Annotated in this window: 52 protein-coding genes, 2 pseudogenes and 1 riboswitch (1 of these 55 only partly in view); of the genes and pseudogenes, 47 read left to right on the top strand and 7 right to left on the bottom strand. The window is 37.1% G+C overall.

Going from position 1 to position 57,671, the window contains the following annotated elements; translation table 11 throughout:
* The 5 genes from C9J35_RS08615 to C9J35_RS08595 all read left to right on the top strand — a co-directional run.
* On the top strand, positions 1-555 hold the 3' portion of the coding sequence (locus C9J35_RS08615; protein WP_107924185.1) for a GNAT family N-acetyltransferase. The gene continues 1,119 nt to the left of window position 1, outside the view; the window shows 555 of its 1,674 coding nt (coding positions 1,120-1,674); its start codon lies beyond the left edge, outside the window; the stop codon is at positions 553-555.
* 22 nt (positions 556-577) lie between these two features.
* Positions 578-1,294 (top strand): GNAT family N-acetyltransferase, encoded by a 717-nt coding sequence (locus tag C9J35_RS08610; protein WP_107924212.1) that lies wholly within the window; start codon positions 578-580, stop codon positions 1,292-1,294.
* A complete protein-coding gene (locus tag C9J35_RS08605) occupies positions 1,270-2,265 on the top strand; it encodes a polysaccharide deacetylase family protein (protein WP_107924184.1) in 996 nt (331 codons plus the stop codon). Before C9J35_RS08610 ends, C9J35_RS08605 begins: the two co-directional genes overlap by 25 nt.
* Before the next feature lie 137 nt (positions 2,266-2,402).
* Entirely contained in the window at positions 2,403-3,677 is a 1,275-nt protein-coding gene (gene hutI / locus C9J35_RS08600; protein ID WP_107924183.1) for an imidazolonepropionase, read from the top strand.
* 1 nt (position 3,678) lies between these two features.
* A complete protein-coding gene (locus tag C9J35_RS08595; protein ID WP_107924182.1) occupies positions 3,679-4,650 on the top strand; it encodes an agmatinase family protein in 972 nt (323 codons plus the stop codon).
* 218 nt (positions 4,651-4,868) lie between these two features.
* Here C9J35_RS08595 and C9J35_RS08590 read toward each other — a convergent pair whose 3' ends face one another.
* Positions 4,869-6,083, bottom strand: a complete 1,215-nt coding sequence (locus C9J35_RS08590) for an NAD(P)/FAD-dependent oxidoreductase (RefSeq protein WP_107924181.1) — start codon at positions 6,081-6,083, stop codon at positions 4,869-4,871.
* Between the two features lie 106 nt (positions 6,084-6,189).
* Here C9J35_RS08590 and C9J35_RS08585 point away from each other — a divergent pair, with 106 nt between their 5' ends.
* Positions 6,190-7,077 (top strand): 5'-3' exonuclease, encoded by an 888-nt coding sequence (locus tag C9J35_RS08585; protein ID WP_107924180.1) that lies wholly within the window; start codon positions 6,190-6,192, stop codon positions 7,075-7,077.
* On the opposite strand, the gene C9J35_RS08580 is transcribed toward C9J35_RS08585, so the two are convergent.
* Positions 7,070-7,579, bottom strand: coding sequence for a C39 family peptidase (locus C9J35_RS08580; protein ID WP_107924179.1), 510 nt, complete (start codon positions 7,577-7,579; stop codon positions 7,070-7,072). The two genes, C9J35_RS08585 and C9J35_RS08580, sit on opposite strands and share 8 nt — an antisense overlap.
* A 129-nt stretch (positions 7,580-7,708) precedes the next feature.
* On the bottom strand, positions 7,709-8,023 hold the full coding sequence (locus C9J35_RS08575) for a thioredoxin family protein (RefSeq protein WP_054767598.1): 315 nt from the start codon (positions 8,021-8,023) through the stop codon (positions 7,709-7,711).
* Positions 8,024-8,490: 467 nt separating this feature from the next.
* Here C9J35_RS08575 and C9J35_RS08570 point away from each other — a divergent pair, with 467 nt between their 5' ends.
* The 19 genes from C9J35_RS08570 to C9J35_RS08480 all read left to right on the top strand — a co-directional run bounded on the left by C9J35_RS08570 (position 8,491) and on the right by C9J35_RS08480 (position 33,607).
* Positions 8,491-10,875, top strand: coding sequence for a 3-hydroxyacyl-CoA dehydrogenase/enoyl-CoA hydratase family protein (locus tag C9J35_RS08570; protein ID WP_107924178.1), 2,385 nt, complete (start codon positions 8,491-8,493; stop codon positions 10,873-10,875).
* Between the two features lie 52 nt (positions 10,876-10,927).
* Positions 10,928-12,100 (top strand): acetyl-CoA C-acetyltransferase, encoded by a 1,173-nt coding sequence (locus C9J35_RS08565; RefSeq protein WP_107924177.1) that lies wholly within the window; start codon positions 10,928-10,930, stop codon positions 12,098-12,100.
* Positions 12,101-12,238: 138 nt separating this feature from the next.
* Entirely contained in the window at positions 12,239-14,023 is a 1,785-nt protein-coding gene (locus tag C9J35_RS08560) for an acyl-CoA dehydrogenase FadE (protein WP_107924176.1), read from the top strand.
* Positions 14,024-14,204: 181 nt separating this feature from the next.
* Positions 14,205-14,561 carry an arsenate reductase family protein gene (locus C9J35_RS08555; protein WP_107924175.1) on the top strand — a complete coding sequence of 119 codons (357 nt, stop codon included), beginning with the start codon at positions 14,205-14,207 and terminating at the stop codon, positions 14,559-14,561.
* 81 nt (positions 14,562-14,642) lie between these two features.
* A complete protein-coding gene (gcvH, locus tag C9J35_RS08550; protein ID WP_054767599.1) occupies positions 14,643-15,023 on the top strand; it encodes a glycine cleavage system protein GcvH in 381 nt (126 codons plus the stop codon).
* Between the two features lie 96 nt (positions 15,024-15,119).
* Positions 15,120-15,461 (top strand): toprim domain-containing protein, encoded by a 342-nt coding sequence (locus tag C9J35_RS08545; RefSeq protein WP_054767600.1) that lies wholly within the window; start codon positions 15,120-15,122, stop codon positions 15,459-15,461.
* 14 nt (positions 15,462-15,475) lie between these two features.
* On the top strand, positions 15,476-15,787 hold the full coding sequence (locus C9J35_RS08540; RefSeq protein WP_107924174.1) for a thioredoxin family protein: 312 nt from the start codon (positions 15,476-15,478) through the stop codon (positions 15,785-15,787).
* A 77-nt stretch (positions 15,788-15,864) separates the two neighbouring features.
* Positions 15,865-15,970: riboswitch (SAM riboswitch) on the top strand.
* 83 nt (positions 15,971-16,053) lie between these two features.
* A complete protein-coding gene (locus tag C9J35_RS08535; RefSeq protein ID WP_054767628.1) occupies positions 16,054-17,082 on the top strand; it encodes a methionine ABC transporter ATP-binding protein in 1,029 nt (342 codons plus the stop codon).
* Entirely contained in the window at positions 17,072-17,740 is a 669-nt protein-coding gene (locus tag C9J35_RS08530) for a methionine ABC transporter permease (protein ID WP_054767601.1), read from the top strand. The genes C9J35_RS08535 and C9J35_RS08530 overlap by 11 nt, the downstream gene beginning before the upstream one ends.
* 60 nt (positions 17,741-17,800) lie before the next feature.
* Complete coding sequence (locus C9J35_RS08525) at positions 17,801-18,652, top strand: MetQ/NlpA family ABC transporter substrate-binding protein (RefSeq protein WP_107924173.1); 852 nt, start codon at positions 17,801-17,803, stop codon at positions 18,650-18,652.
* A gap of 312 nt (positions 18,653-18,964) precedes the next feature.
* Positions 18,965-19,858: a response regulator gene (locus C9J35_RS08520; protein WP_107924172.1), complete on the top strand. Its 894-nt coding sequence runs from the start codon at positions 18,965-18,967 to the stop codon at positions 19,856-19,858.
* A complete protein-coding gene (locus tag C9J35_RS08515; protein WP_107924171.1) occupies positions 19,855-20,901 on the top strand; it encodes a HEAT repeat domain-containing protein in 1,047 nt (348 codons plus the stop codon). Before C9J35_RS08520 ends, C9J35_RS08515 begins: the two co-directional genes overlap by 4 nt.
* Entirely contained in the window at positions 20,898-22,319 is a 1,422-nt protein-coding gene (locus tag C9J35_RS08510; protein ID WP_107924170.1) for a glycosyltransferase family 2 protein, read from the top strand. Before C9J35_RS08515 ends, C9J35_RS08510 begins: the two co-directional genes overlap by 4 nt.
* Positions 22,316-25,495 carry a hypothetical protein gene (locus C9J35_RS08505; protein WP_107924169.1) on the top strand — a complete coding sequence of 1,060 codons (3,180 nt, stop codon included), beginning with the start codon at positions 22,316-22,318 and terminating at the stop codon, positions 25,493-25,495. Before C9J35_RS08510 ends, C9J35_RS08505 begins: the two co-directional genes overlap by 4 nt.
* A 634-nt stretch (positions 25,496-26,129) precedes the next feature.
* A complete protein-coding gene (locus tag C9J35_RS08500) occupies positions 26,130-27,455 on the top strand; it encodes a nucleotide sugar dehydrogenase (protein WP_107924168.1) in 1,326 nt (441 codons plus the stop codon).
* A 19-nt stretch (positions 27,456-27,474) separates the two neighbouring features.
* Positions 27,475-28,905 carry a polysaccharide deacetylase family protein gene (locus C9J35_RS08495; RefSeq protein ID WP_107924167.1) on the top strand — a complete coding sequence of 477 codons (1,431 nt, stop codon included), beginning with the start codon at positions 27,475-27,477 and terminating at the stop codon, positions 28,903-28,905.
* 5 nt (positions 28,906-28,910) lie between these two features.
* Complete coding sequence (locus C9J35_RS08490) at positions 28,911-30,782, top strand: glycosyltransferase family 2 protein (RefSeq protein WP_107924211.1); 1,872 nt, start codon at positions 28,911-28,913, stop codon at positions 30,780-30,782.
* Positions 30,779-32,530 carry a polysaccharide deacetylase family protein gene (locus C9J35_RS08485; protein ID WP_107924166.1) on the top strand — a complete coding sequence of 584 codons (1,752 nt, stop codon included), beginning with the start codon at positions 30,779-30,781 and terminating at the stop codon, positions 32,528-32,530. The genes C9J35_RS08490 and C9J35_RS08485 overlap by 4 nt, the downstream gene beginning before the upstream one ends.
* A 21-nt stretch (positions 32,531-32,551) precedes the next feature.
* The gene (locus C9J35_RS08480) at positions 32,552-33,607 is read left to right on the top strand and encodes a glycosyl hydrolase family 18 protein (RefSeq protein ID WP_235616231.1); all 1,056 of its coding nucleotides are present in this window, start codon (positions 32,552-32,554) and stop codon (positions 33,605-33,607) included.
* An 87-nt stretch (positions 33,608-33,694) separates the two neighbouring features.
* Here the strand turns inward: C9J35_RS08480 and gltC are convergent, their stop codons facing one another.
* Complete coding sequence (gltC, locus tag C9J35_RS08475; protein WP_107924165.1) at positions 33,695-34,597, bottom strand: glutamate biosynthesis transcriptional regulator GltC; 903 nt, start codon at positions 34,595-34,597, stop codon at positions 33,695-33,697.
* A gap of 601 nt (positions 34,598-35,198) precedes the next feature.
* Here gltC and sufC point away from each other — a divergent pair.
* From sufC to C9J35_RS08420, 11 genes and pseudogenes are all read left to right on the top strand, one after another.
* Entirely contained in the window at positions 35,199-35,978 is a 780-nt protein-coding gene (gene sufC / locus C9J35_RS08470) for a Fe-S cluster assembly ATPase SufC (protein ID WP_107924164.1), read from the top strand.
* Positions 35,979-35,996: 18 nt separating this feature from the next.
* The gene (gene sufD, locus C9J35_RS08465) at positions 35,997-37,304 is read left to right on the top strand and encodes a Fe-S cluster assembly protein SufD (RefSeq protein ID WP_107924163.1); all 1,308 of its coding nucleotides are present in this window, start codon (positions 35,997-35,999) and stop codon (positions 37,302-37,304) included.
* Positions 37,304-38,533 carry a cysteine desulfurase gene (locus tag C9J35_RS08460; RefSeq protein ID WP_107924162.1) on the top strand — a complete coding sequence of 410 codons (1,230 nt, stop codon included), beginning with the start codon at positions 37,304-37,306 and terminating at the stop codon, positions 38,531-38,533. The genes sufD and C9J35_RS08460 overlap by 1 nt, the downstream gene beginning before the upstream one ends.
* A complete protein-coding gene (gene sufU / locus C9J35_RS08455; RefSeq protein WP_054767603.1) occupies positions 38,523-38,951 on the top strand; it encodes a Fe-S cluster assembly sulfur transfer protein SufU in 429 nt (142 codons plus the stop codon). Before C9J35_RS08460 ends, sufU begins: the two co-directional genes overlap by 11 nt.
* Positions 38,952-39,102: 151 nt before the next feature.
* Complete coding sequence (gene sufB, locus C9J35_RS08450) at positions 39,103-40,500, top strand: Fe-S cluster assembly protein SufB (RefSeq protein WP_107924161.1); 1,398 nt, start codon at positions 39,103-39,105, stop codon at positions 40,498-40,500.
* A 474-nt stretch (positions 40,501-40,974) separates the two neighbouring features.
* A pseudogene (locus C9J35_RS08445) lies at positions 40,975-41,317 on the top strand (Rrf2 family transcriptional regulator).
* Positions 41,318-41,408: 91 nt separating this feature from the next.
* Positions 41,409-41,997: pseudogene (locus tag C9J35_RS08440) on the top strand (DsbA family oxidoreductase).
* A gap of 107 nt (positions 41,998-42,104) precedes the next feature.
* On the top strand, positions 42,105-42,707 hold the full coding sequence (locus C9J35_RS08435) for a nitroreductase family protein (protein WP_054767629.1): 603 nt from the start codon (positions 42,105-42,107) through the stop codon (positions 42,705-42,707).
* Between the two features lie 227 nt (positions 42,708-42,934).
* The gene (locus C9J35_RS08430; protein ID WP_107924160.1) at positions 42,935-44,368 is read left to right on the top strand and encodes an ABC transporter permease; all 1,434 of its coding nucleotides are present in this window, start codon (positions 42,935-42,937) and stop codon (positions 44,366-44,368) included.
* 9 nt (positions 44,369-44,377) lie between these two features.
* Complete coding sequence (locus C9J35_RS08425) at positions 44,378-45,055, top strand: ABC transporter ATP-binding protein (RefSeq protein ID WP_107924159.1); 678 nt, start codon at positions 44,378-44,380, stop codon at positions 45,053-45,055.
* Positions 45,056-45,184: 129 nt separating this feature from the next.
* Positions 45,185-45,544 (top strand): hypothetical protein, encoded by a 360-nt coding sequence (locus C9J35_RS08420; RefSeq protein ID WP_107924158.1) that lies wholly within the window; start codon positions 45,185-45,187, stop codon positions 45,542-45,544.
* 540 nt (positions 45,545-46,084) lie between these two features.
* Here C9J35_RS08420 and C9J35_RS08415 read toward each other — a convergent pair.
* Together C9J35_RS08415 and C9J35_RS08410 are read right to left on the bottom strand one after the other, a co-directional pair.
* Positions 46,085-47,554, bottom strand: coding sequence for a sensor histidine kinase (locus tag C9J35_RS08415; RefSeq protein WP_107924157.1), 1,470 nt, complete (start codon positions 47,552-47,554; stop codon positions 46,085-46,087).
* Complete coding sequence (locus C9J35_RS08410; RefSeq protein WP_107924156.1) at positions 47,547-48,212, bottom strand: response regulator transcription factor; 666 nt, start codon at positions 48,210-48,212, stop codon at positions 47,547-47,549. The genes C9J35_RS08415 and C9J35_RS08410 overlap by 8 nt, the downstream gene beginning before the upstream one ends.
* A 192-nt stretch (positions 48,213-48,404) precedes the next feature.
* Between C9J35_RS08410 and C9J35_RS08405 the strand changes: the two genes are divergently transcribed.
* From C9J35_RS08405 to C9J35_RS08365, 9 genes are all read left to right on the top strand, one after another.
* Positions 48,405-49,262 carry a DUF72 domain-containing protein gene (locus tag C9J35_RS08405; protein ID WP_107924155.1) on the top strand — a complete coding sequence of 286 codons (858 nt, stop codon included), beginning with the start codon at positions 48,405-48,407 and terminating at the stop codon, positions 49,260-49,262.
* Positions 49,262-50,083, top strand: a complete 822-nt coding sequence (locus C9J35_RS08400; protein ID WP_054767605.1) for a sulfite exporter TauE/SafE family protein — start codon at positions 49,262-49,264, stop codon at positions 50,081-50,083. Before C9J35_RS08405 ends, C9J35_RS08400 begins: the two co-directional genes overlap by 1 nt.
* Positions 50,084-50,099: 16 nt before the next feature.
* On the top strand, positions 50,100-51,467 hold the full coding sequence (locus C9J35_RS08395) for a bifunctional metallophosphatase/5'-nucleotidase (RefSeq protein ID WP_107924154.1): 1,368 nt from the start codon (positions 50,100-50,102) through the stop codon (positions 51,465-51,467).
* Between the two features lie 38 nt (positions 51,468-51,505).
* Complete coding sequence (locus tag C9J35_RS08390; RefSeq protein WP_107924153.1) at positions 51,506-52,615, top strand: HD-GYP domain-containing protein; 1,110 nt, start codon at positions 51,506-51,508, stop codon at positions 52,613-52,615.
* Between the two features lie 23 nt (positions 52,616-52,638).
* Positions 52,639-53,436 carry a sporulation protein YunB gene (yunB, locus tag C9J35_RS08385; protein WP_107924152.1) on the top strand — a complete coding sequence of 266 codons (798 nt, stop codon included), beginning with the start codon at positions 52,639-52,641 and terminating at the stop codon, positions 53,434-53,436.
* A gap of 116 nt (positions 53,437-53,552) precedes the next feature.
* On the top strand, positions 53,553-54,476 hold the full coding sequence (gene lipA / locus C9J35_RS08380) for a lipoyl synthase (RefSeq protein WP_107924151.1): 924 nt from the start codon (positions 53,553-53,555) through the stop codon (positions 54,474-54,476).
* 33 nt (positions 54,477-54,509) lie between these two features.
* Positions 54,510-54,863, top strand: coding sequence for a YutD family protein (locus C9J35_RS08375; RefSeq protein WP_107924150.1), 354 nt, complete (start codon positions 54,510-54,512; stop codon positions 54,861-54,863).
* Between the two features lie 129 nt (positions 54,864-54,992).
* Complete coding sequence (locus tag C9J35_RS08370) at positions 54,993-55,520, top strand: D-glycero-alpha-D-manno-heptose-1,7-bisphosphate 7-phosphatase (protein WP_107924149.1); 528 nt, start codon at positions 54,993-54,995, stop codon at positions 55,518-55,520.
* Between the two features lie 44 nt (positions 55,521-55,564).
* A complete protein-coding gene (locus C9J35_RS08365) occupies positions 55,565-55,777 on the top strand; it encodes a hypothetical protein (RefSeq protein ID WP_193767163.1) in 213 nt (70 codons plus the stop codon).
* A 305-nt stretch (positions 55,778-56,082) separates the two neighbouring features.
* Here C9J35_RS08365 and C9J35_RS08360 read toward each other — a convergent pair whose 3' ends face one another.
* Positions 56,083-56,349 carry a DUF3055 domain-containing protein gene (locus C9J35_RS08360; RefSeq protein ID WP_107924147.1) on the bottom strand — a complete coding sequence of 89 codons (267 nt, stop codon included), beginning with the start codon at positions 56,347-56,349 and terminating at the stop codon, positions 56,083-56,085.
* Between the two features lie 88 nt (positions 56,350-56,437).
* On the opposite strand from C9J35_RS08360, the gene C9J35_RS08355 reads away from it, so the two are divergent.
* Both C9J35_RS08355 and C9J35_RS08350 read left to right on the top strand, forming a co-directional pair.
* Positions 56,438-56,890: a DUF86 domain-containing protein gene (locus C9J35_RS08355; RefSeq protein WP_107924146.1), complete on the top strand. Its 453-nt coding sequence runs from the start codon at positions 56,438-56,440 to the stop codon at positions 56,888-56,890.
* Complete coding sequence (locus C9J35_RS08350) at positions 56,887-57,639, top strand: TIGR01457 family HAD-type hydrolase (protein WP_054767607.1); 753 nt, start codon at positions 56,887-56,889, stop codon at positions 57,637-57,639. Before C9J35_RS08355 ends, C9J35_RS08350 begins: the two co-directional genes overlap by 4 nt.
* Positions 57,640-57,671 lie beyond the last annotated feature (32 nt).

Genomic DNA, 57,671 nt, shown 5'->3' with positions numbered 1-57,671 from the left:
AAAGGGAAAGATTGGCTAGAATATGGACAACGATTCGTAGAAAAGTTTATTCGTTTTAAGCAAGTGGATGTTTTCGAATTACCGCCTACTGATAGTGTTACACCTCTTCGTCCAGTTGGACTGTTGTTTGAAGAAATGTCGATTCAAGAGGCTATGCATCTCAATCAGGAAGCAATTATTTCCTTGTTCTATCAGGGATATACAATCTACAAAGATTCCTTTGCAGAAACGACTAAACCTGCTTTCGCGTTGCATACGGATAACTGGCGTATTGACGCATTGCAAATCGTTGAATCTTTGCCTAAGCAGACCTATTTTTTAACATATGATGTCTATAAAAATATCGATATTATTACAGACTTCTTTCAAAAAATAAAACCAGCACACACACTTTGGGTCACTGCAAGCGTTTGGCAATGGCGTAAGCGTAAACGATTACAGCAACTAGGTTATAAACGTATTTCTCGAATAAAACATTTCAAATGCGGTCGCTATGAGCGCAAACAAGTAGAAAAATACACAGAGAGTGGGGGCGATGTTCATTCTGTCCATTAGAAGTAAGCGATGGAATATCGCAATGCAGCATATTTATTTTGCAGAGAAGCCAGCAAATATTAGAAAGCCGATGAAGCTTGTTTGTCATACACATTCACTTGTACCAAGTCGCAAACTTGCCAAAAGTGAAACGGTTCATATTCAACTAACGGACAATGAGCGGACAATGTATACAGCGTTGTCGAAGAACAATCAAAAAATGCTTCGTCGTGCACAGCAGGAAGCTTATCAAATATTTTTATATGAAGAACCGTCTCAAGAGAATTTACGTGCATTTCAACGGTTTTATAATGATTTTGCGAAAAGGAAAAAAATTGAGCAAATTAATAAAGTCCAAATGGAGTCTATTTCGCTGTTAAATAACAGAGGAGCTTTGTTCTTGTCAGAAGTTCGTAGCATTTGTGGACAAACACTATGCTATAGACTTGATATTGTCCATGCTAAAAAAGCTATGTCTTATTATGTGGCGACCTGTCACCCTCTTTTAATGCCAGCCGATTTAAAGCGACCAGTTCGTTATGCTAACCGCTTCTTGCTATGGCATAATTTATTGCATTTAAAGCAACAAGGTTGTTTGCTATACGATATGGGCGAGTTGACGAATGTAGCAACCATTCGAAAATTTAAGCTCAGCTTTGGTGGACAAGTTGTCGATGTTTATTCGGGTTTCATTGCACAATCGAAAATAAGTGCTCTGTTACTGGGTGTGCAAAAATGGAGGAAACAGCAATCGAGGTAAATCGTGGCGGTTTCATTATTTCCTTGGATTTTGAGCTGAACTGGGGCGTTCATGATGTGTTTAGACATGGACAATATGATGAAAATTTATATGGAGTACGCCATGCATTGCCTAAAATACTGACATTATTTGAGAAGTACGGCATTCATGCAACATGGGCAACGGTCGGTTTGTTGTTTGCAGAAACGAAAAATGAAATGGCACATTATTTACGAGGAATCCCAGTGAAATATGAACAAAAACGCTATGCAGCGTATTTGCAGCTTGCGAGTGTAGGTGAAAATGAGCAAGATGATCCCTTACATTTTGGTAAATCTTTAATTGCAGAAATAATGCAGACACCACATCAGGAGATTGGTACCCATACCTTTTCACATTATTATTGTCTGGAGAATGGTCAAACAGAAGCTGATTTTCGAGCAGATTTACAGGCAACAACAGTGATAAGCGAAGATTACATTGTACCCATGAAGTCGATTGTTTTTCCTCGCAATCAGGTCAATGCCAGCTATTTTAAGGCATGTATGGAGGCGGGGCTTATATGCTATAGAGGCAATGAAGCACACGCCTTATATAGCCCTAAAAAGTTCACAAAAAAAAGTAGGCTCTTAGGTGCAATGAAATGGTTAGATAGCTATGTTAATATAACCGGCAATCATTTGATACGACTGGAAGAGATGAAGGACGATGTTTTCGTCAATGTACGTTCCAGCGCATTTTTAAGACCATACTGTAAGCGCCTAAGCGTATTGGAAGGTCTTAAGATAAAACGAATCAAAGAAGGAATGCTTGCCGCTGCAAAGGTAGGTGCTTTTTATCATTTATGGTGGCATCCTCATAATTTCGGCAAGCATACTGAAAAAAATTTAGCTATGCTTGAGGAGCTTTTACGTTATTATCGAGAACTACAAATGAAATATAATTTCCGAAGTTACTCCATGTATGAGGTAGCAATGCTATGTAAGCAATAACATTTCTAAACAGGATGTTATTGCTTTTTTTATGAGTGTATGTTTTAGAGATATTTTGTGAGAATAAGAGGGAAAATGCCGAAGGATGACGAAGTTGATAGATGATACGCTTTACGCATATATAGGGGGAGTTTGGGATGACGGGATTGTCACAGAAGCCAATTTGGATTCAAAATATTTCACAATTAGTGACACTAGCTAGCGATAAAAAAGGGCCACGTGTGCGCGAAGAAATGCGAGAGCTCGGTATTATTGAGGGAGGAAGTGTATGGATTGAGAACGGTTTGATTCAAGATTTGGGGACGACACAGGACATGATTCTAAAATATTTACATCGGGCACAAGAAGCTGAGATTGTAGATGCAACTGGAAAGATTGTCACACCTGGATTAATAGATCCTCATACGCATGTTGTTTTCGGGGGTAGCCGTGAGCATGAATTTGAGATGCGTTTAGAAGGTGCGAGTTATATGGACATTATGAATGCTGGGGGAGGTATTCATGCAACAACCAGAAAAATGCGTACTTTATCTGAAGAACATATTTTCAATCAAACGGCAAGGCGATTGGACTTATTTTTACAGCATGGTGTCACAACACTGGAAAGCAAAAGTGGCTACGGACTGGACCTAGAAAATGAGTTGAAGCAATTACGTGTGATGCGAAGATTGCATGAAAAACATCCAATGGATATTGTCTCAACCTTTATGGGAGCGCATGCGGTGCCAGAGGCGTATAGAGAGAACCCGGATAAGTACGTCGATTTAGTCATCGAAGAAATGATCCCAGCAGTTGTTCAAGAGGATCTTGCGAAATTCATAGATGTATTTTGTGAGGTGGATGTCTTTACCCCTGAGCAATCCGAGCGAGTTTTACTAGCTGGTAAGGAATATGGGCTTCTTCCAAAAATTCATGCGGATGAGATTGAAGAAAATAAAGGTGCGTATGTCGCAGCAAAGGTAGGGGCAATTTCTGCGGAACATCTATTAAAAGTATCAGATGAAGGAATAGAAGAGCTTGTAAAATCAGGTGTTATCGCTTGTTTATTGCCAGCAACGGCACTGTATTTAGGAGAAAAGCCAGCACGTGCACGAGACATTATCGATGCTGGTGTACCTGTGACAATTTCTACAGATTGTAACCCAGGGTCATCCCCGACAATCTCATTGCCACTAGTCATGAATCTAGCGTGTATTACGATGAACATGACACCAGCGGAAAGCTTATGTGCTGCTGCTACATATAATGCTGCCTGTGCACTGCAAATTGAGGATCGTGTTGGCTCGATAGAAGTAGGAAAGCAAGCAGATATCGTCTTATGGGATGTGCATAATCATCAAAAGTTACATTATATTTTTGGTGTTAATCATGTGAAAAAAGTATGGAAAAAAGGCGTGAAGGTGGTCGGTTAACATGTTTATTCAACCTGAATGGCAGTGGAAGCAAGAAAATGGCTCGGGTATGCATCAATGGATAAAACAAAAGGAAAATCCACAGCCGAGTGATGTTGATATCATTGTCTATGGCGCGTTATTATCGTATGCAAGTGAGTCGTCCAAAAAAGCACAGTATCCACATGCTTTTCGCAAGGCATGGTCTAGTTTTCAATCCTATAATTTAGATGAGCAAGTGGATTTACGGGCGCTGGCTGTTGTTGATATTGGTGACGTCGCTATTCATACGACAGATAAAATGATTTCTGAATCGGCTATTGAGGCTGCGGCAGAAAGCTTAAGTGTTGCCTATCAGAAAAGCTTTACCTGCCTCATTGGAGGGGATCATGCGATAACGGCTTGTTCTCTACGTGGCATAAAAAATGCTTTTCCACAGGATCGTATTGGTGTTATTCAACTTGATACGCATTTAGATGCAAGGAATCAGGAAGAAATTGGCCTAGCAATGGATTCTCCTATACAGCAATTGATTGCGGCAGGTGTTGTCGAAGGAAAGCATATTTATAATGTAGGCTTGCATGGCTTTTTCAATTCACCGGAGATGATTCATTACGCACGTGAACAAGGTATTCATATGATTACCCTAAAGCAAATGCGCAGGGATGGTATACAGCTTACAATTCGTGAAATGCTTCGTCAGCTAATGTTTGAGGTAGATCGTATTTATGTATCAGTCGATTTGGATGCACTTGATATAACATTTGCACCTGAAGTCCCTGCCGCGACACCGGGTGGTTTAACGGCTTATGAATTATTTGATATTGTAAAGCTCATTGGCGAAAATGAAGGTGTTCGCCATATTGACTTTGTCTATGCTGATCCTAAAGAAGGGGAATTACGTATAGAAACAGTGAAAACGGGTGTGACTGCATTTTTACAATGGATTACAGGTATTCAACTCGATCATCGACATCGTATTGCGAAAAAATAAAAAGCAACTGTCCCAAATGTGAAAATAGTATGCTAGTCATAGCATACTATTTTTTGATATCTAGATAAAAATCCGCTTAGGCGCATGGGCGACGAAAACGTGGGTAGCAGGCAAGCAAGAGCATGAGACTCAACATGGAGCATATGCAAGCCCTTGCGGAAAGCGCAGCGGATTTTTAACATAACAAACGCCCTTCACATCTTAATAATCGTCTTCCATTATTTGATACCATTTTTACGTGCCAAGGTTACAATCCTCGCGTCATCATTAGGTACACCTTTTAGCAAGTCAGTTATTATGTTTGCGCCAATCATGCTATAAACAGTACCGTTCCCGCCATAGCCAAGTAAATAGTAGTAACGAGGATGATCAGGATGTTCGCCTATAAAGGGTAGACAATCTATTGAATCTCCAAAAGTTGCACAATAACTGTAATCGATTTTTACATTATAATGAGGAAATAGTTCATGCAATGATGCAAGTAGCTTATTAGATTGCTTCTCTAGCTTTTCTTCAGATTTCGGTACTTTAGCTTTATCTTCATCAAGACCACCGATGATAATTCGATTGTCTGGCGTTGTGCGCATATACAAGTAAGGACGCTTCGTTTCCCAAATAAGTGAATGTTCATACCATGGTTTAAAATTGTCGATCGAATTGGTCACAATGGTATAGGACCGTTTGAAATCCGAGCCCTTTAACTGTCCATATGGTAAATGTTGATAGCCAGTAGCAAAAATTAAATGACGTGTAGTGAATTGACCATTTATGGTATGCAAAATAGTGCTGTCATGTATATCCTCTAGCACATTCACCATAATATTGGTAAATATATGGAGACCTCTTTGTTGGCATTGTTCAGCAAGTGCTTGAACGAATTTTACAGGGTTAATTTCAGCGTCATTAAATGTAACAAGGGCACCTTCTTTTTCAAAACCAAGGCGCTCTTTTATAATAATGTCATTCCAATACTCACAAGGAAATCCATGTGTATGCAACGCATTAAATTCACGTAATAGCTTGGAAGCATCACGTGTTTTGCTAGCAAAGCAAATACTTTGGCGACGTTGGAAATCTGCTTGGTCAGGCAGTGTATTAGTAATCGTTTCAATCTGTTGAATCGCTTCGTAGCACATTCTATAAAAGCGGACCGCATCTTTTTCACCAATTTGCTCGATTAGTTCATGTAACATCATGTCATTACTAAAGTGTAAAATCCCTGTGTTAGCGACAGTACTTCCCTTTGCAATGTCATTTTTTTCGATTAGGGCAACTTTTAGGCCAGCTTCTAAGCAAGCATGTGCAGTTAGAAAACCAGATATGCCACCCCCAATAATAATGACCTCATAATAAGGTGCAATCGGGTTTTTTATAATAGAAAGTTCGTTGTGAATGGTTGTTGGCCAATATAAAGTACCACTATGGATTTTCATATTAGTAATCCCCCTTACATTATCTTTAATGATTCATTCCCATTTAAAGCATAGTTCAATCATTGTTGCTATAATAAAGGAATGTTGAGAGAGAGGAATTTTTTAAATGACAACTAAACCAAAACTTTTAATTGTAGATGGCATGGCTTTATTATTCCGGTCATTTTTTGCTTCAGCTGCGATGGGGCATTTTATACGTCTAGAAGACGGCACACCGACAAATGGTGCCCAAGGATTTGTACGTCATGTAATGACAGCGCAGTCCATCATGCAACCAACACATATAGCCGTATGTTGGGATATGGGCGCCCATACGTTTCGTAACGAATTATATGATGGGTATAAGGCAAATCGCCCAGCACCCCCAGTGGAAATGCTGCCACAATTTGATATGGCGAAAACTTTATCTGAGGAAATGGGCTGGCAAAACTTTGGAGTTGCAGGTATGGAAGCCGATGATGTCATTGGTTCGATGATTTCTAAATGGCAAGACGTAGCCAACATAACGGTCATTAGTGGCGATAAAGATTTATTGCAACTGTTAACGCCATCGACAGAGATTGCGTTTACGAAAAAGGGTTACACGGAGTACGATGTCTATACGCATACAAGATTTATGGAAGAATATGGGATTGAACCTATGCAATTTGCGCAGGTGAAGGCCTTTATGGGCGATACCAGTGACGGCTATCCAGGGGTAAAAGGAATTGGGCCGAAGCAAGCATTAACACTGATTCAAACATACGGTTCTATCGATAAGGTCATTGCTTCTTTAGAAGAGTTAAAGCCGGGACAACGAACGAAGATTCAAGAGAATGTTGATATGTTGAAATTATCACACGAACTCGCGACAATTCAAACAAACGTACCAATAGAAGCTGAGTTTACGAGTTTAGCAGTGCCAGGATACGAGCAACATACATTTAAAGCGCTAGAAGAGCGAGGCTTCACATTAATTGCCAAGCAGGCACGCTCATTATATTCGCTTAGTTAGGAGCGATTTTTACAAAGCGCAATACTTTCTTGTTATCTTTATAAAAGGTTGAACGTATTTTACTATCACGATGTGGACCACCATTATCATGAAAAATTAATAAGAGCTCATCGTTGTGAATTTCATAGCCAATGAGGGGTACCCAATGATAGGCATAAGCAGATTTTTTATCGCGCCATTGTAAGCTAAAATAACGATCGAAACGCATCGCTACGGGGCGACCTTCATCAATTTCCTGCATGGCTTCTTTTAAAGTACAATCTCGTATAGCCCATGTTGGAAACAGCTTGCGAAGATTATGGATTAAGCGCCATTTAAACAGACCAATTTTGGTGCCACCAAGCATTGTGTAAAGTTCGTTAACAGCAGGGATATTTTTGTCATTATGTAAGTATTGTAGGATAACATGGACAGTAGTTGGGCCACAGGCAGAATTACGATAGCTTGGTGAGATAGATGCATCGTATTGTGATGTTCCTTGTAATGGTAATTGACAGTGCATAAATAGCTCCCTTTAAAAAATAGCTGCATTTCATTGAAGAAATGCAGCTGCTTTTTTTTTGTGTAGATGAAAGATGTCACTTCGCATTCACAGCTTAAGTGACTCAGAAAGATAAGCCCTTTGGCATCATTACTGAGCAGATAGAAACTCGGTAACTTGCTGTGGTGATTTTGCGTTAGCACTATGTAAATGCGCTAATTTTTCACCATTTTGGAAAATTAGTAAGCTTGGAATACCCATAACATCATATTTTTCTGCGATTTCTGGAAGCTCATCACGGTTAAGCTCATACCAGTCATATTGATTGTATTCTTCGATAATTGGGTCGATGAACATATTCATACGAGTGCAGTCTGGGCACCAGCCAGCATAAAATTTCACTAGGACCTTTTGTTCGCCAGCGATCAGCTCATTAAATTGTTCTGCAGTTGTAATTGTTTTCATTAGTATTTCACTCTCCTTGGTTCCATTTTACACATTTTTTATTAATCCTGAAAGTTATCTGTTTACGCTCTTTGTGAATCTACTTATTGTCGTATTTTCGCTCGTAAAGAACGAAAAAAGTTGTATACTGCAAAAATAATTGGAGAAAAAAGATTGCTAATTTAGTCAAAATAATCTACACTAAAAACAGAAAAAGTAGTTTTATCTTCTTTTCAGGGGAAGACTGCTACCTCGAGAGGTAGTCGGTGAAAATTAGTTAATTTTTTATTCATCATCTGTCAAAATGTCAACTGAACGAAGATATGCCGCAGGCGTATTCCACAAATTTATTGCACGAAAGCGGTAAATGTTGAATTGTGCTAGTCTAATTCAACTTCTGGACTAAAATACGCTCAGGCGAATTTGATTTTTTTTGGCCAAAAAATGAATGGCTATTCATTCAATGGGAGAATAAGGGGGAATTGCTTGTGACTTACAATATTAACAAAGCAGCTGTTCTAGGTTCTGGTGTAATGGGTTCTGGAATTGCAGCACATTTAGCAAACATCGGTATTCCAACACTATTACTAGATATTGCACCGAAAGAACTAACAAAAGAGGAAGAGGCAAAGGGACTTACTCTTGCGCATCCAGCTGTACGCAATCGCTTTGCACAGGGAGCTCTACAAAAGTTAGTTAAGCAAAAACCGGCACCACTTACTTCTAAGCAAAATTTATCACTACTAACAGTCGGTAACTTTGAGGATGATTTAGCAAAGCTAAAGGACGTCGATTGGATTATTGAAGTAGTCGTTGAGAATTTAGCCATCAAGCAAAATCTATATGAAAAAATTGATGCTGTGCGTACACCTGGTACAATCATCAGTTCGAATACATCGGGAATTAGCATTAATGCAATGGCGGAGGGACGCTCAGAAGATTTCCAAAAGCACTTCCTAGGGACGCATTTCTTCAACCCACCACGTTATTTGAAATTACTTGAAGTGGTTCCAGCAAAGACGACAGCACCTGAAGTCATCAATTTTATGAAGACATTTGGTGAAGACATCCTTGGAAAAGGGGTTGTTCTTGCTAAGGATACGCCAAACTTCATTGCTAACCGTATTGGAACATATGGTTTACTTGTCACATTGCAAGAAATGATGAAGGGTGGCTATTCGGTCGGTGAGGTAGACTCTGTAACAGGTCCATTAATCGGCCGTCCGAAATCAGCAACATTCCGTACTTTAGATGTTGTCGGACTAGATACATTTATTCATGTAGCGAAGAATGTATATGACCAAACAACAGATGAAGAGCAGCAGGTGTTTGCAGTACCAGAATTCTTGCAAAAAATGGTAACTAATGGCTGGCTAGGGGCGAAATCTGGGCAAGGTTTCTTTGTAAAAAAAGGTAAAGAAATATTAGAAATTGACCCAAATACATTAGAATATAGTCCAGTGAAGAAATTGCAAACTCCTTCTATTGAATTAGCAAAACAGGCACGTGGTCTAGCAAACAAAGTAAAAGCATTGACATATGCGAAGGATCGTACAGGGGACTTATTATGGCGTATTTTTGCGCCAACATTAATTTACTCTGCACAGCTACACGGTGAAATTGCTGATGATATTGTAGCCATTGATAATGCGATGAAATGGGGCTTCGGTTGGCAACAAGGTCCATTTGAGATTTGGGACGCAATCGGCGTTAAAGAATCCGTGGCAAAAATGGAGGCGGAAGGTCGTGTAGTACCAGCCTTCGTCAAAGATATGTTAGCGAATGGCTTTGACACGTTCTATGCTGAAATTGATGGTGATTTAGCGTACTACAACGGTACAGAATACATGAAAGTACCGGTAAATGAAAAAGAAATTAATGTAAAGCGCTACAAGAAAAAACATGGTGTTATCAAATCGAATACAGGTGCTAGCTTAATAGATTTGGGTGATGGCATTGCATTGCTAGAGTTCCATTCTCAATCCAATGCTATTGGTTTAGATATCATTCAAATGATTAACTTTGCTATTGATGAAGTAGAAGCTAACTATAAAGGCTTAGTCATTGGTAACCAAGGCAAAAATTTCTGCGTAGGTGCAAATCTAGGTATGATTTTAGTAGAAGCACAGGATGATAACATTTTTGAGCTTGATTTCGTTATAAAAGCTTTCCAAGATGCGATGCAAAAAATTAAGTATTCTCGCAAGCCAGTAGTTGCGGCACCGTTTGCTATGACACTTGGTGGAGGCGCAGAGGTTTGCTTACCGGCTGCACATATTCAAGCAACGATGGAAACCTATATGGGCTTAGTGGAAGTTGGCGTTGGACTAATTCCTGGTGGTGGAGGTAATAAAGCACTTTACCAAAAATTCATCAAAGGTTTACCGAATGGCGTGGAGGTAGACTATCAAAATATTGCCAATAAAGTATTTGAAACAATTGCGATGGCAAAGGTTTCTACGTCAGGTGAAGAGGCACGTGTTAATAACTTCCTAGATTTTGCAGATGGTATTTCTGTGAATCCAGATCACCAAATTTATGATGCAAAGCAAGCAGCATTAGCACTATATGAAGCGGGCTACCAAGCACCAGTGCCAGCAAAAATCCCTGTTGTAGGTGCATCAGGTTATGGAACACTACTGATCGGTGCACAAGGTATGTTTGAATCAGGCTTTATTAGTGAGCATGATTTAAAAATTGCCAAAAAGTTAGCTTATGTTATCGCAGGTGGTAAAGTTCCGTATGGCACATTAGTTGACGAACAATACCTATTAAATCTTGAGCGTGAAGCTTTCTTAAGTTTAGTAGCTGAACCGTTGTCACAACAAAGAATGCAACACATGCTTTTAAAAGGCAAACCACTTCGTAACTAATGAAGGCGTTTATGACTATATTTTACACAGGACACAAAGGGGGATTTAGAGAATGCGTGAAGCCGTTATTGTAGCAGGAGCACGAACTCCTATTGGAAAAGCGAAAAAAGGTTCTTTAGCAACAGTCAGACCAGATGATTTTGGGGCAATTGTTGTCAAAGAAACATTAAAAAGAGCGGGCTATGAAGGTCCAGTGGATGATTTAATATTAGGTTGTGCGATGCCAGAAGCAGAGCAAGGCATGAATGTAGCGCGGAGCATTGGGGCTCTTGCAGGATTACCAGATACAACGCCTGCACTAACGATCAATCGATTCTGTTCTTCAGGTTTACAAGCAATTGCTTACGCCGCTGAGCGCGTTATGCTTGGCCATTCAAAGGCGATTCTTGCGGGTGGCGTTGAATCAATGAGTATGGTGCCAATGGTCGGCAATACACCTCGCTTAAATCCGGCATTAGCTGAAACTGCACCACAATATTACATGGGGATGGGGCATACAGCTGAGGAAGTGGCACGTCAATACAATGTGAGTCGTGAAGATCAGGATGCTTTTGCGGTGCGTTCACATGAGCTAGCAGAGAAAGCCATTAAAGAAGGTAAGTTCAATGATGAAATTGTACCTATCGAAGTGGAACAACATTATGTGGACGACAATAACAAACCACAAGTAAAGAAATTCACTTTCAGTATGGATGAAGGTGTGCGCTCAGGCACATCTGTTGAAGGTTTAGCGAAGCTTCGCCCAGCTTTCCATGTGAAAGGAAGTGTTACAGCAGGAAACGCTTCACAAACTTCTGATGGAGCAGCAGCTGTGTTAGTAATGGATCGTGAGGAAGCAGAAAAGCAAGGAATGACTCCAATGGCGAAGTTTTTAGGCTTTGCAGTTGGCGGTGTACCACCTGAAGTAATGGGGATTGGTCCAATCGTTGCTGTCCCAAAAGCACTTGAAATTGCAGGTCTTGCTATTGAGGATATAGACCTGTGGGAAATTAACGAAGCATTTGCTTCACAATCATTACAGGTTGTTCGTCATTTAGGTATCGACCAAGAAAAGGTCAATGTAAATGGTGGAGCAATTGCATTAGGACATCCACTCGGCGCAACAGGCGCAATTTTAACATTAAAGCTCATTCATGAGCTGAAACGTCAAGGCAAGAAATATGGTGTCGTGACAATGTGTATCGGTGGCGGTATGGGTGCTGCTGGAGTATTTGAAATAATATAACTTTACTAGTTAAGCTCGGGGTATTGCGTTTTCGGTTGCCTCCGAACAAAGTACTGCGAGCTTTTCTATATATGACAATTGTAATTGTGTGAAAATTGTGTGAGTGCCAGGCACCATAAAACTAGGGAGGAATTTAACATGACAGAAAAAACAACGGATATCATTAAAGGCGGCAGATTTATCATTGAAGACGTGGAATTAGATCGTGTATTTACACCCGAAGATTTCACAGATGAGCATAAAATGATTGCAAAAACGACTGAAGAGTATGTTGCAAACGAAGTATTACCTGTAGTTGAGAACTTAGAGCATCACGAGTTTGAACATTCAGTACGTTTATTAAAAAGTGCTGGTGAACTCGGTTTACTAGGGGCTGATGTACCTGAGGAATATGAAGGTCTTGGCTTAGACAAAGTTTCTTCTGCATTAATCGCAGAAAAAATGTCTGTAGCAGGTGGCTTCTCCATTACGCATGGTGCGCACGTTGGAATTGGTTCATTGCCAATCGTACTTTTCGGAAATGAAGAACAAAAGAAAAAGTATTTACCAAAACTTGCTTCTGGCGAATTAATCGCAGCATACGCATTAACAGAACCAGGTTCAGGTTCTGATGCATTAGGTGCTAAAACGACTGCAAAGTTAAATGCTGCAGGTACACATTATGTATTAAACGGTGAAAAACAATGGATTACAAACGCTGGTTTTGCTGATGTATTTGTTGTTTATGCAAAAATCGATGGCGATAAATTCTCGGCATTTATCGTAGAACGTGCATATAGTGGTGTTTCGGTTGGTCCCGAAGAGAAGAAAATGGGCATTAAATCATCTTCAACTCGTACACTAGTACTTGAAGATGCAGAAGTACCTGTTGAAAACTTGTTAGGTGAAGTGGGTCGTGGCCATGTGATTGCATTCAATATCTTAAACATCGGTCGTTATAAATTAGGTGTTGGCACAATTGGTGGATCAAAACGTGCTTTAGAGCTTGCCATTCAGTATACAAATCAACGTCAGCAATTCAAAACGAAGCTATCTGACTTCAACTTAACAAAAGAAAAATTATCAACTATGGCGTCTCAATTATATGCGTCAGAATCCTTAAATTATCGTACAGTAGGATTATTCGAAGATCGTTTAAGCATGTTAAGTCCTGAAGAACAAAAGCAAGGAAAAGTGATTGCAGATGCCATTGCTGAATATGCAATTGAATGTTCTATTGCAAAAGTTTTCGGTTCAGAAACATTAGATTACATTGCAGATGAAGCGGTGCAATTACACGGTGGCTATGGCTTTATGGCAGAGTATGAAGTAGAGCGTATTTACCGCGACTCACGTATTAACCGTATTTTCGAAGGAACAAATGAAATTAATCGTATGATTGTGCCTGGTACATTCATGAAAAAAGCATTAAAAGGTGAGCTTCCTTTACTGCAAGTGGCGCAAAACTTACAGCAAGAGTTGCTGATGTTAATGCCTGAAGAAGTGGGCACGGAAACTTTAGCACAAGAGAAATATCTTGTGAAAAATGCGAAGAAAATTGCTGTGTTAGCTGCTGGTATGGCTGCACAACGCTTCGGTGCAAAACTCGATCAAGAGCAAGAAGTGCTTGTGAATATCGCCAACATTGCTAACCAACTATTTGCAATGGAATCAGTTGTATTACGCACAGAAAAGGCCATTGCACGTGACGGAGTAGACAAAGCACATCAAAAACTTCTCTATACACAAATCTTCTGCCAAGAGGCCTTTGCAGAAATTGAAAAAGAAGCGAAAGATACAATTCTTGCTTCAGCGGATGGAGATGCTGCCCGCATGACATTGTCTGCGTTACGTAAGCTAACGCGTAACAATCCTTATAACCTAATTGCGAAGAAACGTGAAGCTTCTGTTAAACTAATTGAAGCTGAAAAATTCATCGTCTAGAATATATCATGAACTAGCTACTCGTTATAAGGTAGCTAGTTTTTTGCGTGAAGCGGATAGAATCGCGAAAGTGATGGATAGAACGACAAAAGTGACGGATAGAACTTCTCAAAAGGTTTCATTTTGGTTCATGACAGCTATGATGGTATACTACAGAAAATGACTGTAGAGGAGCCTACATATGACGATTCAATTTATCCATTATCCAAAATGTACGACATGTAAAAAAGCACAAAAATGGTTAACTGACAATGGTGTTTCATTTGAAGAGGTACACATCGTGGAACAACCACCAACAAAGGAACAATTAGAGAGCTTTTGGCAAGCAAGTGGGCAACCATTGAAGAAATTTTTTAATACTTCTGGTATGAAATATCGCGAGCTTGGCTTGAAGGATAGACTTGCTGAAATGTCGGAAGAAGAGCAACTGACACTACTTGCATCAGATGGTATGCTGATTAAACGACCAATCGTTACTGATGGAGAAAAAGTGACATTAGGGTTTAAAGAATCCGAATTTGAGCATGCTTGGAAATAACCGCTTTTATCCTTGTTTTTATGGGAGAAGTATGGCACACTGATAGTGAATATATTACATATTTATGGAGGGGTTTTTTGCATGAGCACACCTAAAGACTTACGATACTCTGAAGAACATGAATGGGTAAAAGTAGAAGATGGTAAAGTACGTATCGGTATTTCACACTTCGCACAATCTGAACTTGGAGATATCGTTTTCGTTGAGCTTCCACAAGTTGGCGACGAAATCAAAACAGATGATCCATTCGGTAGTGTAGAATCAGTAAAAACTGTTTCTGAATTATACGCGCCTATTTCAGGTAAAGTAGTTGAAGTAAATGCTGATTTAGAAGATAGCCCGGAATTCGTAAATGAATCACCATATGAAAAAGCATGGATGATCGTTGTAGAGCCTGCTGACACATCAGAAATTGAAAAACTTATGACAGCAGAACAATACGAAGAAATGATTGCTGAATAATGATAAGCCTGTAACACATGGAAACGTCGGAGATTACCGGCGTTTTTTATTATATAATAGGGTATAGTGGGTTGATGTTTAAATGGGGGTGTCGTGATGTTCGGAGGGAAATGCTTAATCGTGGAAGGCCGTTCGGATAAGCTTCAAATTGAACCTATTTTGAATGAGAATGTACTTATACTGTGTACAAATGGTACAATCGGTGTTCATCAATTAGAAGAGCTTCTCGATCCTTATGAGGGGTGTGAGCTATACACATTTTTTGATGCAGATGCATCAGGTGATAAGCTACGGGCATTAATGGACAGACATTATCCAGAGGCGGAGCATTTACGCACGATGCCAACCTATAAAGAAGTAGAGACGACACCGAGGAAAGTGCTAGCGATGATTTTACTGCGCGCGCATTTCTCCATCCATAATGAATATATTTTGTAAGGTTGCGTGAAAAGATGGAAGAATGGTCAAAAGAGCAGTGGAAAGCGGCGATGCAGTCTGGTGAAAAAACTGCCTTTTATTTATATACACCAATGTGTGGGACGTGTGCAGTCGCATCAAAAATGATGGATATTGTTGAGCAATTGCTGCCACAGTTACAGCTTGGTAAAGCGAATATGAATTTTATGGAGCAAATAGCTTATGATTACCAAATAGAAAGTGTACCATGTTTACTTATAAGTGATGGCGAAAAAGTTACAGAAAAGGTATATGCTTTTCAATCCGTACCATTTTTATACGAATTGTTAAAAAAACCAATTGACTGAACTTTACTAGCATGGTAAAGTATCAACTATATTAATTTTATTTCAGCATAAGTTTTAAATAAAAATAAAATATCGAACTCTTATGAAGAGTGGCGGAGGGAAGTGCCCGATGAAGCCCGGCAACCATCACATTAGTGAAAAGGTGCCAAATCACCCAAAGAAATTTTCTTTGAAAGATGAGAGAACGGTTCAACGTATAAAGTACGTGACCCCTTCAACTTGTCGTGAGTGAAGGGGTTTTCTATATGAGAAAAGGAGTATTCGCTATGATAAAGCTTCAAAATATTACCAAGAAGTACAAAACCGCGAATGGCGAATTAACAGCAGTCAAAGATGTCAATCTATCCATTAATAAAGGTGAGATTTTTGGCATTATCGGCTATAGTGGCGCTGGTAAAAGTACAATGATTCGTTTATTAAACGGTTTAGAAAAGCCAACATCCGGTACGGTGACGGTGAACAACCAAGAATTTTCATCGATTAAAGGGCAAAAGCTCCGAAACGCTAGACAAAAGGTAAGTATGATTTTTCAACACTTCAATTTACTTTGGTCTCGAACAGTTGCGGAAAATATTGCTTTTCCTTTAGAAATTGCAGGTGTACCTAAAGCGCAACGAGAGGCGCGCGTGAATGAATTGATTGCCCTTGTTGGTTTAGAGGGACGTGATACAGCGTACCCATCGCAACTATCAGGTGGACAAAAGCAGCGCGTTGGGATTGCGCGTGCGCTCGCAAATAATCCAGAAGTATTGTTATGTGATGAAGCAACATCCGCACTGGATCCGGAGACAACAGATGCCATTCTTGATTTACTTGTAGACATTAATGAAAGATTAGGGTTAACGATTGTCTTAATTACACATGAAATGCATGTCATCCGCAAAATTTGTCATCGTGTGGCAGTGATGGAGGCGGGGGAAATTGTAGAACGTGGGGAAGTATTACAAGTTTTCCAAGCACCACAAGCAGCTATCACGAAAAAGTTTGTTTCTCAAATTACAGATACGAAAGAAACGCAGGAAACAATGGCACAGCTAAAAGTAAATTATCCAACGGGCCAACTTGTCAAGCTGGTCTTTGTAGGAGAAAAAACACAGCAGCCAGTTATTTCACATCTAGTGAAGCAGTTTGATGTTGAAATGAGTATTGTACATGGTAACATCTCGCAAACGAAAAATGGCGCATATGGTACACTCATTGTCCAAATTGATGGTTCAGCGAACAATGTGACTGCTGCATTAAGTTATTTAAATACAGTGGAAGTACAAACGGAGGTGATTACAGATGCTAACTAGTCTCTTTCCGAATGTCGACTGGGAAAAAATGTGGGAAGCCACATATGAAACACTATATATGACTTCTATCTCAACGGTTGTAACCTTTATTCTTGGGTTAGCCATTGGCATCATCCTATTCCTAACAAGTCCTAACCAACTTTGGGCTAATAAATTGGTTAACTTTTTAACAGGGTCGGTCGTTAATATTTTCCGCTCCATTCCATTTATCGTGCTAATCATTTTATTAATCCCATTCACGAAATTTTTACTTGGGACAATCCGTGGGGCAGATGCGGCATTACCGGCACTAATCATAGGTGCCGCACCGTTCTATGCACGAATGGTATTAATCGCTTTACGTGAAATTGATAGAGGCGTTATTGAGGCGGCTCGTTCAATGGGGGCAAAAACTTCAACAATTATTTGGAAAGTTTTAATTCCTGAATCCTTACCTGCACTTATTTCAGGCCTTACAGTAACTGCGGTTGCACTTGTCGGCTATACAGCAATGGCAGGAATTATTGGTGCTGGTGGTCTCGGAAACTTAGCCTTTTTAGACGGTTTCCAACGTAATCGTCAGGACGTAACATTAATGGCAACGATTTTAATTTTAGTTGTAGTATTTATCATTCAATGGATTGGCGACATGATCACAGCCAAAACAGACAAACGTTAAGGTTATTCCGGTTTCATACCGCTAACATATTTTTAACAAGATAAAAGGGAGTGTAAACAAATGAAGAAATTTTTAGCAGGTTTATTCTTATCAGTCCTTGTACTAGCTCTAGCAGCTTGTGGCGCTGATAAAAAAGAAGATGCAGGTTCAACAACTGGAGATAAAGCAGACGATAAAGAAAATACAACAGTAACTATTGGTGCTTCAAATACACCACATGCAGTCATCTTAGAAAAAGCAAAACCAATTTTAGCCGAACAAGGTATTGATCTAAAAATTGAACCATACCAAGATTACGTCCTACCTAACCAAGATTTAGAATCTGGTGATCTTGATGCAAATTTTTTCCAACATATTCCTTACTTAGATTTACAAATTAAAGATAATGGGTATGATTTCGTCAATGCTGGCGGTGTCCACATCGAACCAATCGGAATCTATTCTAAAAAATACAAGACTCTTGAGGATCTTCCAGAAGGAGCAACAATCTTACTTTCTAACTCTGTTTCAGACCACGGTCGTATGCTTTCATTATTAGAAGCTAAAGGCTTAATTAAATTAAAAGATGGTATCGACAAAACAGCAGCTGAAATCAAAGACGTCGCAGAAAATCCTAAAAACTTTAAATTCGATGCAAATACTGCACCAGAAATGCTAGTGCAAATGTTCGAAAACGAAGAAGGCGATGCCGTTCTTATCAACTCGAACTTCGCAATTGATAACGGTTTAAACCCAATGGAAGATGCTATCTCTCTGGAAGATAAAGAATCACCATATGTAAACATTATCACTGTGCGTGCTGGCGATGAAACAAAACAAGAAATTAAAAAATTATTAGAAGTATTAACGTCTAAAGAAATCCAAGACTTCATCCTTGAAGAATGGAAAGGCGCAGTTGTACCAGTTAAGTAATTAACTTTGCTAAATAAGGGTATGTAAGTGATAAACTTGCATATCCTTTTTGTTTTTGTGAATAAAAACGATTGTGTTTATCTTTGTGTTGTAGTTCATTTATCAGAAAATATACATATTTGCTTTTTGAAATCTTATTCTAGTTTTTATATCAAATATATAATATATTTTAGTATAATGAATGTGCGTTATTATAAATTATGTATAGTAATATCTTTATTACTATAGTTATAATGTAAAATATCGGATTTAATTGCATAAAACGAAACAATGACAACGATAAATTCTTAGTGAATACTGAGGTGATAATAAATGAATAAAATAATCATTGCAGAAGATATCATGCAGGAACATGAAGTAAAGAGATATTTTGAAATTTGGCGTGAAAGTGTCATTCGTTCACACCTTACAATTACAGCCGTTTTTTTAAAATTAGCAAATTTTACACCAAGCACTGAGGTAGAGCGGTGCAATATAAATGTGCAAATTTCTAATTTTTTAAAGTCAAAAATAAGAAAAACTGATTTACTCTTCCAATCAGCAGATGGAGATCATTGGGGTATACTATTTTTGCAAAGCAGTGATGTGGAAGCAGAGGCGTTTTTGCGACGCATTTATAAAATGCTAAAAAACAATAACGTAGTGAAAGAGTTCAATCAGTTAGGGATAAAAGCTTCAATCACGGAAATACGCAATAATCATGTTACTTTTGATACTTTGGTGGAAAAAAACAAGGAAAAACTAGCAGATGACAGTCAACCGATGTGGCTTATTGAGCGAGTAACAGATTATAGGGTGCAACCAATCGAACAGGTAAAGGTGAGTATTATTGAACAAAATGTCATTTTTAGAAAAGTGCTAGAGACAACATTACATCAACTACACATACCTAATTTTGCATTAGAGGTAACAGCTTATGAGGATGGCTATAGCTTTTTACAATCAAACACTTATAAATCTGGTCATACACATCTAGTTGTTATGAATGATATTTTACCGCGTAAAAATGGCTTAGAAATTTTACACACTTTGCGAAAAATGCCGAATGAGAAAAAATTTATTATTTATATGATGTCAGAACGTAATTCTGAAGGGGCAATACTCAATGCTTATGAGGGCGGAGTAGACGAATATATAGTTAAACCCTTTAATTTGCGTTTATTAGAAGCGAAAATTAAACGAACCTTTGCGAGGTTTTGGCTATGATTGGTTTATCGATTCACTTTCTACTTAGCGTAATAGCCTTATTGTTGGTTCTGTTTTTTATATTTGTGTTGTATTTGTTTTTTCAACGAGAACGTGAGAATCACTTTCTGACAGCACGTGAAACTTATATAAAAAACTATTCACAATGTTGGTATGAATATCTATTTAATGATGAAATTTTTTCTGTGGTGCTCGTTCCTCGCGGCAGGGCACAAGTGGAAGCAATTGAAATTATATTTTCATCTTATTTAAAAAACATTATAAATGAAAACGTAAGACAAAAAATAAAAGAATTTTCTAATGTATATCTAATAAAGTTCTATGCGCAAGATTTACGTAGTAAGCGATGGAGCATTCGGATGAACGCTTTGTATCGTATTTCAGAATTGCACATAGATGAATTACTAGAGGCTTGTAAAAAATTAGAAAGAACCAATATTTCGGAAACCGAATACTTTCAATTGTTAAAAATATACTCATCGTTCCAACCTGATCTATTTATCGAAAAAATAAAGGTACCCAATGCTAGTTATTCTGAAAGCGAATATAGAAGATTATTTGTTTTGCTAGAGGAAGATGTGTTTATACGATTTTTTGATGAATTTGATAGATGGCCTGCTAATATACAATATGCTGTTATTGATACGGCTGCAGCCAAGAAGAATATGAAATATATCGATAGATTAAAGCAGTTGTTAACACATGATGTGACTGAAATTAAAATAAGAGCATTAAAGGGTCTTTTTGAGATCGGTGTGATAGATGACATTGAGCCCTTTGTGCCGTTCGTGACTTCTGATTTTTGGGAAGCGAGGTTAATGGTAGGGAAAATTTTTAAACATGTACCATTAACCTATACCTATTCATATTTAGAACTACTTCTACAAGATGAAAATTGGTGGGTGCGTTCACAAGCAGCTAAGACGATAGCGGAGGACCGAGAAGGTTTAGCAAAACTACAGCAATTTATAGCATCATCAAGCGATCAATATGGGATAGAAATGGCACAGGAAATAGTAGCGAGAAAGCAGGGGAACAGATGAAAATTGTAGATTATTCTATGTGGTTCTTTGGTGGCGTTATTTTATTTTATATGCTATTCGTTATTGCTTCATATTGCATGATGTTTGTTATTGCATTGTTTGATTTACGTAAACGTTATAGCTTAGATCCTTCAGAATACGATGATGCGCATATCGATGCCTTTTATTCAAAGCCTGTATCTTTACTTGTTCCCGCTTATAACGAAGAGGTAGGGGTTGTGGATACGGTTTATTCTTTGCTCAATTTACGTTATCCGCAAACAGAAATTATTATTATTAACGATGGTTCTACTGACAACACGCTACAAACAGTGATTGAGCATTTCCAAATGAAACCGGTAAATAAAATAGTACACACAAATATTCAAACAAAGCAGGTAATACAAATCTATGAATCCGAAATATATATGAATTGTATTTTGGTCGACAAAGAAAATGGTGGGAAAGCTGATGCACTGAATGTAGGGATTAATGTATCTCAATATCCGTATTTTTGTTCCATTGATGGAGATTCAATTTTAGATGAGAAATCATTATTACGTGTCATGAAGCCTATTATTTTATCTGACGGAGAAGTCATTGCTGCTGGCGGAAATATCCGTATTGCCAATGGGGCAAAAATGCAGTTTGGCTCTATTTACGAGACTCAATTATCTAGAAATTACTTAGTCATCATGCAAGTGATTGAATATTTACGAGCTTTTTTAATGGGACGTATTGCGTTAAGTAAATTCAATCTTGTGCTCATAATATCAGGGGCATTTAGTGTTTTCTCAAAAAAATGGGCAATAGAAGCTGGTGGTTATTCCACCGATATCATTGGAGAGGATATGGAGCTCGTTGTTCATATCCATCGACTCATTAAGGAGAAAAAAGAAAATAAGCGCATAGAATTTGTACCAGACCCTGTATGCTGGACAGAAGCGCCACAGACATTAGGTGTACTACGCAATCAGCGAAGACGCTGGCATCAAGGGATGTTTGAAAGTCTATGGAAACATAAAAAAATGACTTTAAATCCAAAGTATGGATTGATTGGCATGATCTCATTTCCATATTTTTGGTTTGTTGAATGCTTAGGACCTATTATCGAATTGGGTGGTTATATCTATATCATCGTAGCGTTTTTCTTAGGGGACATTTATTATGAAGCGGCAATTTTGTTATTACTGCTCTTTGTAATTTACGGGGTAATTTTTTCTGTAGCTTCAGTATTATTTGAAGCTTGGAGCATGAATACGTATCCTAGAAAAAGAGAGTTGCTACGTATGATTCTGTTAGCATTCACAGAAATTTTCTGGTATCGCCCGCTTACACTCATGTGGCGTTGTGAAGGGGTAGTGCGCTTTATGCGAAGAAAAAGCGACTGGGGAAATATGAAACGTGTCGGCATTGCAAAAAAGGAGAAAAGTGTATGAAGCGAATCTATATAGGGGTTGTAGTAATTTTAATTCTTGCCATCACACCTATTGCATTGTGGTATTTGGATGATGAGAAACCACTAAATGTCGCTATTTTAGATAAAACAGTTCCAAATGAAACGTATCGTGAACATTTGGGAGTTAATTGGTTTTTAAACCATTATAAATATACAATGGACAATCAACCCTATGATTTACAAAATAATTATTACGGTACGATTCCAAATGATAAATCAAAAAGTGTGACTGAAAAAAAATTTCCTACTGACTATAGTAAGTATGATGTTATTTATTTAGCAGATACGTATGGTGTATATAAAGATGATTTGGAAGAAGAAAAACGTTTTGGTCAACGTTCTGAAAAAATCGTTGGTGGACTGGAGATGGACGAATGGCAAGGAATTGTATCGCGTTTGGCGAGTGAAAAGAAAAGTATGTTAATAGCTGAGTACAATTCATTTGCTTCTCCGACCTCGCAAGCTGTCCGAGCAGAGCTACAGGATTATTTAGGAATTTCATGGACCGGATGGATTGGTCGTTATTTTAACGAACTTGATTTTCATAAGAATCTAGAAATCCCCCAATGGGTCGTTGATGAATATGGCGATGACTGGCCATATAAAGGGGGAGGCTTTCTTGTATTTAATGAAATCACGGAAAAGCTGATTGTGTTAGAAATGGACAAGCATGTAAAAACAGAAGGAATTCAGGTGCAATTTACTGACGCGGGTAAACAATATTTTAATACCTCCACTAGTGCTGAATATGGCTATTGGTTTGATATTATTACCCCGAAATATGAAGAGGACGCACTGGCTAATTATAAATGGGATTTAACTGAAGCAGGTACAAAATTAGTAGAGGAAAATAATATTCCGCAACAATTTGCAGCTATAGTATCCCAAGATAAAAGATATACTACAAGCTATTATTTTGCCGGTGATTTTAATGACATGGCGAAGGTCCCAACGTTATACAAATTTAAGGGCTTACCAACTTTTTATAAATATGCGGAGCAATTTGCCGATAGCTCATTCTACTGGTCTATCTACATTCCGGTCATGAACAAAATATTCGAGAACTTTGAACAAAAAGAAGTTCAAAAAACGATAAATAGAGAAGATTTAAATTATAATGCGCGCATTAAGGGTGAAGCATTTGAAGTTTTACAAGATGGAAAATGGAAGCCAATTGTATTTAAGGGTGTAAATATTGGTATGGGGAAACCGGGTGCTTTTCCTGGAGAGGCAGCGATTACTGAAGAAGAATATTATCGCTGGTTCAAACAAATAGCAGATATGAATGCCAATACGGTCCGTGTATATACATTACATCCGCCGGGTTTTTACCGAGCGCTGGCAAAGTATAACGAAGGAAATCCAGCTAATCCAATATATGTTCTGCATGGGGTCTGGATTCATGAAGAGGGCTTATCGGAATCACTCGATGCTTACGATGAAGCGACTTTAAAAGATTTTCAAAATGAAATGAAGCGAATGGTAGATGTAATTCACGGGAATATTTATGTGAATCCAGTAGCTGGTCATGCTTCGGGCTTATATGATGTGGATGTTTCACAATATGTTATTGGTTGGGTATTAGGAATTGAGTGGTATCCACATATGGTTGTCGGTACGAATGAAAAACATGCGAATATTGGTCAATATAACGGGACGTATTTTGAAACCAAAAATGCAACACCTTTTGAGCATTGGCTAGCGGAACAGATGGATACCATTACGGTTTATGAGAAAGACAAATATAATTGGATGCGTCCAATGAGTTTTACAAACTGGGTCACAACGGATTTACTTGAGCATCCATCTGAACCCTCTGAGGAGGAAGATTTAGTAGGTGTTAATCCCAATGTTATCTATACAAAGGGAGATATGCAAAAGCCAGGTCAGTTTGCCTCCTATCATGTATATCCTTATTATCCAGATTTCTTTAATTTTGATAAAGAATATTTAAATTATGTAGATTTCCGAGGCAATAAAAATAGCTATGCTGCCTATTTAAAAGAATTACATGAGGCGCATAACATGCCTGTCCTTATAGCGGAATTTGGCATTCCTGCATCACGTGGTATGACGCATGAAAATGTCTACGGTTGGAATCAAGGGCATATGTCAGAGCAGGCACAGGGTGAGACACTGCAGCATTTATTTGAAGATATTATGCATGAGGGCTTGCTCGGAGGACTGGTTTTCACATGGCAAGATGAGTGGTTTAAGCGCACATGGAATACGATGGATTATGATGATCCAAACCGTCGTCCGTTTTGGTCCAATGCCCAAACAAATGAACAGCAATTTGGGCTTATGAGCTTTGACAGAAATAAAGTAAAAATAGATGGACAGATCGATGAGTGGGAAGGTACACAGTTATATCCTAGAAATCCTACTAGTGAGACAGATTTTGCAGTCGATTTTGATGAAAAATATTTATACATGAAGCTAAAAAGTGAGGAGCTACAAAATGCATCACCACGCATATTACTGGATGTAGTGCCTGACCAAGGTAATACCTCAGCATCAACCATAAAGAATTTGAAGTTTTCAAATGGTGTAGATTTCATTTTAGAGTTAAATAAAAATAGCGATTCACGAGTTGTTGTTGATGAATACTATGATTTCTATGATTATTTGTATGGGCATCGCTTAAAAATGATTCCACCACGCATGGTAAATGCAATAAAAGATAGTGGTAAGTTTGCGCCGATTTATTATGTGTTAAATAAACAACTGTATTTACCAGAAAAAAAAACCACAACGGACTTTAGTTTTTATGAAACGGGCAAGTTACTTGAAGGAAATGCAAATCCTGAAGCAAAGGCGTACAATTCACTTGTTGATTACACATGGAGTGATAATAACGTCATAGAGTTGCGAATTCCTTGGCTGTTGATTCAAGCAAAAGATCCAAGTCAGCGTGAGTTTATGGGAGATTTATATAAAAATGGTGAATTGGCTTCCATCAAAGTAGATAATATTTATATTGGGGCAGTGTTTGTGGACAAAGAAGGGACAGTAGTTCAATCTTTACCAGAAGCAGATAATCAACTTTTGCCAGCTCTTTCAGCATATACTTGGGATGCATGGCAGACGCCAAAATATGAAGAGCGATTAAAACAATCTTATTATATTTTACAAGATTTATTTAAAGAGTATTAATCATCAAAAGAGCCTTTAGGTAGACGTAGTTTAGTCTATCTAAAGGTTCTTTTTTGAATAATTACTAATACTGACATGTTTTTGCCAGGGAAAAGAAGTTGTCCAAGAAAGATTATCGAAGCAGAAAGATAATCAAGGAAATACATAAACAATTTGACGGATTGTACTTGTAGATTTTTCAAGTTTATTCGGTTTACATTTACTTATTAATAAAGTTATAGAGTTAGTGAAAAATAAAAATTTTTATCGACAAAATATCGGATATTTTTCAAAATAAAAAGTTGTAGAAAAGCGATAAACGATGTTTTTTTATCGAAAGACATTTAAACCTAACGAATTATGAAATGTAAAATGATTAATTTAATGAATGGCATAGTCTTTTCGACATTTCGTTAAGATTATGTTCAGAATTTGTTTAGTATCAATTAGTACTATAGATATGATGTATAAGTGTTTGGATATGTTTTTTTAAAATAATGGTCTATTTAGATCAATAACGATATAAAGTGTGTGAGGAGATGAAAAACTACCAATCGCAATACACGCTTACGTGAGGGTTTGTATTTCATGGTTAGTACAACACAGACATTTCTTAAGAGGTTTTATAACAAACAGATAAGAGGAGTATTCACTTATGGAGACTAAAACAGAATCGCCAATCGTCACTTTATCAGAAAATATTAAAACAAGAAAGGTGAAGATTGGCGTTATAGGACTCGGTTATGTAGGGTTACCACTTGCACTAGAGATTGTGAATAAGGGGTTTCAAGTAATTGGTTTCGATAAAAATGATGAAAAAATCAATTTTTTAAAAAGTGGCCGAAGTTATATAGCGGATTTGCCTGAGACAATCATGCAAGAAGCCATCTCTAAAGAGAAATTTGAAGCTACTGATAATTTCACTAAGCTTGCAGAGGTAAATGTCATTATTATTTGTGTACCTACACCGACTGCAGAAGACGGAACACCTAACATTTCGTACATTGTAGATGCTGCGCATGCAATCGAACAAAATATGTCGGCTGATACTCTAATTATACTTGAAAGTACCACTTACCCAGGGACAACGGAGGATGTTGTTCGCCCTATTTTAGAAAAGCAGGATTTTGTTATAGGACAAGATATATTTTTGGCGTATTCGCCAGAGCGTGTGGATCCAGGTAATCGAAATTTCACGGTTACAAATACACCAAAAGTAGTAGGCGGAATATCCAAATCGTGTGCAGATATCGCTAGAATTTTCTATGAAACTGTGATTAATACGAATGTCTATGCTGTAACAAGCCCAAAGGTTGCTGAAATGGAAAAATTGCTAGAAAATACGTTCCGTCAAATTAATATTGCTCTTGTCAATGAAATGAGTCAGCTCTGTTATAAAATGGACATCGATATTTGGGAAGTGATTGACGCGGCTTCAACTAAGCCATATGGTTTTATGCCATTTACGCCTGGTCCTGGGGTAGGCGGACATTGTATACCAGTGGATCCAAAGTATTTATTATGGGCAGGTCAACAGCATGGCATCACTGCAACCCTAATTGAAACAGCAGATAAAATTAATGAGTCGATGCCTAACTTCGTTGTAGAAAGATTGGCACATTATTTAAACACGCAAAATAAGAGGTTACATGATGCTGAAATTGTCATTATTGGGGTAACGTATAAACCGAACGTTAATGATTTCAGAGAATCACCAGCGTTAAATGTTATTAACATACTGAGAAAAAATCATTGCAACATAAAAATTGTCGATCCATTTTTAGAAACAGTTATAGCAGATGGTAGTACGATGAACACTGTTCCGTTAACGAAAGAAATAATACGGAGTGCTGATGCTGTGTTGATATTAACAAATCATACAAATATCAATTACGCGTTGATTGATGAACATGCAGCTTTAATTTTTGATACACGCAATACCCATTTTTTATTTAAAAATCAAAATTATTACAAATTATAAAAGGAGAATTCTTAGGCAAATGAGACGACTAAAAATAAGTAGTCTGCTAGTGGCTGTTTTCTTAGCAGGATGCCAATCAGCTACTTCAGTTGATATGGCTCAACCAATTGAATCCTCAATTGAGGTCATAGCGCATGATGGAACAATGAGTGATGTGATAAGCCACGCCGGTATTCTTAGTCCGGAAGTTGCTTTAACCTTTAATGGGCTGGCAGACAATGAAACAATGCAACGTTTATTAAATGTCTTGGAGCAATTCGACATGAAGGCAACATTTTTTCTAGAAGGTATGCGAGTTGCACAAGAACCTGAGTTAGTTAAAGACATATTGGCTAGAGGACATGAAGTTGAAAATGGGACACTAACATTTCCTGATATGACAGATTTGAACTATGAAGAGACGTTCAAAGAGGTATTATTAGCAAATCAAGTTTTTGAAGAACAATTAGGTTATACGCCTCGCTATGTTCGGAGTCGATCGGGTGATGCTACTGACAATATGCGTTTAGCTACTAAAGCGTTGAATATGGGGGGAGTTGTGGAGGCGTCCATTAACCCTAGTGATCGAAATATGCAAAGTGCTCAAGAAATTATCGATTATATAGATCGCTTTCTTAACAGTGGTTCCATCATTCATTTAAATACGTATATAAATCCAGCGATTATTGATGTGATACCGTTATTAGCACAATTAGCAAAAGAAAAAGGTTATACAATGACCACATTAAATGGCGTAGTAGAAAAGCAATACCAAGTAAAATCGTTAGAGGAAATTGAAGGTTTCGATGCTATTCAAGTAAATCTAGATTATGAAAATGCAAAACCAAATATCTTTTATCGAAAAATTACAGCCAAAAAAGAAATTGCATTGACTTTTGATGATTGGGCTAGTGAAGAAAGAATCAAAGAAGTATTGGATGTGTTAGCGAAATATAATATCAAATCTACATTCTTTTTAATTGGGAAGGGTGTGGAGAGAAATCCTCAGCTAGCACGCTTAATTTTAGAACAAGGACATGAAGTAGCAAGCCATTCATATAATCACCTAGATGTAACTACAATGACTCCTGAAGATTTACAACAAGATGTTATGAAGGCACATAGAGCACTAACACATGCTTTACAACAATCACCATTGCTCTATTTTAGGCCAACACAAGGTGTGATTGATGATGAATCCGCTAAAATTATTGCGGCAACTGGCGTAAAGGCCATAGCGATGTACGATATTGCCTCATTTGATTGGAATTTAGATTATACGGCTCAAGATATTTATAATCGTGTGCTAAGTAAAGCTGCTCCAGGAAAGGTAGTTGTTATGCATATATTAGATGATACAAAGACGGTAGAAGCATTACCGTTAATAATTGAGCAGTTACAAAGTGAAGGCTATAGTTTTGCAAAGATGTCGACTTGGATTGAAGAAGATTCAAATGAGAAAGTGAATTGATAATCATGAAAAAGAAAAAAGAGATTTTGACGATACCACGCTCTGATCGACGTATTCTATCGAATATCCCTGATCCGGAAAATGTACGAAGTCTTGTGAACCGTCGAGGTGCTTCTTATCAAACAGAAGAAATTGATCCAACAGATGTCAATGAAATTTATCGTTTACAATTACTAAGTTTGCGTTATGTTACGAAGTTTGAAGTTCAAATTAAAAGAGCACGCCAGAAAACAAAAATCATTGACAAACAATACTCAGAAGATATTTCCGTAACGGGTATACTTGTCTATTCTGATAAGCCTAATCATCTATTAATAGATGAAATAATCACGATGCACTTTACAATACCTAATGGAGCGATGCCAGAAGGTTATGAATCCAAAGTAAAATTAAAGGCTCAGGTTGTTCGTGTATTTACGAAAGAAGTGGATGGAGAAACTCTGTACTATTACGCTTGTGAATTTTTGCAACCTTTAAATGAATATATGACAAAGAAACGTTGGGGTCTTTCAATCTTTGTCTCAAGTATTTTTCTACTAGTGGTCTCCCTAATTGTAATGTTAATGCGAGCGGAGAGCGTAATTTATTTCCGCTTTAATAAATTCCTCTACTTATATAGTATTATTGCAGCAACATTTTTACTAAGTAGATATTTCTTTGGTATTTTATATAAAAATGTACCGATCAATCCGAAGTTCGAACCAGGCGTTTCCATTATTATTCCTGTATTTAATGAAGAAGAATGGATTCATAGGACTATATTGAGTTGTATTAATCAATATTATCCAGTAGAAAAATTAGAGGTTATTGTCGTAGATGATTACTCTACAGACAGTACTGAGGAAAGATCGAAAGAAATGATTGAGTTAATTCACAGTGAGGGGGAACGTTTCAAAACGAAGGAACGCTTGAAGTTTCATAAATTACCTCAAAATGGTGGAAAACGAGAAGCTTTAGTGGCGGGCGTCCATATTGCACAACACGACTTAGTGGTGTTTGTAGATTCTGATAGTTTTTTAGAGCCTCATGCCATAAGAAATTTAGTACAGCCCTTCCAAGATCCTAAAATGGGTGGTGTTGCTGGAAGAACAGAAGTAGAAAATAAATTTACAAATGCATTAACAAAATTACAAACAGTACGCTACTATATTGCTTTTCGTATTATGAAGGCCGCTGAGTCTTGGTTTGATACGGTAACTTGCTTATCAGGTCCGTTAGCCTGTTATCGTAAAGATCTTATATTAAAAAACGAAACCGCATGGTTGAATCAAAAATTCCTTGGGCAACCAGCTACCTTTGGTGATGATCGAAGTATGACAAATTATATTTTAAAAACACATCGTACGGGATACCAAGATAATGCTGTCTGTTCAACAATAGTTCCATCGGACACAAAAGTCTTTTTGTCACAACAAATGCGTTGGAAAAGATCATGGTTAAGAGAATCATTAAGGGCATTTTTATTTATGTGGAAGAAAGAGCCTTTTATGTTTCTGTTCTTTATTATTGGTTTAATTGTACCGATAGCTGCGCCAATAGTCGTTGTTTATAATTTGTTATATGTACCGATTATGCACGGTGTATTTCCTACTACATTCTTAATAGGTTTACTATTAATGGCCATGTTAATGAGTTTAGCGCATTTGTACTTTAGAAAAAGTAAATTGTGGGCGTTTGGCTTTATTTTCGTGCTTTTCTATGAATTTATCTTACTATGGCAAATGCCTGTTGCATGGGTTACGTTCTGGAAATCAACGTGGGGAACGAGAGAAACACCACAAGATGTACTCGCAAAGGAAAAGAAACTGGAAAAACAAAAGCTAAGAAAATCCCGATTTTCGCTTAGAAAAATTAGAAAAATGGGTGATAGGGAATGAGTAAAAAAAATGTCGCGTTAAATTCAGATAAGAAAAATCGCCAAAAAAAAATACGCTCCATTATTCAATTAGTGATCGTCATGTTTTTAGCGGTAATGTTAATTCAAGTCATCTTCTTAACAGAAAAAAAGGTAGAAGAGACTGTACCATTGGATAATGATGAAGGATTCGTTTCTTTATCTTATTTTGGTGTGAGTAGAAACGACTCACCGAAATATGTATCAAAGAAGAATTTAGAAAAACAATTAGAATTACTTGCCTCTCAAGGCTATAAAACGATTTCACAACAAGATATTTTAGATTTTTATGCAAAGGGTAAGCCATTACCAGAAAAAGCGCTATTTTTATCTTTTGAGGATGGACGCACAGATTCGAGTATCTTTGCCCAAAATATACTGGAAGAGCTGAATTACAAAGCGACAATGTTTAGCTATGCCAATAAAATGGATACGCGTGACAACAAATTTTTAAAGCCAAAAGATTTGTTACTCATGCAAAAAAGTGGTTTTTGGGAGTTAGGTTCTAATGGCTATCGACTTACGTATATCAATATTTTTAATGATAAAGGACAATCTCTGGGTGTTATTGATGAAAATAATGTCCCAAATAAAACAACAATAGAATATTATAATCACTATTTAATGGACTTTATTCGAAATCAGTACATGATCCCAAGTGAAACGCGTAAAGAAATGGAAACGCGCATTGCGCAGGATTACAAGCTGATGCATGATATTTATGATGAAAAATTAGGTGGAGTGCCAAAAGCTTATGCAATCATGCATGCAAATGCGCTCTATAATAATATGGATCCATTAGTAGAAGCCGTGAATGATAAACAAATCAAAGATAAATTTAGCATGAATTTCAATTTAGAGTTGGGAGCTTTTAATGCTGCGGATGCAGATATTTATAATTTGTCCCGCTTACAAGTATCTCCGTATTGGTCAACGAATCATGTGATGATGAAAATCCGTCAAGCAAGTAAACAGAATGTAACTTTTGATGTAGGTGATCATCAATTAGCAGAACATTGGTCAGTGATGCATGGTGCAACTGAATTTAAAAATAATGAAATTATCGTAACATCTGCGCCATCTAGTGAAGGACGAATAATATTACAGGAAAATCTCCCTGAAAAGTATAATATGCGCTTCGCATTTAATGGCAATGTTGTGGGGCAGCAAGCGGTCTACGTAAATTACGATGAAAAAAATAATAGCTATATGCGTATTGCTTTAGTAGACAATGAAATTGTTATATCTGAAAAGCTACCAGGTGCAAAAGTTGTTGAAAAAGAACGTTACCCATTGGAGAAGATAAAATGGAATGAAGAAGAATATGCATTTAATAAAGCTACAGTCTATTCTTATCAAGATACGCAAAAAGGCACTAGAATTGATGAGGAAGAGTATCCAAGAAACCTAACACAAAAAAGAGTATTTAACATTACAGTAAATCAAGATAAAATAAGCATAGATGTAGATAAGGTTTTATCGAAGACCATTCACATAAATCCGCAAATTGAAGGCTCACAAATTGCTTTTGGGGCATTGTTCAGTAAGAAAGAAACTACACATGAACAATATGCGGATGATATTTATGACACTTTAATTGAAGATATTTTGATTAAAGATGACAACGATAATACACTTTTTACAAACCAATACACGAATTTCGATAAAGTAAAGTATAAAGTGACGACTTGGTTTAATAATGTTGTAGACTTCTTTATTGAAACCTTCTAATCGGGGTGAAACTAAATCCAAGTGAGAAATTTTTTTTGGTTTATCTGTATGGCCTTACTAATTATAACTGCATGTAGTAATAGCAAAGAGGTACCGGTAGAAGCAAATGAGGAGTTGAAAAATAAAAACAAACTCCAATTATCAATGTGGTTACCAGAGTGGCAAAAGAGTTCAGCAATCGAGGATACTAAAAACTCAAGACAGGGCTTAGAAGATATTCGGGTTTTCGGTGCTTATTTTAATAGTAACGATCAATTATTATTAACGGATAATGCTATTGAAATGTTGAGTCAGACGCATAAACAGTTTAATGACACACATCATGTTATTTTAACGTTAATCAACGATTATGTGACAGAAAACGCCGCTTCTGTACAGAAGGATAGTAAATTACTGCATAGATTGTTACAAGACTCTGCTACAAGGCAAAAACACATTGATAATATCATACAAATAATTGACCTTTATCAGATAAATGGGATTGAAATTGATTATGAAAAAGTAACGAACGAAGATATTCCCAACTATGTACTTTTTTTAGAGGAGCTCTATCAACAGCTATCTAAAAAGAATGTATCCTTACATGTTGTATTAGAACCACGCTTTCCATTTGACGTGAAGTTGCCAAATGGACCTAAATATACAGTGATGGCCTATAATGTTCACGGATATCATAGTGGCCCTGGAGCAAAGGCAACCTTTACATTTTTAGATGAATTGATGAAGAAAATTCAAAAGTCCAATCAAAACTTAGCAATTGCATTTGCAACAGGTGGGTTCGAATGGGTCGCACAAGGTCAAACGATTGCATTGACGGAGATAGAGGCAGAACAATTATTAGCCAAAACTAAAGCGGTCAAACAACGTGATGCAGGAAGTAGTGCTGTGTATTTTAATTTCTTAGATGAAAATAATATCAGGCATGAGGTTTGGTATGCGGACCAAGAAACACTGGAAAAATGGATTACCCATGTGCAAAAGAAAAGCTACAATGAGATTGTTTTATGGCGTGCAGGCGGTTTGAGTACAGAAACACTTAACTGGATTGCAGAGCAGCATCCAAATGATCCGAAATAACGGATAGGGTTATCAAAGTGACGGATAGAACCACAATATAGACAACTAGCAATTCCCCAAAAAAAATCGCCGTATAGGGCGATTTTTTTATTGGAATTGCGAAAGACGTGAAAAGAAGTTTTTGACGAAGTCTAAGAATATTTTTTCGGACGGTGCAATTTCGCGGTTAACGGGAGAGATGATGCCCACTGTTCTTGGTATAGTAGGAGATTCAATTGGCACTTTTATTGTAAAGCGGGCAGCAGAATCGTATAGTGAGCTTTCGGGAAGTAAGCTAACTCCTATACCGGCGGCCACAAGGCCTTTCAGTGCATCCAGGTCCTCTCCTTCTGAAATGATATTTGGTAAAAAGCCTGCAGCACGACATGCATCCATTGCGACTTTATGCAAAATATAACCATCTGGGAATAATACAAATAAATCATTACGTAAATCAGCTAGTTGGATACTTTCTTTTTTCGCTAATGGGTGGTTTGCTGGTAGTAAAGCTGCTATATTTTCTGAGAATAATATTGTTGATTGTATAGACTCATCTTTTGGTGGAAGCGGCCCTAAGAATGCTAAGTTTAACTCACGGTTTTTGACAGCATCTATTAAGAAACGATAAGAGCCTTGACGGAGCTGGAATTGTAAGTCAGGGTATTCACGCTTAAAGGCCGAAATAACGGTTGGTAGTACATAACTAGCCAAGCTTGTAGGAAAGCCGATTTTAATAGTACCTTTTGCTGGATCTAAATATTCTTCTACCTGCTTGGCCGCAAAATCAATTGCTTTTAAAGCAGTGATTGTATGTTCAAGAAAAGTTCTTCCAATCGGTGTCAATTTTACATTTCGTCCGATGCGTTCAAAAAGTGGCGTGCCTAATTCATCCTCTAAATTTGCAATTTGACGGCTAATTGCTGATTGTGCAACATGAAGATGTTCTGCGGCTTCTGAAATATGCTCACGCTCAGCCACTTCCACAAAATAACGTAATTGACGTAACTCCACTAGATATTCACCTCTATTTATCGAAAAATACGATTGTTTATATCTTAATTATATAATATTTAGTATTAAAAATGATTGTAAATATGTACATAAACTAAATAAAAGTTAAATAGATGTTTAGTGTTGCTTAGTTTTTCGTTACGCTCGGCGGTATTTTGTGTGAAACATCAGTACTATTTCTAGCAAAATAGATGGATGACAACGGATAAAATTTTTTTGAACTAGTACTCTATAATTTTTCTTCTTATTATTGATTCCATTCTAATGAAAAAGGATATAGTATAGATATTGTCGTTTATGCATAATTGTCACAAATCCGCTACATTTAGCGCTTCCTGCGAGGTTTCCACTATGTAGCTAGATGAAATCCATTCTCAATTAGTTATATTTTATTGAAAATGAAGCAAGTTGATTCTCATTGTCAGTATCCTTTAGCAATAAACTGAAAATGCTTTCAAAGTCTTTGTTTTGCAAGATTTCATTAGAGAAGCTGGAAAGTGATTGAAATGGTTTGCATAGAGAACGATTTTCAGTTAAGATTAGAATGATGATAATTAAGGAATGGTTCCCCATTCAATGAACACACTATGGAGGTAATTTCATGTCAACTTTAGTAATTAAAGATCTTCACGTTGAAATCGACGGGAAAGAGATTTTAAAAGGCGTAAACCTTACAATTAATACAAATGAAATCCATGCAATCATGGGACCAAATGGAACAGGTAAATCTACATTAGCTTCTGCTATTATGGGTCACCCTAAATACGAAGTAACTTCGGGTACCGTTGAACTTGATGGTGAAAACGTACTAGAAATGGAAGTAGATGAACGTGCACAAGCTGGTTTATTCCTAGCAATGCAATACCCATCTGAAATTGCTGGTGTCACAAATGCAGACTTCTTACGTTCAGCTATCAATGCTCGTCGTGAAGAAGGCGATGAAATTTCTCTAATGAAATTCATTCGTGAATTAGATAAAAACATGGCATACCTTGAAATGCATGAAGATATGGCACAACGTTACTTAAATGAAGGATTCTCAGGTGGAGAGAAAAAACGTAATGAAATTCTTCAATTAATGATGATTAAACCGAAATTTGCCATTTTAGATGAAATCGACTCTGGTCTTGATATTGATGCATTAAAAGTTGTATCTAAAGGTATTAACGCAATGCGCGGAGAAGGCTTTGGTTGTTTAATGATTACTCACTACCAACGATTACTGAACTACATTACGCCTGATCATGTACACGTAATGATGCAAGGTCGCGTTGTGAAATCTGGCGGCGAAGAATTAGCTCAACGTTTAGAGGCAGAAGGTTATGACTGGATTAAAAAAGAATTAGGAATCGAAGAAGAAACAGAAGAACAAGAAGCATAAGAAGGAGGACGAATTAGCATGACAGTGGAAATTAACTTGCCTGTAACTGTACAGGACGTGCGCTCGTTCTCTGAAGCTAATGGAGAACCAACTTGGTTTACAGAGCTTCGCGCGGCAGCACTAGACAAAGCAGCTGGTTTAGAAATGCCAAAACCAGATAAAACAAATATTACAAAATGGGATTTCATGAACTTCCCAACACATACAGTAGAAAGTGAAGGATTTGCTTCACTTGATGCACTTCCACAAGAAGCTAAAGGTTTAATTGACCTTGAAGCACAAGAAAACTTATATATTCAACGCAATAACACACCAGCATTCATTAAAACATCACAAGAGCTATCTGACAAAGGTGTTATCTTTACAGATATGTTAACTGCTGTACGTGAACATGGTGAACTTATTAAAAAATATTTCATGACCGAAGCAGTGAAGGTAGATGAGCATAAATTAACAGCGCTACACGCAGCACTTGTTAATGGAGGTGTGTTTGTCTATGTACCAAAAAATGTGATTATCGAACAACCGCTACAAGTGGTATTCTTAAATGATAATGCAGAAGCTTCACTTTATAACCATGTATTAGTGGTTGCTGAAGCAAATGCTGCTGTAACGTATGTAGAAACATACATTTCAACAGTTGCTGAAGCACAAGGTCAAGCTAACATTATTGCGGAAGTCATTGTTCAAGATAATGCACAAGTAACTTACGGTGCGGTTGATGTACTAGCAAAAGGTTATACTACTTATGTTAATCGTCGTGCACGTTTAGCACGTGACGGAAAAATTGACTGGGCACTTGGTTTAATGAATGATTCAGATACAATTTCTGAAAATATTACACACCTTATTGGTGATGGTTCTCACGCTGATACAAAAACAGTAGTAGTTGGTCGCGGAGAACAAAAACTTAACTTCACAACTGAAGTTCGTCACTGGGGTAAAAATTCAAATGGTCACATCTTAAAACATGGTGTGATGAAAGACGCAGCACAATCAATCTTTAACGGTATTGGCTACATTGAGCACGGTGCAACAAAAGCAGACGCGCAACAAGAATCACGCGTGTTAATGCTTTCTGAAAAAGCACGTGGCGATGCGAATCCAATTCTTTTAATCGATGAAGACGATGTAACAGCAGGACACGCAGCATCTGTTGGCCGAGTAGATCCACTACAACTGTACTATTTAATGAGTCGTGGTATCTCGAAAACAGAAGCAGAGCGCCTTGTTATCCATGGATTCCTTGCGCCAGTTGTTACGCAATTACCAATTGAGGGCGTTCAAAAGCAACTGACGGAGGTTATTGAAAGGAAAGTTCGCTAATGATGAATAAAGACATTAAAAGCTATTTCCCCATTTTAAATCAGGAAGTCAACGGACATAAGCTCGTTTACTTAGATAGTGCCGCAACGTCACAAAAGCCTATTCAAGTAATTGAAGCGATTAAGCATTATTATGAATTTGATAACTCTAATGTTCACCGTGGTGTGCATACATTAGGAAACCGTGCAACAGACAAATATGAAGGTGCACGTGACAAGGTTCGTAAGTTCATCAATGCTAAAACAACAGAAGAAATTATTTTTACTCGCGGTACAACAACTGCGTTAAATACAGTAGCATCTAGTTATGGTCGTGCCAATGTTGCTGAAGGTGATGAGATTGTTATCACTCACATGGAGCACCATTCTAACATTATTCCTTGGCAGCAACTTGCGAAAGAAAAAAATGCTATATTAAAATATATTGAACTTGAGGCAGATGGTACACTTAACTTAGATACGGTTCGTGCAACGGTTACACCGAAGACAAAAATAGTTTCAGTGTCAATGGCGTCAAATGTTCTTGGAACTATTAATCCTATTAAAGAAATTGCTAAAATTGCACATGAAAATGGTGCGGTAATGGTAGCAGATTGTGCCCAAGCAGCGCCACATATGAAAATCGATGTGCAAGATTTAAATGTAGATTTCTTAGGGTTTTCAGGACATAAAATGTGCGGACCGACTGGAATAGGTGTACTATATGGTAAAAAAGAGCACCTAGAAAAGATGGAGCCAATTGAATTTGGTGGCGAAATGATCGACTTTGTGGGACTTCAAGATTCGACGTGGAAGGAACTGCCGTGGAAGTTCGAAGGCGGTACACCGATAATTGCAGGTGCAATTGGTTTAGGTGCTGCAATTGATTTCTTAAATGAAATAGGGCTTGATAATATTGCAGAGCATGAACATAAACTTGCAGGCTATGCAATGGATCAGCTTGAAACAATTGAAGGACTTAAAATTTTCGGGCCGCGAGATCCCAAAAAGCGTTGTGGACTTGTCACATTTAACCTAGACGATGTACATCCACATGATGTAGCAACAGTGCTTGACATGAATGGTATTGCTGTTCGTGCAGGACACCATTGTGCACAGCCACTAATGAAATGTCTTCAACAAGTAGCAACAGCGCGTGCAAGCTTCTATCTGTATAATTCAGAGGAAGATATTGACCGTCTCGTTACAGGGTTGCGTTCTGCGAAGGAGTATTTTGGCGATGTCTTTTAATAATTTAGATCAATTATACCGTTCAGTCATTATGGATCACTATAAGAATCCTCGTAATAAAGGGTCTCTAGAAACCGATGCTGTAACGATTGATATGAACAATCCGACTTGTGGTGACCGAATTCATTTAACGCTTAAAGTGACTGACGGAGTGGTAGAAGATGCGAAGTTTGATGGTGAAGGCTGTTCAATTTCGATGTCTTCCGCATCCATGATGACACAAATTGTTAAAGGGAAAAAGGTAGAGGAAGCATTAGAGCTTGCTGACATTTTCTCTAAAATGATGATGGGCGAAGAATACAACGACAAATACGACCTTGAGGATGTTGAGGCACTACAAGGTGTTTCTCAATTCCCAGCACGTATTAAATGTGCAACATTGGCTTGGAAAGCAATGGAAAAAGGCGTAAAAGAATAAACGTGCTAAAATAAACTGCTTATGTATCCCCAAAAAGTGCTGTAGAGCCTAAAAGTGAAAGCAGCTTTTAGCTTTTACCCAGATGCTCGAGGGAATGATGGCAACACACTAGCATACAGTACAACATTAATTCGTGAACGGAGGAGAAATAATGGCTAAAAAAATGCCTGATATTGGCGATTACAAATACGGATTCCATGACAAGGACGTATCAATTTTCCGTTCAAAGCGTGGTTTAACTGAAGAAATCGTCCGTGAAATTTCAAATATGAAACAAGAGCCAAAGTGGATGCTTGAATATCGCTTGAAAGCACTTGAGACTTTCTATGCAAAACCAATGCCTCAATGGGGTGGCGAACTCGGCGATTTAGATTTTGATGAAATTACGTACTACGTAAAACCATCTGAAGCGACACAAAAATCTTGGGATGAAGTACCTGAAGAAATCAAAGCAACTTTTGATAAATTAGGTATTCCAGAAGCAGAACAAAAATACCTTGCGGGTGTATCCGCTCAATATGAATCTGAGGTAGTATATCACAACATGAAACAAGATCTTGAAGATCTAGGTATCGTGTTTAAAGATACAGACTCAGCACTTCGTGAAAACGAAGACATTTTCAAAAAATATTGGGGTACAGTGATTCCTTACTCTGACAATAAGTTCTCTGCTCTTAACTCAGCAGTATGGTCAGGTGGTTCATTCATCTATGTACCACCAGGTGTAAAAGTGGAAACACCGCTGCAAGCTTACTTCCGCATTAACTCTGAAAATATGGGTCAATTCGAACGTACGCTCATTATCGTAGACGAAGGCGCACATGTACACTACGTTGAAGGTTGTACAGCACCTGTTTATACAACGAACTCTTTACACTCAGCAGTAGTAGAAATTGTTGTACGTAAAGATGCATATTGCCGTTATACAACGATTCAAAACTGGGCGAACAACGTGTACAACTTAGTAACAAAACGTACAGTTGTTGAAGCGAACGGTACGATGGAATGGATCGACGGCAATATTGGGTCTAAATTAACAATGAAATACCCAGCATGTATCCTTAAAGGAGAAGGCGCTCGTGGTATGACGTTATCCATTGCTTTAGCTGGTAAAGGACAACACCAACATGCTGGAGCGAAAATGATTCATTTAGCGCCAAATACTTCTTCAACAATCGTATCTAAATCGATTGCAAAACAAGGTGGTAAAGTAACATATATGGGGCAAGTACGTTTCGGTCCTAAAGCAAGTGGTGCACGTGCAAACATTGAATGTGATACGTTAATCATGGATAACGAATCTACTTCAGATACAATTCCATACAACGAAATCTTAAATGATAATGTTTCTTTAGAGCATGAAGCGAAAGTTTCTAAAGTATCAGAAGAACAATTATTCTACTTAATGTCTCGTGGTATTTCTGAAGAAGAAGCGACAGAAATGATTGTTATGGGCTTCATCGAGCCATTCACAAAAGAGCTACCAATGGAGTACGCAGTAGAAATGAACCGTCTCATCAAGTTCGAGATGGAAGGCAGTATTGGTTAATACTTCTTTAAACAATTGGTATATAAGAGTTTTCAGTGACTTACAAATAGTCCTGAAAGCTCTTTTTTTTCACAAATTTATGAATTAATGTGTTTTTTATACAAGTCGAGTGTATTGCGCTCGATTTTATTTTGGTAAATAGATAATCGCCTTAAATAACAAACAATAAATTAGGCATCTTTAAAGGAAGCTAGCCCACTGACAAACTATCAATCGAGAAAAGGCAGGGCAGTTTAGAAAACAAAAAACTGCTTAACCATGTTTAATGATTAAGCAGTTGGACAATGTAACAAGTTGATTTTAGCATAGATAAGTTGGATAATTTCATCAACATTTGTTCGTTTTTATCAATATCAAGAGAATCCATGTTCTAAGTTTATTTGCGTAAAATCACCAATCACAATTTTTTTATCATAAAATGATTGACATCTATTTTAGCTGTAACTATAATAGTTACAGATGGAGGTGCTATATATAAAAATTAGTAGTCGTTTTACAATGGCTGTTCATATTTTATCCATTCTAAACAAAACCCATCAACTGTCTGTACCTCATAATTCATAGCGTCGTGTAATGGGGGAAGCTCATTTACGTAAAGCTTTGCAGCTAATTACATTATTAGAGGTTTATCGAGCTGTTGAAGTTGTTGAGAAAGAAAACCTATTTCATTGTCATGAACAACCGAATCCTAATTGTCCTATAGGAGCACATATTCAAACTGTTTTAGAACTAAATTTGGTTCAAGCAGGAGGCCATGGAGCAAGTTTTAGATAAAGTAGTGACATCTTTATTAAATGAAATTCATAACAAACCGTAATAAAGAATGCATTCAATTTAGAATGCATATTAATTTGACTCAGTTGTAACCGAATTAGTTACAACCGAGAGAGAAAGTGAGGGGTTTTAAAATGACGCTAAAGATTAAAGCCTATTCGGATTTTATTTGTCCCTTTTGTTTTTTAGGAAAAGGCCCGTTAGATGACATTGTAAAAGAAAAGGATGTAGAAATTGAGTGGATGCCATTTGAATTACGTCCTACTCCTTATCCAAAGATTGATCCGTGGAAAGAACCCGACAAATTAGGATCTTGGGATACCTTTATACTTCCTACTGCGAAAAAGCTTGGGATTGAAATGCGTTTGCCGCGTGTCTCCCCAACATTTAGCTTTTGAAGGATATCAATTCGCAAAACAACAAGGAAAAGGCAATGAATTTCATCATAGAGTCTTTACAGCATTTTTTCAGGAAGAACAAAATATTGAGGACATTGAAGTGTTAACACAATTGTCGAGCGAAGTAGGTCTCTCTAAAGATGATTTTAAAGAAGCATTACTATTAGGAATGTACCGTGAAGTCCATCAAGAGGCTTTAAAACATGCGTATGAAGAAGCAAACATTACTGCTGTACCGACGCTAATTATTGGTGATGAAATGATACAAGGATTAGCTAGTAAAGAAAGATTAGCACAAATCATTGATGAACAATTAAAAAAATAAACACATATTTGCAAACTGTTGAAAAAGATATAGCTACTAATTACCAAGCAGTATTAGCATATAAGCCAATCGGTAAAATCTTAATTAAAATTTGGAGGAATTTAAAAATGTCAGTAACTACAACAAATGTAAAAGAAGCAATTATCAACCGTCGTTCAATTCGTAAAGTGCAAAAAAACGAAATGATTACTAAAGAAAGAATCAATGATGTGTTAAAAACAGCTGTACATGCACCATCATCCTTTAATATGCAAAGTGCACGTGTCATTGTCGTGATGGATAAGGAGCATAACAAGTTCTGGGATATTGTCAAAGAAACATTACGCTTACGTGTTCCAGCAGAAAATTTTGCAGCAACTGTCGAAAGATTACAAGGATTTAAAGAGGGCGTAGGAACAATTCTATTCTTTGAAAATCAAGAAACAATAAAACAAATGCAAGAAAACGCACCATCCTATAAAGAACAATTCCCATATTGGTCTCATCAAGGAAGTGCCATGTTACAATACGCTACATGGTTGTCTTTATCCGCTGAAGGTATTGGCGCATCCATTCAACACTATAATCCAATTATCGATGAAGAAGTAAAACAAACATGGGATATTCCAAGTGAGTGGAGCTTAATCGCACAAATGCCATTCGGTGAACCCAATGAACAACCAGGCGAAAAGGCTTCCTTACCTTTCGAAGATATTGTGAAATTTTATTAATATAACCATCGTTTAATAATAATAGCAACGTAAAGGTACCCTATAAAGTAGACAATAAAAGTTTACTTTATAAGGTGCTTTTTATTATGCCTAGTGAAGTCTTTATTAAAAAAGTGCTATACGTCACTTCACATAAACACTTTGATTTCTCCAGATAAACTTCGACATATCTTCATATAAGCTTCAGATTGCTCCTATATAGTAAAGCTATCAAGGAGGTAATGTAAATGAATTTTATCAAACGTGCAGTTTTGAATGTCAAAGCAAGAATGGGGAAATCGCTTATTTTATTTGCTGTATTTTTAGTTGTTGCTAATTTAGTATTAGCCGGATTTGCCATACAAAATGTCTCAAAGACTGCAAATGATCTAGCTAGACAAAAGTTAGGCGTTGACGTGAGTCTTAGGTTGGACGAAGAAAAACTGATGCAAAATGTAGCGAAACAGCGAGAAGAAAATCCAGGTGGGAAAATAAAACATCCGGAGCTTTCTGCAGAAGAAGCAGATCAATTAGCAAAATTATCATACGTAGAAAATTATAATTATCTAAAAAGTGAGATGCTTGTTGCGGATGGTTACACACCCATTAATGCTGACAAAGGTGGAGAGGCAGTAGGAGGATCGGTAGGGGGCAATAATCATGGCAACATGAAAATGCCAGATACTTTCTTTCAAGGTGTGAGAAGTTCTGATTTATTGAAGGATTTTCAAGAGGGCACAAATAAAATTGTTGAGGGACGACCAATAACACCTGAAGATAAGAATAAAAAAGTAGTGCTGATTGAAGAACGATTAGCAGAACAAAACGAGTTTCAAGTTGGTGATAAGTTAAAGATCAAATCATCTGATGAAGTTTCGATAGTGGAATTGGAAATTGTAGGTATTTACAAAAATACTGGCATAACTAACTTTGAGGAATCATTACCACCAATGATGCATCCTTCAAATAGAGTGTATGCTAATTATGATTCAATGAAAGAATTTAATGAAAATGATAATGTCAATGATACAACAATTACCGAAGCAATTTACTTCTTAAAAGATCCCGAAAGTATTGAGGACTTTAAAGCAGAAGGGAAGAACACAACTATTGATTTTGATTTATTTAAATTAGATGCACATGATGCGTTGTATCAAAAAATGGTAGGCCCTATTGAGAATATAGCCTCCACTTCAAAGTGGATCGTATACTTAGTTTCCATTAGTGGATCCATCATTTTAGGTTTAATCATTATGTTGACAATAAAAGAAAGACGGAAAGAACTAGGGATTTTATTGGCAATTGGTGAGAAAAAAAGAAAATTAGTTGGGCAACTTTTAGTAGAAGTATTATGTGTAGCTGTATTAGCGTTTGGCATTTCGATAATTACAGGTGAAACAGTATCTCAAAAAATGGGGGACAGTTTATTGCAGAAAGAAGTTAGTGCTGCTGAAGAGCAACAACAAGAATCAAATAATCTAGGGTTCTCGTTTGGCATGATGAATGGCCAAGATAAAAACAAAGAGGTGGATCCTATTGATAATATTGATGTAAGTATATCATCCCAAGATGTCTTGAATTTAGGGGGATTAGGTCTATTAATTGCGATGTTCTCAACACTTCTTCCAGCACTATCGATTCTTCGATTAAATCCAAAAGAAATTTTATTAAAAGATGAATAGGAGAGACTAATGGACACTATTTTACAGTTTAGAAATCTACAATACCATTATCAAAGTAATAATAAGAAAAACACGCTTTTAGAGAATGTGAATTTTACGTTTGAAGCGGGGTGCTTTTATAGCATTTTAGGACCATCAGGTTCAGGAAAAACAACAGCACTTAGTTTAGCAAGTGGATTAGATAACCCTAAAGAAGGACATGTACTCTACAAAGGAAAAGATATACGAAAAATTGGACTAAATACTTATCGAAATAAATACGTTTCGATAATCTTTCAATCATATAATCTGATTACGTATATGACTGCTCTTCAAAATGTAGTCACGGCAATGGAAATTACAGGGGTTAATGTGAAAGATAAAAAGGGGAGAGCGCTAGAGTTATTAGGAAAAGTTGGCTTAACGGAAGTAGAAGCAAAACGAAAGGTATTACAATTAAGCGGTGGACAACAGCAGCGTGTAGCAATTGCTCGTGCATTATCTAGCGATGTAGATTTATTAATTGCTGATGAACCGACTGGGAATCTCGACGAAAAGACTTCTGTGGAAATTGTTGAGTTATTTAAAAATCTAGCCCATAACGAAAATAAATGCATCATTGTTGTCACGCATTCTCAGGAAGTAGCTAAACAATCAGATAAAGTAGTGTTTCTAGAAAAAAGAAATTTAGTGTGCAAAAGTTTGTAGGGAAAATTAATAATAAAACCTTTATCAAAACTCGTTTTGATAAAGGTTTTAAAATATACTAGCGGCCAACTAACCAATCGATATAAACAATTTTTGATAATCTAGAAAATTTAAAAAGGAGAGTTAACAATGTGGGGAAAACTAGCATTTTCCATTGGCTTAGTGTCTATGGGGATAGTAATTGGTTCTTTAACGAATTTGGTGAATTTAAATGGGAGTGAAGAATCTAATCTTAGCGAAACAAATATGCAGCAAGATAATAGGATACAAAATCCAGGAGAGATGAAACCTGAACAGTTTGAGGAGTATAGTCCAATTCCAGAAGAAATGAGGCCAGAGCAATGGGGAGAATATGACCTAAATCAAAAAATGATACCAGAACAGTGGGATGAGTATTCTTCAAATCAAAGAGAAATGTCACCAGAACAACGGGGAAATGACGCTCCAAACCAAGATGGCACTATTTCAGGAGCAGCGTCTCCTAACTGATCTATATAGATCAGTTTAATAAATTGTTGTCGAGCACCAACTATTAATAAAAAATAGTTCAGTCTGTAGACACACTCAAAAAATAGAGTTTGTTTACAGACTTATTTTCTTTTTAAATAGAAGTATTTATATGAACCCGTAGATTCCCGCTACGGTGGACGCTTTTCGCGGGCATGGTTTCAGTCTCCTCGTCGCTACGCTTGTGCGGGGCCTTCTCGCTCATGCTATTCTTCGCAGAAAGTTTTGATCTGAAGCGAAAAGCGAGTGCCATCAGCACACTCACCGCCTGCGCTCCAATCAACTAGTGTACTTAAGTGGTCTTGTGGAACGGCTTGATTATACGTATTTATGCCAAGTTGAGTGTGTTCATTCTTTAAGTTTGTTCGACCTCAACCGGACAACGCAGTTTGATTCTGAAGAGAGAGGAAAAAGCTGCGGGACTCCTGCAGAAGCAAGAACTAACTAGACCCCGCACGACACGAAAGTGAGGAGGAGGCTAGTTAGTACACAATACTTATTTTTTCTATGTTTTGTTGCGAGTCATTTATCAACAGTAATCCTTTCTTTAATGGACAAAGGGATGGTCATCGAAAATTGTATGCCTTGATCGGTATTATTCATAGAATAGGTGATAGCAAGGGAATCAAAAATTTGCCGTACAATATAGAGTCCGAGGCCACTTCCGCCAGTATTGCGGTTTCTTGATTTTTCGATTCGATAAAATGGTTCGAATATCTGTTGTATATCCTGTTCTTTAATTTTGACACCTGTATTGATAACTTGTATTTCGATAGTATTTTGATTTGGGTGCTCAGTTAACTCTATATAAACTGACTCTCCTTGTGGGGAATACATAATGGCATTATGAATAATGTTTTTTAAGGCTTTTTCTAATAAATCACAATCTGTACGTACTGAGAGGTGAGGAGCAATTTGTTTTATGATAGTAATATTTTTTTGAGAAGCAAAAAACCCGAGATCTTTTGTCAATGTATCAATCAATTCTAAAAGTTTTACTTCGCCCAATTTCAGTTTAAAGGTATCTTGTTCTAGTTTTGACATACTTAATATTTCGCGGACTAGCAGCTCCATTTCTTCAATAATTTTATGATTTTTTTCTAAATATTGGTCACGATTTTTATAAGGGCCAATATTATAAATCATCCCTTCTAAGTAACCCTTCATAACAGTGAGCGGTGTTTTTAGTTCATGGGCAACCGTTGCAAAAAATTCTCTGCGTTTTATTTCGATTTCTCGCTCTTTTTCAATATCACTTTTTAATTGTTCATTGGCCTTTTGTAAATCAAGCATGGTTTGTTGTAAATTTTTTGACATATCATTCAGGCTATTAGATAGTTCCCCTAATTCATCCGTGGAATGAAGTTGGATTTCTTTTGAAAAATCCAAGTTTGCCAGCTTTTGTGCGCCCTCATTAATATAGATAAGTGGTTTTGTTATGAACCTGGAATAAAAATAAGCACTTCCTAGACCAATTACAAAGACAATGATACTTATATAAGGAAGGAAACGTACTAAGACCTGTGATGCTTCACCAATAGGTTGAAAAGTTGCAAACACAACTAGCACTAAATTACCATCTTTGAATTGAATCGGCATGGTAGCATTATATGAATTACCAGTAATATCGGGATTCTTTACTGGAGACGTTTTAGCAATCACTTTTGATTGAGTACCACCCTGAACAAAGAAAGAAGGCGAATAAACAATTGTTTCTTCGTTATTTTGAAGGTAGATGAAGGCATTATTTTGTTTTGCGTATTCATCAAAGAGTGGGATAGCATCTCTAAATGTAAGATTCTTAGATTTAGAGATGATTTCTTCTATGCCTGATTGAAGCTGATTTGTTTTATATTGCTCATGAAATGTTGGAAGAAAGAAGTATAGAGTTAGATAAATCATGACAGCAAAAGCTAACAAGATGAGAGAGGTTATGATAAAGAGTTTATAGGTAATCCTCTTCATCCTCAGAAGTTTTAGTATACTATTCATCGATTTTATAACCAATACCCTTTACGGTTTTAATACAGGGAACATCTAATTTCTTCCGTATATTTTTTATATGCGTATCAATCATGCGTGTTTCACCAGAATAATCGTATCCCCAAACTTTTTCTACGATGATTTCTCTTGTGATTACTTTTTGCTTATTTTGAAGTAGCAGTTGCAAAATTTCAAACTCCTTTGTCGTTAATGGTATTTCAATATCATTAACATATACTTTATAGGCGTCACAATCGACACGTATTTCATTAAAATTTAATTGATTTCCAGTATTTTGATGACAACTTCTTCTCAAGACAGCCTCGACTCGCCTCATCAAAACATGAAAGGAAAAGGGCTTCGTTATATAATCATCGATTCCGACATCAAAGCCTTGCATTTGATCTTGCTCTTCCTCTAAGGCAGTTAGCATAATAATCGGTACATTTGACTGACTTCTAATCATTTTAGCTACTTCAAAGCCATTCAGGTTAGGCATCATTACATCTAATAGAATTAAATCAAAGGATTGCGCATTAAAGCGTTTCATCCCTTCTAAACCATCTGATGCCACTTCAATCGTATATTTTTGTGTCATTAAAAACTGTGTAATTAATTCTTGTATTTCTTGGTCATCTTCTACTACAAGAATTTGATAGTTCATCATTACATCACCTCATGAAGACATTATAACCTTGCAATCTGTAGTTTATGTGAAGATGTGTTATATATAGTAATAATATAAAGACTCCAGAATACATGTGACTAACGCTACTCAGCTTTAGTCGCATTTTTGCTGTACGGTCATTCGCAGTCAGAAAGTGTGTGCTATGATAATGTACATAGAGGAGGGAGTCACATGATTCGAGTTGGATTAACAGGCTGGGGCGATCATCCTTCACTGTATAGTGGAGTGACTGCCTCAAAGGAAAAACTATTCGATTACACGGGGCATTTTCTGACGGTAGAAGTAGATACTTCTTTTTATGCGATTCCGTCTATAGAAAATGTACGTAAATGGTGTGAAAATACACCAGAACATTTCTCTTTTGTTGTAAAAGCCTATCAGGGCATGACAGGGCATTTACGTGGAGACATTCCATTTGAATCGAAAAATGATATGTTTAATGCATTTATTGCATGTACGAATGAGTTTAAACGTCATGGTAAATTAGCGATGATTTTAGCACAGTTCCCACCATGGTTTGATTGTCAGGCTAAAAATGTACAATATTTATTGTATATTAGGCAGCAATTGAAGGACTTTGAGGTGGCAATTGAATTTCGTAATCAGACTTGGTACGCAGACAAAGTAGTGCAGCAAACAATAGACTTTTTACGAGAGCATCAGTTTATTCATACGATTTGTGATGAACCACAGGCTGGTGTAGGCTCAGTGCCATTTTATCCAGAAGCGACCGCCAATAAAGCGCTTGTACGCATACATGGGCGAAATATTCATGGCTGGCGCAATACAGGCAATACAGAAAATTGGCGCAAGGTTCGTTTTTTATACGATTATAATCAGGAAGAACTACAGCAACTGGGGCAAGATATTAAAAGCCTACAAGCACAGGTGCAGGAGCTGTTTGTGTTATTTAATAACAATTCTGGTCAACATGCTGCAAAAAATGCAAAACAATTACAAGAAATCTTAGCAATTAAGGATATTGGTTTGGCACCGAAACAATTAAATATGTTTGAAGGGGAACTATAATGGAATTTTTGCTTTTAGTTTTTATTGCCATACTTTCAGGGTTAATCGGCTCTCTTGTTGGGCTGGGTGGCGGTATTATATTAGTGCCAGCAACATTATTTATAGGGTTAAATCTAGGTATGATTCCGGAGTTAACACCGCAGAAAGTGGTTGGCTTATCTGTTGTGATGATGATATTCACAGGTCTTGCTTCAACACTGAGTTATATGAAATCCAAAACGGTTGATTATAAAAGTGGATTTATTTTTTTTATAGGTAGTATACCCGGTACCATGCTAGGCGCATGGGTCAACAAAGGCCTGGATTTGCCTTCCTTTAACTTATATTTTGGCATTCTTCTTATTATTTTGGCGACAATATTACTTGTACGTGACAAACTGAAACCAGTTCAATGGTTTGTGAAAAATGGCATGAAACAACAATTTACAGATGCATCTGGTAAAACATATGTTTACGGTTATCCAATTTGGTTTGCAGTGACAATCACATTTGCAATTGGCTTTGCCTCAGGATTATTTGGCATCGGTGGTGGCTCAATGATTGTACCGGCCATGATTATTTTATTTTTATTTCCACCACATGTGGCGGTGGCGACGTCAATGTTCATGGTGTTTTTATCGTCAATAGTTAGTTCAGCTAGTCATATTTATTTAGGACATGTCCCATGGCTGTATACGATACCTGTTATTCCAGGAGCATATATTGGTGCAAAACTTGGTGCAGCATTAAACAAAAGAATTAAATCAGATACGCTTGTGCTAGCACTTCGAATTATTTTATTATTATTAGGAATTCGCTCAATAATTGATGGGTTATTATAAAAAAGAGGTGGCTTGAATGCTTGAAAAAATTCATATTTTTCACACGAATGATTTGCACAGTCATTTTAAGTATTGGCCACGCATGCAAAGCTATGTGAAAGAAAAACGTGCACAGTTTGCGGCTATTGGAGAAACAAGCTATTTATTTGATGTCGGGGATCATTTAGATCGCTCAAACATATATACAGAGGCAACAATTGGACAGGGCAATATTCAATTATTAAACGAAGCTGGCTATGATGTTGTGACTATAGGAAACAATGAAGGCATTACATTGTCTCATGACGAGCTGTATCATTTATATGATGAGGCTACATTTGATGTCGTAGTTGCGAATGTCCATGCATCACTAGGGGATAACCCAACATGGATGAAGCCATATGTTGTATTAACGACCACACATGGCACAAAGATAGCAGTTATTGCAGCGACGGCAATGTTTGAAATCTATTATAAGGAACTAAATTGGCAGATGGATGAGGCACGAAGTACATTAATCCGTTTAACTCTTCAACTTCGCAAAGAAGCAGATATCGTTGTTTGTTTGTCTCATTTAGGTATTACTGAAGATGAGCTTTTAGCGGAAGAATGTCCCGACATCGATGTGATATTTGGTTCACACACACATCATGTATTTCCAAATGGCAAACTTGTGAATGGTGTACTGCTTACAGGTGGAGGGAAATATGGGCAATTTACTGGCTATCTTGTAGTCGAGTATGATAAAAAAACGAGGAAAATTGTTGAAAAAAAGGATACTTTAATTCATAATAAGGACTTGCCTGAGGTTGAAAACGAACAAGAAATACTGTTTTCATTCGAAGAAAAAGCTACAAGATTACTAGATAAACCTATTTTTAAAACTGAAAAATCTTATAATAAAGAATGGTTCCATTATTCGCAGTTATCTCATTTATTTGCACAGGCCATTTTAGAAAAAAGTGGTGCAGATGGTGCATTGTTTAATGCCGGTATTTTTCTAGATAGCCTTCCAAAAGGAATTGTTACAGCTCTTGATTTGCATAAAATTTTTCCGCATCCAATTAATTTATGTACTATTGAATTGTCGGTTTCAGAACTAAAAGAAATTTTAGTGCAATCGAAAAATGAAGAATGGCCTTATATTGAGCTAAAAGGTTTAGGCTTTAGGGGCGTTATTTTTGGTAAGATGCTACTTTACGGTTTTGCAATGAATGACGATCGACAAATACTTGTTAATGGTAAGATTGCAGATAGCGACCGTATTTATAAATTAGTAACACTTGATATGTTTACTTTTGGTTACTTTTATCCAAGCTTTAAATATGCTAAGAAAAAATATATTTTACCTGATTTTTTACGAAACATCATGTTAGATTATGGGCAAAGGTTCTTTAAGCAATAGATAAAAATAAGCTTTAAGAATGGATTGGGGAAGAAGTCATGCGATTAATTTCAATCGAAGTATTAAAAGAAGGAATGGTATTAGGAAGAACCATTTGGAATGAGGCGGGTCATCCACTTTTAAAGAAGGACGTTGTCATTAACGAACGTATTATTCAAAGACTTCAACAGTTGAATACGCATTATTTATATATTGACGACGAAATTTCAGAGGGAATTGAAGTAAAGGAAACCGTTCCTCCTGCTGTCCGAAATAAAACAATCTCGACCATTAAAGATTCTTTCCAATCATTAGATGGTTTAAATGCAGTTAATGCCTCTTATGTGCTTGATCAGCAATCAAAAGCGATTGTATCCATTGTGGATGAGCTACTGTCAGCTGTAACTGGTAATAATGAAATTTTAACAATTTTAACAGATGCTTATTTATTCGATGAATACTTGTACCAACACTCCTTTCAAGTAACACTTTATTCAATAGCCATTGCAAAAGAGCTAGGACATTCAGCAGAGGATTTGCGCTTAATTGGTATTGGCGCTTTACTGCATGATGTCGGAAAGCTTATGGTACCGAAGGACATCTTAACAAAACCAGGTCGCTTAACACATGAAGAGTTTGAAATCATGAAAATGCATACCAGATATGGTTTTGATTTGTTACGTAATTTACACTCTATTTCTTTGCTTGTTGCACATTGTGCCTTCCAACATCATGAACGAATTGATGGAAGTGGCTATCCACGTGGCTTAGTTGATTTTGAAATTCATCCATTTGCCAAAATTATCGGTGTAGCTGACGTTTTTGATGCGGTAACAACCAATCGTGTATATCGTGAAAAAATGCTCCCATCACAGGGATTAGCGATTGTAGAAGCGGGCTCCGGTACCATCTATGATGCACGTATTGTGAATGCGTTAAAAAAGGCAGTTGTACACTATCCAAATGGTGTAATTTTAAAATTGTCAGATGGAAGAAGAGGTATTGTATCCAAACAAAATACATTGAATGCCGCATTGCCTTGGATTCGTGTTTTTGAAGAAAATAATGTATTATTAACAGCTACATATGAGATTAATTTAGTGGACTACCCAACGATTACAATTTCAAGTATTGAAACGGACTATGTAGTACCATCGAAAGTTGAATAATTTTCTCCTCCTGTTCATACGTTATGGAACAGGAGGAGATTTTTTTGTTATTCCCTCGAAAAAGAATGAAATTAAGAACAAATAGTAACAAAGGTTTACCGCTAAATCGTTTAACCTTGCTAATTGTAAGTAGTATCGTATGCTTATTGCTATTTTTGTATTTTTTAAATGAACGTCTTATGCCCACCTACTTACAATATGCAGAAGTACAAACCAATAAAATAGCTTCCTATGTTGTAAGTAAAGCTATCAATTCACGTACTTCCAATGTATTAGACGTCAATGATATTATCGAAGATTTACCACCAGGAGCGTCTGAAATGGTGACGACAAAATTTAATACGGAAATTATTAATCGTGTCCGTGCAGAAACCTTGGAACTTGTAAAAATGTATTTAGAACAGGCTGAGCAAGGAGAGCTGGCACACTTGCCGGAATTAGAAAACGTAGAGTACGACATTAATAAAATTCAAGAAGGTGACGGCATTGTTTTCTTTGTACCGCTTGGGCAAGCTGCAAATATTCCATTGCTCGGAAATTTAGGACCTAAAATACCTATTCGTTTTCATGTAATTGGCAATGTGCATAGCAATGTTACATCAAGCATTCAAGAGTTTGGCATTAATAGTGCCTATGTGGAGGTAGGGATTCATATAGAGGTAAACGTGCAAATAATTGTTCCATTTGCAAGTAAATCTTCTACAGTGTCACAAGATATTCCAGTAGCAATGGGTTTGACAAGAGGACCAGTACCACATATTTATACAAATGGTAGCGAAGCGCCACAGCCATCACTTGAGGTACCTGTACCTTATGATTAGAAATGTTGCTTGAATAGTAAATGTTAGTTGTTGCCGTTCGTATATTATGTTACATTGACAACAGTGAAGGTAGATGATATTTAACAATATATAATTTTGATAGGGGCGAAATTTGTATGACATCTTGTAAACCTACAAGCAAGGAAAAAGAAGAATATTTAAGAAAACCAGACTGGCTAAAAATCAAACTAAACACGAACGATGAATATAAAGGGCTAAAAAAGCTCATGCGTGAAAAAAATCTACATACAGTATGCGAAGAAGCACGCTGTCCTAATATTCATGAGTGCTGGGGTGAACGCCGTACAGCTACAATGATGATATTAGGATCTGTTTGTACACGTGCTTGTCGTTTTTGTGCTGTAAAAACAGGTTTACCGAATGAGCTAGATTTAGCTGAACCAGAACGAGTAGCGGATTCTGTAGCAATCATGAACTTAAAGCATGTTGTTATTACGATGGTTGCTCGTGACGACTTAAAAGATGGCGGATCAGAGGTATTAGCTGAAACGGTACGTGCAATTCGTCGCAAAAGTCCTTTGACTTCTGTTGAAGTTTTACCATCTGACCTTGGCGGTATCAAGGAAAATCTCCAATTTTTAATGGATGCTAAACCTGATATTTTAAATCATAATATCGAAACTGTACGTCGTTTAACACCAAGAGTACGCGCGCGTGCGAAATATGAACGTTCGTTAGAATTTCTTCGATTAGCTAAAGAAATGCAACCAGACATTCCAACGAAGTCGTCGTTAATGATTGGTTTAGGAGAAACTCACGAAGAAATTTTAGAAGTTATGGATGACCTACGTGCAAATAATGTAGACATTATGACGATTGGCCAATATTTACAACCAACGAAAAAACATCTACCTGTAAAAAAATATTATTCACCAATAGAATTCGGTAAATTACGTAAAATTGCTATGGAAAAGGGCTTTAAGCATTGTGAAGCAGGACCGCTTGTACGTAGTAGCTATCATGCAGATGAGCAAGTGAATGCAGCGACAAAAGAACGCCAACTACAAGCAGATGTGTAAAGCTAAAAGCTAGAAAAGAAAGGTGGTGTCACTTTGATAATTATTGAAGGATATGAATACGAGCTTATCAATGATTTCCGAGAGGCTTTTCAAGAGGAAGCCTTTAAAGAACGGTACTCGGATATTTTAGCAAAATATGATTATATCGTAGGGGACTGGGGTTATAATCAGTTACGTTTAAAAGGTTTTTTTGATGATAAAAATCAAAAATCTACCTTTGATACAAAAATCAGTACGCTGCAAGATTACTTATATGAATATTGTAATTTTGGCTGTGCTTATTTCGTATTACGTAAATGCGGTAAAACGGTACAGCAACCTGAAATGGCAATAAACGAAGCAGCCGAAGTGGCAGAGCCTGTTGACAATCCACGAATAACAGAATAGCAATAATCATGACCTGATGCGGAAATTTGCATCAGGTTTTTTTAGTTTTATTAGGTTTTATAAAATTGGTAACAATATAAAAAGAATGAGTACTACGACAACATATTTTGGCGTAAAGGTGTGAGACTAATGAAAAAAGCTGTATTTTTAGATCGTGATGGTGTCATAAATGAAGTATTAACGAATAGAGTTAAATTTGTAAATAAACCGCAGGATCTCTATTTCTTGCCGTCTGTTCCACAAGCAATAAAAAAATTGAATGAGTTCTTTGATTTTGTATTTGTGGTGACCAATCAAGGTGGTGTTGGATTAGGATATATGAAGGAATCAAAACTTCAACAAATACATGTCCATATGATAAAAGAATTGGAAAAAAAGGGGGCCATTATTCATGAAGCTGTTTATTGTCCTCACAAACCTAAGGCAGGCTGTGGTTGCCGCAAGCCAAATAGCAAACTAATTGTTGATTTAGGAAAAAAATATGATATTGATTTAGCGAAATCCTATATGGTAGGGGATACGGATACAGACATAATAGCTGGCAAAAGAGCTGGCACGAAAGGTGTTTTTTTAGGAAAAAGTGACCCTCTGGCAGATGCGATTTTCCCTGACTTAATCAGTGCTGTCGATTGGATTATAGAGGATGCAACTGCATAACTAGCTCAATTGTAAATGTCTTTTCACAAGTATAAAACACATGAATGAGGTTAATTTATGTAGTGGAGGTGATTATTTTGGCTAAAGAAAAGCGAAAAAAAAGTGAATTAGATCGAGAAGAATATGGCTATGGCTATGATATTAGTGTAGATGATTTAGCAGTAATCGGACAAAATAACCAAGCAAAAAAACAAAATGATAATGAAAATAAAGACAAGCCGCACAATAAAGACAATCCTTCAATTATCAATCAATAATTCAGCGGACGGTAATAATGTCCATCTTTCTGTAAAGGACACTTAGCTGCACATTGATCGGTCAAGTTACGAGCGCTTCGAAGTGACAACATGTTGGTCATGTAGACGTGTACTGCTGTCGCTTCGTTGATGACCCAGCGCGAGGGGACTCAAGCCTTGCTGGGGCTTCTACTTTCACCACAAAATGTTGCGGCAGAATTCGTTAGCATACTAGAAGTATTTCTAGTATGCTATTTTGACTTTTGGATAGTATCCCTTTTTGAGTCAGAGGTGACTGCAATATAAAAAACACCCATGCAAGGGTGTTAGTTAAGTAATTCTCGTAAGTATTCACGTAGTTCGATTGTCTCTTCCTCGGAGCGATTGTATACGTGTTCGAGATAGCCGGGCTCTTCCACATCGTCTGGACCAATTATCGCGAAACGGCCAAATTGAATATCCATTACCAGTACTTTGCCAAAGAAACGGCTAGATTGTAAAATTGCTAAGTCGTAACGTAGCTTTTGGCCAGCAAAACTGACAAAGCGTGTTTTTGTATCTTCTACATCATCATATAAGAAAAAACGTTCCATCTTTTAATCTCCTTCCAGTCCTATAGATATGGTACTATAGAAGAGAAATGACTATCAACTTTAAATGATTTGAATGGGGGCTTTCCTTGTGTATTTTGTAGATCGTAATAAAATCACAAAAAATTTACAGTACTTAGATGGACTTTTAGCTATTTTGGAGTCAGAGGATAACTGGCAACAAAATGATATTAAAAAATTAGCAATTGAGCGTATTGGCCACAATGTGATGGAATCAATGATGGATGTTGGCAACTTAATGATTGATGGCTTCATTATGCGTGATCCAGGTAGCTATGAGGATATTATTGATATTTTAATCGATGAAAAAGTTGTAACTGCTGACATGGAAGCATCTTTAAAAGCGGTTGTTGGCTTACGTAAAATGCTTGTTCGCGAATTTATAAATGTAGATATTGCTGAAGTGGTGAATGTGTTAACAAACAATTTACCAACATTGAAGCAGTTCTCACCAGCTGTAAATAGTTACTTAACAAATGAATTAGGCCCTGTTTCAGCATTTTTACCAGAGGATCATCAATGAAAACTTACAAGGCATATTGCTTTGATTTAGACGGCACCGTATATCGTGGAAAGGAAGGCATTCCTTCAGCGATTACTTTTATACATGGATTACAAGAAACAGGAATTGAGCCATATTACGTGACGAATAATTCATCAAAAACGAGAGAACAATTGCAAGATGCTTTACGTGCAATTGGTGTGGATGCACCACTTCAACATATCTATTCAAGTGCTTTAGTAACTGCAAAATATATTTCCTTAAACTTTGCTGGCCAAAAAGTGGCGATGATGGGCTCGGATGGTATTCGCACGGCGCTATTTAATGAAGGAATAGAACTTGTAGACACCGACCCAGATGTCTTTGTAATGGGAATTGACCGGACACTTGATTATATGGCACTCGCTAAGGCCACAATTGCTGTACAAAATGGCGCTACATTTATAGCTACAAATCAAGACATTAAATTTCCAACAGAGTATGGTTTCTTACCTGGGAATGGTGCGTTTGCAAGGTTAGTAGGAGAAGTGGCAGATGTTGAGCCAACTTACATTGGTAAACCATCGCCCGCAATGCTTGAAGTGATAGCCGCCGAGCATGGCTTTACAAAGGATGAAATGGTAATGATTGGCGATAATTATGATACGGATATTATGTGTGGTATAAATTTCGGCTGTGACACCATTCATGTCAACACTGGTGTAACACCTACTAAAATTGTTCAGGATAAAGAACTTCAACCGACTTATTGTATGGAAGCATTAGTATAAATTATAAAAAAGGATGCTTATGTCGAATTTTT

It is taken from the genome of Lysinibacillus parviboronicapiens, assembly GCF_003049575.1.
Lineage (GTDB): Bacteria > Bacillota > Bacilli > Bacillales_A > Planococcaceae > Lysinibacillus > Lysinibacillus parviboronicapiens.
This window is presented reverse-complemented; position numbering and strand designations above follow the sequence as displayed.

Coding starts and splice junctions, on each gene's coding strand:
- C9J35_RS08610 (WP_107924212.1), top strand. CDS start 578: ATGCAGCATATTTATTTTGCAGAGAAGCCAGCAAATATTAGAAAGCCG.
- C9J35_RS08605 (WP_107924184.1), top strand. CDS start 1,270: ATGGAGGAAACAGCAATCGAGGTAAATCGTGGCGGTTTCATTATTTCC.
- hutI (WP_107924183.1), top strand. CDS start 2,403: ATGACGGGATTGTCACAGAAGCCAATTTGGATTCAAAATATTTCACAA.
- C9J35_RS08595 (WP_107924182.1), top strand. CDS start 3,679: ATGTTTATTCAACCTGAATGGCAGTGGAAGCAAGAAAATGGCTCGGGT.
- C9J35_RS08590 (WP_107924181.1), bottom strand. CDS start 6,083: ATGAAAATCCATAGTGGTACTTTATATTGGCCAACAACCATTCACAAC.
- C9J35_RS08585 (WP_107924180.1), top strand. CDS start 6,190: ATGACAACTAAACCAAAACTTTTAATTGTAGATGGCATGGCTTTATTA.
- C9J35_RS08580 (WP_107924179.1), bottom strand. CDS start 7,579: ATGCACTGTCAATTACCATTACAAGGAACATCACAATACGATGCATCT.
- C9J35_RS08575 (WP_054767598.1), bottom strand. CDS start 8,023: ATGAAAACAATTACAACTGCAGAACAATTTAATGAGCTGATCGCTGGC.
- C9J35_RS08565 (WP_107924177.1), top strand. CDS start 10,928: ATGCGTGAAGCCGTTATTGTAGCAGGAGCACGAACTCCTATTGGAAAA.
- C9J35_RS08560 (WP_107924176.1), top strand. CDS start 12,239: ATGACAGAAAAAACAACGGATATCATTAAAGGCGGCAGATTTATCATT.
- C9J35_RS08555 (WP_107924175.1), top strand. CDS start 14,205: ATGACGATTCAATTTATCCATTATCCAAAATGTACGACATGTAAAAAA.
- gcvH (WP_054767599.1), top strand. CDS start 14,643: ATGAGCACACCTAAAGACTTACGATACTCTGAAGAACATGAATGGGTA.
- C9J35_RS08545 (WP_054767600.1), top strand. CDS start 15,120: ATGTTCGGAGGGAAATGCTTAATCGTGGAAGGCCGTTCGGATAAGCTT.
- C9J35_RS08540 (WP_107924174.1), top strand. CDS start 15,476: ATGGAAGAATGGTCAAAAGAGCAGTGGAAAGCGGCGATGCAGTCTGGT.
- C9J35_RS08535 (WP_054767628.1), top strand. CDS start 16,054: ATGATAAAGCTTCAAAATATTACCAAGAAGTACAAAACCGCGAATGGC.
- C9J35_RS08530 (WP_054767601.1), top strand. CDS start 17,072: ATGCTAACTAGTCTCTTTCCGAATGTCGACTGGGAAAAAATGTGGGAA.
- C9J35_RS08525 (WP_107924173.1), top strand. CDS start 17,801: ATGAAGAAATTTTTAGCAGGTTTATTCTTATCAGTCCTTGTACTAGCT.
- C9J35_RS08520 (WP_107924172.1), top strand. CDS start 18,965: ATGAATAAAATAATCATTGCAGAAGATATCATGCAGGAACATGAAGTA.
- C9J35_RS08515 (WP_107924171.1), top strand. CDS start 19,855: ATGATTGGTTTATCGATTCACTTTCTACTTAGCGTAATAGCCTTATTG.
- C9J35_RS08510 (WP_107924170.1), top strand. CDS start 20,898: ATGAAAATTGTAGATTATTCTATGTGGTTCTTTGGTGGCGTTATTTTA.
- C9J35_RS08505 (WP_107924169.1), top strand. CDS start 22,316: ATGAAGCGAATCTATATAGGGGTTGTAGTAATTTTAATTCTTGCCATC.
- C9J35_RS08500 (WP_107924168.1), top strand. CDS start 26,130: ATGGAGACTAAAACAGAATCGCCAATCGTCACTTTATCAGAAAATATT.
- C9J35_RS08495 (WP_107924167.1), top strand. CDS start 27,475: ATGAGACGACTAAAAATAAGTAGTCTGCTAGTGGCTGTTTTCTTAGCA.
- C9J35_RS08490 (WP_107924211.1), top strand. CDS start 28,911: ATGAAAAAGAAAAAAGAGATTTTGACGATACCACGCTCTGATCGACGT.
- C9J35_RS08485 (WP_107924166.1), top strand. CDS start 30,779: ATGAGTAAAAAAAATGTCGCGTTAAATTCAGATAAGAAAAATCGCCAA.
- sufC (WP_107924164.1), top strand. CDS start 35,199: ATGTCAACTTTAGTAATTAAAGATCTTCACGTTGAAATCGACGGGAAA.
- sufD (WP_107924163.1), top strand. CDS start 35,997: ATGACAGTGGAAATTAACTTGCCTGTAACTGTACAGGACGTGCGCTCG.
- C9J35_RS08460 (WP_107924162.1), top strand. CDS start 37,304: ATGATGAATAAAGACATTAAAAGCTATTTCCCCATTTTAAATCAGGAA.
- sufU (WP_054767603.1), top strand. CDS start 38,523: ATGTCTTTTAATAATTTAGATCAATTATACCGTTCAGTCATTATGGAT.
- sufB (WP_107924161.1), top strand. CDS start 39,103: ATGGCTAAAAAAATGCCTGATATTGGCGATTACAAATACGGATTCCAT.
- C9J35_RS08435 (WP_054767629.1), top strand. CDS start 42,105: ATGTCAGTAACTACAACAAATGTAAAAGAAGCAATTATCAACCGTCGT.
- C9J35_RS08430 (WP_107924160.1), top strand. CDS start 42,935: ATGAATTTTATCAAACGTGCAGTTTTGAATGTCAAAGCAAGAATGGGG.
- C9J35_RS08425 (WP_107924159.1), top strand. CDS start 44,378: ATGGACACTATTTTACAGTTTAGAAATCTACAATACCATTATCAAAGT.
- C9J35_RS08420 (WP_107924158.1), top strand. CDS start 45,185: ATGTGGGGAAAACTAGCATTTTCCATTGGCTTAGTGTCTATGGGGATA.
- C9J35_RS08415 (WP_107924157.1), bottom strand. CDS start 47,554: ATGAATAGTATACTAAAACTTCTGAGGATGAAGAGGATTACCTATAAA.
- C9J35_RS08410 (WP_107924156.1), bottom strand. CDS start 48,212: ATGATGAACTATCAAATTCTTGTAGTAGAAGATGACCAAGAAATACAA.
- C9J35_RS08405 (WP_107924155.1), top strand. CDS start 48,405: ATGATTCGAGTTGGATTAACAGGCTGGGGCGATCATCCTTCACTGTAT.
- C9J35_RS08400 (WP_054767605.1), top strand. CDS start 49,262: ATGGAATTTTTGCTTTTAGTTTTTATTGCCATACTTTCAGGGTTAATC.
- C9J35_RS08395 (WP_107924154.1), top strand. CDS start 50,100: ATGCTTGAAAAAATTCATATTTTTCACACGAATGATTTGCACAGTCAT.
- C9J35_RS08390 (WP_107924153.1), top strand. CDS start 51,506: ATGCGATTAATTTCAATCGAAGTATTAAAAGAAGGAATGGTATTAGGA.
- yunB (WP_107924152.1), top strand. CDS start 52,639: ATGGAACAGGAGGAGATTTTTTTGTTATTCCCTCGAAAAAGAATGAAA.
- lipA (WP_107924151.1), top strand. CDS start 53,553: ATGACATCTTGTAAACCTACAAGCAAGGAAAAAGAAGAATATTTAAGA.
- C9J35_RS08370 (WP_107924149.1), top strand. CDS start 54,993: ATGAAAAAAGCTGTATTTTTAGATCGTGATGGTGTCATAAATGAAGTA.
- C9J35_RS08365 (WP_193767163.1), top strand. CDS start 55,565: ATGAGGTTAATTTATGTAGTGGAGGTGATTATTTTGGCTAAAGAAAAG.
- C9J35_RS08360 (WP_107924147.1), bottom strand. CDS start 56,349: ATGGAACGTTTTTTCTTATATGATGATGTAGAAGATACAAAAACACGC.
- C9J35_RS08350 (WP_054767607.1), top strand. CDS start 56,887: ATGAAAACTTACAAGGCATATTGCTTTGATTTAGACGGCACCGTATAT.